The sequence below is a fragment of the Collinsella aerofaciens genome, assembly GCF_964283865.1.
Taxonomy (GTDB): domain Bacteria; phylum Actinomycetota; class Coriobacteriia; order Coriobacteriales; family Coriobacteriaceae; genus Collinsella.
Genome location: NZ_CAXYLS010000006.1, coordinates 1 through 42,400, shown reverse-complemented (window position 1 = coordinate 42,400; position 42,400 = coordinate 1). Strand labels below are relative to the sequence as shown.

The window sequence follows — 42,400 nt, the reverse complement described above, 5'->3', positions numbered from 1 at the left end:
GGTCCATCGCGCAAGGGATATATTAGACGAGTCGTTGCGCGCGCGTCAACAACTTTTTTGAAAATCTTTGAGGGGTGTCGGCCCCGGCTGCCCGGCGGCATGCGAAGTCGCCTGCTCGGACAGTCCTGCTCGCACGGAGAGCTCATTAAGTGCTCTCCGGCTCGTGCGGAACTCGCGATCGACTTCGCATGCCGCCGGGCAGCCGGGGCCGACGCGAGGTTCAAGATTGTCAAAAAAGCGGTCGGCGCGCAGTGCGCCGACCGCCGATATATGGGGTCTGATATTTTCTACCAGCTAGTTCCTCTTACTCGTCTAGGAGATCCTCTGGCATGTCGTTGCCGTCGCCTAGATCGACAGGGGTTTCTTCGGGAGCAGAGCCGTTTTCTGTGGCTTCGCCTTCGGGCTTCTCCTTGGCGGCTGTCATGCGGGCTACGGCGCAGATGCGGTCATTGTCGTCGACGGTCATCATCTTGACGCCCTGGGTGGCGCGGCCGGTCTGGCTGATCTCGTCGGTCTTGACGCGAATGACCGTCGCGCCCTCCGTCACGATGAACAGCTCGTGCTGCGGGCCCACCGTCTTCATGGCCGCGAGGTTGCCCTTACGCTCGGTCATTTGGATGGTGTAGACGCCCTGGCCGCCGCGATTCTGCTCCGGGTAGTCCGCGACCGGCGTGCGCTTGCCGTAGCCGCGCTCGGTGATGACGAATAGATCGCCGTTGCCGTTAGTGACTTCCATGCCCAGAACGCTCACGCCGTCCTTCATACCGATACCGCGAACGCCGCTAGTATCGCGGCCGGTGGCGCGCACCTGCTCCTCGGAGAACATGATCGCCTTGCCCGCGGTGGTGGCCAGGATAATCTTGTCGCCCTCGCGCACGCGGCGCACGTTCAGCAGCGCGTCGTCGTCACGCAGGTTGATAGCGATCAGGCCGTCGCGGCGGCTGCGGTCATATGCGCTCATTACGGTCTTCTTGACCATGCCGCTCTTGGTGGCAAACATCAGGTACTCGTCGGCAGGGAACTCGCGGCAGCTGATGACGCTCGCGATCTTCTCGCCCTCCTCGAAGGGCAGCAGGTTGACGATTGCGGTACCGCGCGCCTGGCGCGTACCCACCGGCAGCTCGTGCACCTTCAGGCGATAGACCTTACCCTTGCTCGAGAAGAACAGCACGTACTCGTGCGTGGACGCGATGAACATCTCGTCGATGACGTCGTCCTCTTTGAGGTTGACGCCCGACACGCCCTTGCCGCCGCGCTTCTGGGCGCGGTAGGCGGCCACCGGGATGCGCTTGACATAGCCGGTGTGGGTGATGGTCACGACCATGTCCTCATCGGCAATGAGGTCCTCGACGTCCAGGTCCTTCTCGACATGGCTGATCTCGGTGCGGCGCTTATCGCCGAACTTCTTGGAGATCTCGCGCATCTCTTCCTTAATGACGCCCAGGATCTTCTCCTCGTGCGCCAGCAGGTCCTCGTAGTAGGCGATGGCGCGGCGCAGGCCGTCCAGCTCTTCCTGGATCTTGTCGCGCTCCAGGCCGGTCAGGCGGCGCAGCTTCATCTCGAGGATGGCCGTGGTCTGCTCGGGCGTAAAGCCAAAGCGCTCGATCAGGCGGCTGCTGGCCTCGGAATCAGTCTGCGAGGAGCGGATGATGCTGATGACCTCGTCGATATGGTCAAGGGCCATCAGGTAGCCCTCAAGGATATGCGCGCGGGCCTGGGCCTTCTTAAGGTCGAAGCGGGTGCGGCGGGTGACGACGTCGACCTGGTGGTCGATGTAGTGCTGCAGCATCTCGCGCAGGCTCAGGCATTTGGGAACGCCGTTGACAAGCGCCAGGTTGTTGGCGCCAAAGGTCGTCTGCAGCGAGGTGTACTTGTACAGGTTGTTGAGCACGACCTGCGGGATGACGCCCTTCTTGAGTTCGATGACCAGACGGATACCCTTCTGGTTGGACTCATCGCGCATATCCGAGATGCCCTCGATGCGCTTGTCGTTGACGAGCTGGGCGATCTTCTCCTGCAGGGTGCCCTTGTTGACCATGTAGGGAATCTCGGTAAAGACCAGGCGGCTGCGGCCGGTCTTGGTGGACTCCACGTGAGCCTTGGCGCGCACGGTAATGGAGCCACGGCCGGTCTCGTAGCTCTGCTTAATACCGGCACTGCCCATGATGATAGCGCCGGTGGGGAAGTCCGGACCGGGCATGATCTGCATGAGCTCGTCGACAGTGGCGTCGGGATTATCGATCAGGTAGCAGGTTGCCTCGATCGCCTCGGTGAGGTTATGCGGGGCGATATTGGTGGCCATGCCGACGGCGATGCCCTGGCTGCCGTTGACCAGCAGGTTGGGGAAGCGCGCAGGCAGCGCCTGAGGCTCGGCGAGCGATTCGTCGTAGTTGGGCTGCCAGTCGACGGTATCCTTCTGCAAGTCACGCAGCAATTCCATGGCGGGCTTTGCCAGGCGGCTCTCGGTGTAACGCATGGCCGCCGCGCCGTCGCCGTCGATGTTACCGAAGTTGCCGTGACCGTCGATGAGCGGCGTGCGCATGGAGAACCACTGCGCCAGGCGGACCATGGCCTCATAGACCGCGGAGTCGCCATGCGGGTGGTACTTACCGATAACTTCGCCGACCGTCCAGGCCGACTTCTTGTGCGGGCGGTTGGGGTAGATGCCGCTCTCGTTCATCGCGTACAGGATGCGGCGGTGTACCGGCTTTAGGCCGTCGCGCACGTCCGGCAGGGCGCGCGCCGTGATGACCGACATCGAATACTCGATAAACGACTGCTTCATCTCGCGACCGAACTCCGAAATCTGGAGCTGGCCGCCATTGATATCCTCGCCGGCCGAGGCGCCACGGTCGACTTCGCCAAAGCTCTCCTCGAGCTCACCGTCGTCCTCTTCCTCGTCATCATCGGCATCGGGGTTATAGGCGTCCGGATCGCCGTCCTCGCCCTGCTCAGCACGGGCAAGCAGGCGCCTCAGATCGTCGGGCATGCCGGCGTCGCTGGCCTCGCCCATGCCCTCGTTATTGTTGATATCGTCTGCCACGTTACCTCCTCTTAAGCATCAAGGAAACGCGCGTCATGCGCATGTTTTTCAATGTACTCGCGGCGATAGCCGACCTCGGAACCCATCAGCTCGCGCACGGCGCGGTCTGCCACCACGGCGTCCTCGATCGACACACGCTGCAGAATGCGGGTCTTGGGGTCCATCGTCGTCGAGGCAAGCTGCTTGGGGTCCATCTCGCCCAGGCCCTTGTAGCGCTGGACGGTATAGCCCTTGCGCTTTTTGGTGATCTTGCCGTCCTTGGCCTTGCCGTCCTCGTCGTTATCGTCGGGGTTCAGTCCCAGACCCTGGATGGTGTCGCGCAGGATCTCGTCTTCGGGCTGGCGGCCGTTGGGATACACGTAGTGGATCTTGTTGCGCACCTTGATGCCAAAGATGGGTGGACAGGCAACATAGACGTAGCCGGCATCGATCAGCGGACGCATGTACTTGTAGAAGAACGTCAGCAGCAGGATGCGGATATGCGCACCGTCGACGTCTGCATCGGTCATGATGATGATCTTGTGGTAGCGCGCCTTGGTGATATCGAAGTCGCCGCCGTCGCCGGCACTCGTCGTGACACCGCAGCCGATCGCGGTAATCAGCGACTGGATGGTGTCGCTCGAGAACGCGCGATGGTCACCAACGCGTTCGACGTTCAGAATCTTGCCGCGCAGGGGCAGAATCGCCTGGATGTCTCGGCGACGGCCGTCCTTGGCCGAACCGCCTGCCGAGTCGCCCTCTACGATGAAGAGCTCGGTCAGCTCGGCATCGCGCACCGAGCAGTCAGCGAGCTTACCGGGCAGGGACGCCGTCTCGAGCAGGCTCTTGCGGCGGGTCGCCTCGCGCGCCTTGCGGGCGGCGTTGCGCGCCTTGCAGGCCTGTTGCGCCTTCTTGACGATCTCGCGGGCGGGCTTGGGATGCTCCTCCAAGTAATCGGCGAGGCCGTCGGTCACGATCTTGAGCGTGAGCGCGCGCATATAGGAGCTACCGAGCTTTGCCTTGGTCTGGCCCTCAAACTGCGGATCGGGCAGCTTGACCGAGATAACGGCCGAAAGGCCCTCGCGCACATCGTCGCCGGTCAGGTTGGCGTCTTTTTCCTTGAGCAGGTTCTGTTTGCGCGCGTAGTCGTTGATCACGCGGGTGAGCGCGGTGCGGAAGCCCTCAAGGTGCATGCCGCCCTCGGGAGTGTAGATGTCGTTGGCGAACGACATGACGTTCTCGCCGTAGCCGCTATTCCACTGCAGGGAAACCTCAACCTCGCCCATCTTGGCCACAGGCGCGTCCGGATCCGATTTGCCCTCGATGTAGATGGGCTCCTTAAAGGCCTCAGGGACGTCCTTGCCCTCGTTGAGAAACTTGACGAAGTCGACGATGCCGCCCTCGTAGCAAAACTCCTCCACGTGGGGAGTCGCCTCGCGCTCGTCGGTCAGCACGATTTTGAGGTTCTTATTGAGGAACGCCGTCTCCTGCAGACGGTTGTACAGCGTATCGAAATCGTAGATGCAGGTCTCGAAGATCTCGTCGTCGGGCCAGAAGGTGACGGTGGTACCCGTCGAATCCGAGGTGCCCACGACCTCCATCTTCTTGACGGTCTTGCCGCGCGAGAACTCCATCTCGTAGGTGTTGCCATCGCGACGAACCTGAACGACCACGCGCTTGGACAGTGCGTTGACGACGGAGATGCCCACGCCGTGCAGGCCGCCCGAGACCTTATAGGCCGAGTTATCGAACTTACCGCCGGCGTGCAAGATCGTCATGACGACCTCGAGCGTCGGGATCTTTTTAACAGGGTGCTCGTCGACGGGGATGCCGCGCCCGTTGTCGACGACCGTGATGGAGTTGTCGGCGTGGACCGTCACCTGGATCTCGGTGCAGAAACCGGCCATGGCCTCGTCGACGGAGTTGTCAACGATCTCCCACACCAGGTGATGCAGACCGCTGGCGCTCGTCGAGCCGATATACATGCCCGGGCGCTTACGAACGGCCTCGAGACCTTCGAGAATCTTAATCTCGCCGCCATCGTAATCGTTTTCGTTTGCCACACGTCCTCCTTCAGTCAAGAAAATGTGTACAGCCTTACTAGTTTATCGTAAAAAAATACCCTCGGGAACGAGGGTATTTGGCTCTACAAGGCCACCAGATGCGATTTAAGGCTCTTTTTTGCTTTGCACGCCCTTGGCCCACTCGGCACTGGCTCTCATGGCATTCTCGAGGGCCTCGCGCAGTTTTTGGTCTTCGATGGGCGCCACTTGGCGCTCAATCTCGGTGCGCTCGGCCTCACTTAGGTCGGCATGCGGGGCCGGCGGTCGCTCGGTCGTCGCCGGGCGCAGGCGCTCCTTGGCGGCGGGCGGCGTGTGACCGGGCGCGGTGGTTTTGAACACCAGGCCGTCCACATGCGCACCGGCGCGCTCCATGCGCGCGCGGATGATCTCGCGCAACAGCGTCATTTCCTGCGTCCACGAGGGCGAGTCGAGATACACCAGCAGCTCATTGGACTCGGGCAGGTAACGCAGTCCCGTCACATGCCGCCCCTCGCGCGTGCCCGAGCACACCGCGTTCCATGCGCGATAGACCGTGCGCGACTCCTCGGCGGCCTCCATCTGCGCACGGCGCTTAGGCGTTGCAGCCGCCAGGATGCGCTGGCGCTCTGCGTTCAAAAACCCGCTGAAGGCGACTGTCTCGCTCTCGCGCTCGTAATTAGCACGTCTCACCCATGCTCACCACCTTGGCTCGATCAAGCAGGTCATCGGTAAAGTACCCCAGGTTGGTCGTGGTTATGACCGTCTGGATATCATCGCCAATCAGCCGCAGGAAAGCGCCGCGACGCTCGCCGTCGAGCTCGCTCATCACGTCGTCCAGAAGCAGCAGTGGGGCGGTGCCCAGGACATCGCGAGCCACGGCAACCTCGGCCACCTTCCAGGACAGCACCAGCGTGCGCTGCTGTCCTTGGCTGGCAAATGAACGGGCGGAGCGACCAGCCACGGTGAACTCGATCTCGTCGCGATGCGGTCCCACCAACGTCACGCCGCGGCGAATTTCCTCGTCGGCATGCTCGTCAAGGGCAGCCAGCATGCGCTCGTACGCCCAACCCTTCAGCTCTTCGCGATCCTCGACCTGGGGCAAATCCCCCAGCGTGGACGCATAGGTCACGTTGGCAGCCTCGCCGGACGCCACTTGCCCGTAGGCAGTGTGCACATGGCCCGCCAGCCGGTCGAGTAGGGCCAACCGGTGCACGAGCAGGGCCGAGCCCGCGCGAGCAATCGAATCGTTCCACGCGCCGAGCATCTCGCGACAGCACCAGGTCTCCTTGAGCAGGGCGTTACGCTGGGTCACGCAGCGCCCATAGGTGCTCGCAAGATCGGCATAACGCGCGCTCAGCTGCATGCCAAAGTCATCGAGGGCGGCGCGGCGCACACTGGCGCCTCGCTTAACCATGTCCAGATGGTCGGGGCAAAACAGCACGCTCGGCAGAATCCCGCGCACACCGGCGGCAGAGCATCTCTTGCCGTTGCGACTAAACGAGCGCTTACCGTCCTCCACGCTCAATCCCATATCAAGCACGCGGCCGTCGCCCTCGAGCCTCAGCTCGATCTTGCACGAGCCCACGCCGTCATGGACGAGCTCGGCTGCGGTCGGATGCCTAAACGAGGCGCCGCTCGTCAGCAGCTGCAGTGCCTCTATGAGATTGGTCTTTCCCGCCGCGTTGGGTCCCGCAAGTATCGTCACGCCCTCGTCCAGGGCAAGGCGATAGCTATCGAAGCTGCGGTAGTGCGCGACGGAAAGATCGCGGGCGAACATGGTCATGGCGCAGCGCTAGATGCGGACCGGCATGACCAGGTACAGGTAGTTGATCTTGTCGTAGGACTTGAAGATGCCCGCCTGCGAGTAGCTCTTGAGCTCCAGCGTGATCTCCTTCTCCTTGGACAGGGCATTGAGGCAGCCGAAGATGTAGTGGTAGTTGAAGGCGATGGTACCCGACTCGCCCTCAGCCTCGACATCGATCGTCTCCTGCGCAAGGTCCTGGTCATTGGAAATGGAGGACAGGCCCATCTGCCCGTTCTCGACATCGATCTCGAACTTGACGGCGGGGTTGGCGCTCGCGATAACGGCCACGCGCTTGAGGGCGGCGTTAAAGGCGGCGACATCGATCTTGACGCTCGTCACGCACGAATCGGGGATGAGCTGCTTGTAGTTGGGGTACACGCCCTCGATGCGACGCGACACGTAGGTGGTGTGGCCGGCCTCGAAGACGACCTGGGTGTCGGTAGCCCCGATCATGATGGTCGCCTGGCTGGCCATGATGTTCAGCGCGTCGTTAAAGGCGTCAGCCGGAACGTTGAGCTCAAAGGAGCCCTCGAGGGTCGAGGTCTCGACCTGCGTATCGCACACGGCCAAGCGGAAGGAATCGGTCGCCACCAGGCGTACGGTGTTGTTCTCGACCTTCATGTGCACGCCGCCCAGGATGGGGCGAGCCTTGTCGGTCGAGGTGACGCGCCACACGCGGCCGACCATTTCGGACAAGACATCGGTCGGCAGCTCCACGGCACTCTCGATGGAATAGGCCGGAAACTCGGGGAAGTCATTGGCATCGAGCGTGTTCAGCCTAAAAGAGCTCTTCTCGCAACCAATCAGCACCTGGCGCTCGGACAGCTCAAAGGTGACCGGGGCATCGGGGAGGGTCTTGGTGATATTGGAGAGCATCTTACAGGGGATAACCATCTCGCCCTCTTCTTCGACATGCGCCGCGATGCGATGACGGATCGAGATAGTGTAGTTAGAGGTCTGGAATTCCAAGATGCCGTCTTGGGCCTTAACGAGCACGCCCGACAGGATGGGAAGGGTGGATGCCGAAGCGACACCCTTCATAACGACGCCGATGGCTTGTGTAAGCGAGCTCTGGCTGACGGTGAACTTCATCTTTTAATACCTTTCTATAGATATAAATATCTTAATAATAGTAATAGCACTGACGAAACTGTTGATTACTCCCAAAGACGCAGGTCAGACCCAGAAAGAGAATCGACAGCAACCTGTGTGCAACAGGGGTGGTTTTCCACGTTCAAAACCTGCGCATAACTTTTCATCACCGCGGGTTGGGTTTTAGACACCTTATGCCCGTGGTTTCGACAAGTTTTCAACAGGTGTCTCTATTTCCCTACGAGCGCAGTGTAATTTTATCGCGCAGCGACTTGAGGTCTTCGGTGACGGTGCGGTCTTCCTGGATCATCTTCTGGACCTTTTTGTAACTCGTGCTGACGGTCGAGTGGTTGCGGTTGCCAAATTCGGCGCCCACCGCCGTGGTCGTCATCTCGCACATCTCGATGGCCAGGTAGATAGCGATATGGCGTGCTTTGGCGATATTGGCGTTGCGACGCGGGCCGATGAGCTCCTCGTGCGTCACGCCGTACTGCTCTTCGATGACGGACTGAACCGTCTGGACGTTGATCTTTTTGGCCGATGTGTCAAAGTACTGGCTGGCGATGGCGTCGATATCGTCAAAGGTGAGCTCCCCGCCCTCGCGCTCGCGGTCGCCCGCCTCGCCGGCGCAGCGCTCGCAAAAGCTCTCGAGTTCGCGGATGTTGGTGCCCGAGACCTCGGCCATGTGTTTAAAGTGCTCGTCGGTTAGGTGCCCGCCGTCGCCCCCATAGGCCGCCAGCAGCGAGTCGTCGCCTGCCTCGGGAGCGGCGACGATGGTGTTCTCGTAATAGCGCTGCAAGATCTTGTATTTCATCTCGTAGCTGGGCTCTGCGACCAGGCAGAGCATGCCGGCGTTGAAGCGGCTGGTCAGACGCTCGTCCATGCTCAGGTCCTTGGGGGCGCGGTCTGCCGCGATGACGACCTTCTTGTTGTTGCGGATGAACTCGTCCATGAGCTGGAAAAAGTAGTCCACGCTCGCGCGCTTGCCGATGATGTTTTGGATGTCGTCGATGATGAGCACGTCCACGCCGTGGTACGCCTGCATGATGGGGGCGTTGCTCTTCTTTTGGCGGTCGAACTCGGTCATCAGGTCGTCCAGATATGCCTGGGAGTTGGCATACTTGACCTTGATCTCGGGCGACTTTTCGGCGAGCTCGTTTTTGATGGCAAGCAGCAGGTGCGTCTTGCCCAGGCCCGATTTGCCGTAGATGAACAGTGATGTGCACGTGCCCCGCTCGTCCGCGAGGGCGGCAAACTTGAGTGCCGAGCGATAGGCATGGCTGTTCTCGGGGCCGTAGACAAAGTTCTCAAAGGTAAATTTTGAGTTCGCGGCGAGCGGGGCTCCATCCGTATTCTGTTCGGCCGGCGCGGTCGGTGCTGGCATGGGTGAAGCGGGGGTCGCAGCTTGCGTGGATTTAGTTGGCGCTCCGCCCTTCATCTGGTTCATCATGCGACGAAAATCATCGGCCGAGAGCGTGTTCTTGATTGCAATGCCCGAATCCGCGCCCGTCGTTGCGTCGTGAGCGATGGGCATGTGCGTGACGGGTGCGTTCGTTGACGTCGCCGCCGCGGTCGGCAACGGTGCCATGGTTTCACGGGAAACATCGCTGTGCTGGTGCCCGATTGTCGGCACGTCGCCTGCGGAGGCCGGCGCCGCCGGGGAAGCAGCGGGAGCCGTGGCAGGCGCCGTCGCGGCAGCGGATTCCGCTGCGGTGCCTTGTGGTGCCACGATGTCGAGCGCGATCGGCGCAAAGGCGATTTCTTCCAGATAGGCCTCAATAGTCGGCTGATGCTTTTTGAGCTGCGCGATGGCAAAGCGCGAGGGGGCCTCGATCGTGAGCGTATCTTCGGTCAGGCTTATGGCGCGCGATTGCCCCAGCATGTTGATGAGGCGTGCATCTCGGCCGTCGCGCTGGCAAAAGGCGATGGCATCCCCCAGGATGATGCTTGCTTCCTCGTCCACTGTCTCTCCCGTTCTTTAGCTCTGAGCTCGCACGCGAGCGGCGCCGAGTTCGGTCAGATGGTATTTCTGGCCATGCTTGATGACCAAGCCGGCCTGCGCCAAGTCATTGAGCGTGCGTGACCAAGTGGGGGCCGAGTTTCCAAACGCCCTCGCCAGATCGGTAGCACCGCACGCTTGATTTTGCGCCAGATAGCCCAGCGCGGCGTTGCCGCGATCGCTTACGAACACGTCCGGTTGTGGCTGCGCATACTGATTTGCTGCATTAGGATACATCATTTGAGCTGCTGGTTGTTGAGAACTCTGCATCGGCGGCATTTGCTGTTGAAAACTTTGAGGCCACTGTTGGTAAGGCTGCGGAGGCATCTGCTGGGCCCAGGGGTTGTACTGCTGCTGCGGCATCTGCTGGTACGGCTGTTGATATCCCTGCTGGTACTGCTGCGGGAACTGCTGGCCATACCCCAGTGGCGGCATCTGCTGATATGGATATCCCTGTTGGTACGGCTGATAGCCCATTTGCTGGCCACCCGGTGCCCCCGTCACCTGCTGCATTGCTGCTGTATCCTGATCCGCCAGCGGCATGGCCTCTGGCACGTTTGGCGGCATCGACATCGACGCCGCCTGGGGCTCTTGTGTAGGAAGCATTCCGGGCTGCTGCATCTGTCCCACGCGGGGCTGCATCTGTTGCGTTGCCATGGGCTGCTGCGCAAAAGCTCCCGGCAGGGGATATGCGGGCTGCTCCGTCTCGGGCCGCACGGCAGCACCGCGCCCGCCGGCGCGTTCGATTTCCTGCACGCGTTTAGGGTCCAGGCTTACCGTAACCACGGTGCCGTTGCCCATATTGTCCTCGATGGACACGGCCCCGCCGGCGTTTTCCAAATACTCCTGCACCATGGGAAACCCTGCTCCGGTTCCACGGATATAGCGCTTCATCTTGCTGTTTGCGCTGGTAACGCCAAAGTCGAAAGCGCGCTCCTTGTCGTCGATGCCGGGTCCTTGATCAGCAAAGCGGATAGTGTCTCCGCCGTCCAGAATCGAGATGATGGGCTCGGCAAAGTGTGCGTGGATAAAGTTTTCGACAATCTCGCGGATGACCATGAGCGAGATGTGGCCACCTCGCTCTTTCATACACTGGTAGACGGTGTTGGTCGTCTCTTCCAAATACGTGCGGACATCTTGCGGATCAATGACGATCACACGCGGTGTCGACAGCATGTCGTCATAGACGGCGATGCGCGCGGCGTACATGGCTTTTGGCGCCTGCGTGGTCGTCTGCTCGCCTTCCTTACGCTCTTCGCGCACGCCGGTGATGTGCTCGTTGTCGGGTGCCGGGTCTCCGGAATCGACCATGGTGTAAAAGTCGTCAGACATGCCGCTCACAATCTTTCAAAAGGTTTCGAACAAATAGTAGCTCACCGTGCAATGTTTCTCATCTTTCGACAACTTTTCAAAACCTGTTGAAAACTTTGGAAAACGGACGAAAAGTTCTCAACATTGCCAACATGACCTGTTGAAAACTCGATGAAATATCGTGAAAAGTTGCCATGCACTGCTAAATCGAGCTCGGCTTATGGGGGAACCGTGTGAACTGCGCAACCTTTTACCTTTGATTTCTTGACATTTGAACATTGATTTCCCTACAATCTTCAAGCTCACGTGTCTATATCTGCGTCCGCGCCCCCGCGGACACTCGAAATGCAGCAGGAGGAACTTAAGATGAAGCGTACGTATCAGCCTAATAAGCGTAAGCGTGCCAAGACCCATGGCTTCCGTGCCCGTATGGCCACTAAGGGTGGTCGTGCCGTGCTCGCCCGTCGTCGCGCCAAGGGCCGCAAGCGTCTCACTGTCTAGCAGCGATACACACATCTCGCATGAAGACTATTAAGTCTCGGCAAGATTTCGAGCATGTGTTCAGTCAGGGGCGTCGTTTCAATCACCCTCTGATTCGAATGACCATATGTGAATCGGTTGGCGAAGGCGACTCCGGAAGGGTCGCCTTCGTTGGTGCTAAACGGCTCGGTTGTGCTGTCGTGCGCAACCGTTCTAAGCGTGTGATGCGCGAGGCCGCCCGCAGCTGTGGATTTCCCGTTGCGGGTTATGACATCATCTTGTTCGCAACTCCCAAGACGAGGGTTTCCTCGCCGCAGGAGATGGACAATGCATTGCGTTCGCTTATGAAACGCGCCGGCGTTGCCGGGGAGGAGCGATGAGCAATCACGTTTTGCGACGTGTTGCCATCGCTCCTATTCGCATATATCAACAGGTTATTTCGCCCTTATTGCCTGACGCCTGCATTTATTACCCAACGTGCTCGCAATACGCCGTCCAGGCGATTGAGAAGTACGGTGTTTTGAGAGGCTGCTGGCTTGCCGTGAGGCGCATCGCTCGCTGCAATCCCCTGCACGTCGGCGGTTATGACCCTGTGCCCTAGCGGGCACTCGCTATCGGAGGAAAACTTACATGTGGGATTGGATCGTTAACATCCTTTTCGAGCTGCTCAAGCTCATCCAGACCTTTGCGGTCGACTGGGGCCTGTCCATCATCATCCTGGTGGTCATCATCCGTCTGCTGCTGACGCCGCTTATGCTCAAGTCGACTAAGTCGACGGCACGCATGCAGGTGCTGCAGCCCAAGATGCTCGAGATCCAGGAGCGCTATGCCGACGATCCCCAGCGTCAGGCCGAGGAGATGCAGAAGTTCTACAGCGAGAACAAGTTCAACCCGATGGCTGGTTGTCTGCCGCTGTTGATTCAGATGCCTGTCCTGTTCGCCCTCTTTACGCTGCTGCGTAACCTGCCGGACTACTTTAACGACGGCACGTTCTCGTTCTTTAATATTCTGCCCGACCTGACCACCACGCCGAGTGCCTCCTTTGCCGATGGCTTTATGGTCGCGCTGCCTGCGCTGGTCTGCCTGATCCTGTTCGCTGTCCTGACCCTGATTCCGCAGCTCTATATGTCGCGCAACCAGACCGGCCAGCAGGCTCAGAGCATGCGTATGATGGCCGTTGTCATGACGGTCATGATGCTTTGGATGGGCTGGAGCCTTCCCGTTGGTGTTCTGCTGTACTACGACGTCTCGTCTGCTTGGCAGGTTATCCAGCAGATTTTTGTGACGCAGAAGGTCATCGACAAGGCGAAGGCCGATGAGGAGGAGCGCCTTAAGAACGCGCCGCTGCAGGTTGAGGTCACTCGTCGCGAGAAGAAGCCGCGCCCGCACAAGAAGAAGTAGCGGGATATCAATCTTATTTAGGTACCTAACTTTTGGAGTACGTTATGTCTGAAGAGATCATCGAGGATATGCTTGAGGAGGTTGCCCCGCAGGTCGCGGGCGATTATCCCGAGATTGCACAGCGCTATAAGGCTGGTGAAGAGCTGACCGACGAGGAACTCGACACCATTGCCGATGTCGCGATTTCCATCCTGCGTTCCATCCTTTCGCACTTCGATGCCGCCAACTCTCCTATCGATGAGTATGAGGGCGACGAGGGTGAGCTGATTCTGGATGTAACGGCTCCCGACCTTGCTGTTCTCATTGGCCGTCATGGTCGCACCCTTGATGCCCTTCAGGTTATGTTCTCATTGCTGGTGAGCCGCAAGCTCGGCTTTAGGTATCCGGTTGTAGTGGACGTCGAGGGATACAAGAGCCGCCGTCAGGACAAGGTTGCCTCCATGGCTCAGTCTGCTGCCGAGCGTGCCATCCGCACTCATAAGAGTGTTTCGCTTCCGCCCATGAATGCCTACGAGCGCCGACTGGTTCACATTGCACTTCGTGGCAATGACGCCGTCGATACTCATTCTGAGGGTTCTGACCCCGATCGCCATGTGGTGATTGTTGCTCGATAATCTACTCGAGCTTATGCTAAGGGGACGTGGTTTCCACGTCCCCTTTTTTTGTCAAAAGTTCTCGATACACTGATTTTTGTCAGAAAGGAGCTTTCGTTGTTAGTACTTACTGATCAGCAGGCTGACGAGATGTTGAGTCGTCTAACTTCCTATTGCAAAGAGTATTCCTTGAGCGTAACTGATACTGAGCTGAGGAAATGTATTCAACATTTGGATTTGGTTCTGGAAACAAATAAGACAACCAATCTCACCCGTATTCTTAACATAGAAGATGCTGCGGTACTTCATATCCTCGACTCACTTGTTTTGCTCCCCTATATCAATAAGGCTCCTGAGGGAGCTTTGCTCGATATGGGAACAGGTGCGGGCTTCCCTGGTATTCCGTTAACCATAACCATGCATCGTAAAGCTACTTATATTGACTCTGTTGGTAAGAAGGTTGATGCTGTCAATTCTTTTGTTGATGTTCTTGGATTGAAACATGCTCATGCGGTTCATGATCGCCTTGAAGAATATGCTCGAAGCCATAAGAAGCAGTTTTCTGTCGTAACCGCCCGCGCACTTGCCCCTCTACCGATTCTTGTTGAGTATGCTGCTCCGTTCCTCAAAGACGGAGGGCTATTTGTTATCACCAAGGGTAATCCTTCGGATGAGGAGCTTGCTTCCGGCATGTCAGCAGCTAAGATTTGCGGCTTCACTTTGCTTCTGAATGACGCAATCGATTTGCCTGAGGGCTTGGGCCACAGGGAGTTCATTGTTCTTAAAAAGAGTCATCCGGCATCCGTTTCATTGCCTCGTGCAAATGGCATGGCAAAGAAGAATCCGCTTGCCTAGATGTTTCACGTGAAACATAATGGATACTAACAACTTGCAGTGTTTCACGTGAAACATGGCGGTTGATATCGAATCGGAATGTTTCACGTGAAACATCCTCCGTTTGACAGCTTTAATACACACCAGGAGGGACCGTGGGATTTCGCGACGTTAAGCGTTCTAAGAGCGCAAAAGACACGCGTATCATTGCAATCATCAATCAAAAAGGCGGCGTCGGTAAGTCAACGACGGCTGTGAACCTTGCAGCAGCACTGGGTGAGCAGGGTCGTAAGACACTGATTGTCGATTTTGATCCGCAGGGAAACAGCACCAGTGGATTTGGAATTGAAAAAGAAGACCTTGATCGCTGCATCTATGATGCATTGTTGAATGATGTGCCGGCAGAATCGCTTGTTCTTGATACAAATTGCAAAAAGGTATTCGTAATTCCAGCTACGATTCAGCTTGCAGGTGCCGAAATTGAGCTCGTAAGCGCAATTGCTCGTGAAACCCGCCTCAAAGATTTGCTTGAGCCGATTCAGGACGAGTTCGATTTTATTTTCATTGACTGTCCTCCTTCGCTCGGCCTGCTTACTATCAATGCCTTGACCGCAGCAGACAGCGTTTTGATTCCGATCCAGTGCGAGTACTACGCACTCGAGGGCGTTACGAAGCTGCTAGAGTCAATGAAGATGGTCAAATCACGTCTGAACAAGGGCTTAGACACCTATGGTGTGCTTATGACCATGTATGACTCGCGTACTTCTCTATCGAATCAGGTTGTTGAGGAGGTTCAATCATACTTTGGTGATAAGGCATTTAAGACGCTAATCCCCCGTACGGTTAAAATCTCCGAAGCTCCGTCTTTTGGAGAACCGGTAATTACCTATGCACCTCAAAATAAGGGTGCAAAAGCGTATATGAACCTTGCAAAAGAGGTGATCAAGCGTGCCTAGTGTAAAGAAACGTGGCGGATTGGGACGTGGACTCAATGCTTTGGTCTCAGAGGCCGAGTATGAGACCGGTGGTTCTGCTGTATCTGCTTCAAATGCCGCATCTGTAACAAAACTACCTATTGAGGATATCGTTCCCAACCCTAATCAACCGCGAATTCATTTTAATGAAACTGAACTTCGCGAGTTGAGCGAGTCAATCCAAGAGCATGGCGTTTTGCAGCCGCTCTTGGTTCGCAAGCATGGAAACGGCTATGAGATTATCGCTGGTGAGCGTCGTTACCAGGCGTCAAAGCTTGCTGGTCTTGAGGAGCTGCCTGTCATCATTAAAGATGTTAATGATGAAGAGATGCTGGCTCTTGCTCTTATCGAAAACCTTCAGCGTTCTGATCTGAATCCCGTCGAAGAGGCTAAGGGCTATCGCCAGCTCATTGATGCCAGCGGTATGACCCAGGAGGCATTGTCGAAGGCAGTAAGCAAATCACGCTCTGCAATTACAAATTCGTTGCGCCTTCTTGATCTCCCTGAAGTAGTTCAGCAGATGATTTTTGAGGTTAAACTTACTGCTGGTCATGCACGTGCGATTCTTGCAGTTCCCTATGAGGATGCTCGAATTCGACTTGCAGAAAAGGTTGTTGCAGAGGGCCTTTCCGTAAGAGCGACAGAAAATCTTGCTCCATTGTTTTCTGCCGGAGAGACGCCTAAGACGCCGAGGCCTGCAACGCCTCAGTCTTTTAAAAAGGCTGCCCGTGTGCTTCGCCAGGTATTTAATACCAACGTGCGTGTGAAGAGCTCGCGTGGAAAGAATAAGATTGAAATTGAGTTTAAAGACGAAGAAGAGCTTTCTCGTATTCTTGGTGAAATGATTCAGTTTGATCAAGGGGGCCAAGATGAGGAATAAGATTTTTACTGCGATTGCATTGGCGACGACTGTCGCTGCTGGTGCCTTTGCTGGCTATAAGATCGCGACAGACGATGAACTTCGGGGTCGTTTGCTTCGTAGCACGCAAGATATCGTCGATACTTCAAAGAAGAAAATGGATGTTATGACAGAAGATGTTGCCATGCGTACTGCTCAGGTAACGAAGAATCCCAAGATTAATCAAGGTTGGGTTAGCAACCAATGGGAAAATGTAGGCTATTAGGTACCTAACAATTACCCTGCATATTTTAAGGGGCCCTTGTCTGATTCATGAGACAAGGGCCCTTTATTTTGTCCGTAAAAAATGGGAAAGGTAGCAGTTGGTCCAAAATTGAGGTCGATAAATGAAACGGTCCCGGTTGCATATCCTGCAACCGGGACCGTTCGATGTTTCACATGAAACGTATTGGGGTGCGACTCCCCTATGCGTTCTTCTGAACTTTGAAGCGCTGCTTCAGCTGTCCACAAGCGGCGTCAATATCGTTACCACGGGAGTTACGAATCGTGGTCTCGATGCCACGGGACTCAAGACGACGCTGAAGATCCTCAACCTTATGAATCGGCGACGGCTTGAGCGGGCTGCCCTCGATGTCGTTAAGCTGAATCAGGTTAACGTGGCACAGCGTTCCCTCGCAGAAGTCGCAGAGCGCCTGCATCTCGGGATTCGTATCGTTGACGCCTTCGATCATGGCATACTCATAGGTCGGGCGGCGGCCAGTCTTCTCGGTGTAGAGCTGAAGCGCTTCGTGAAGGCGAAGCAGCGTGTATTTCTTAACACCGGGCATGAGCTTATTGCGCGTCGACTGGATGGCGGAATGCAGGGAAACGGCAAGCGTGAACTGCTCGGGGATATCGGCAAATTTGCGAATACCGGGAATAACGCCGCTGGTAGAGACGGTGAGGTGACGAGCGCCGATACCGATGCCATCGGGGTCGTTGAGGATACGCAGTGCCTTGAGAACCTCGTCGTAGTTGGCAAACGGCTCGCCCTGGCCCATGAAGACAACGCTTGTGGCACGCTCGCCAAAGTCGTTGGATACATGAAGCACCTGGTCGACGATCTCTTGAGCGGTCAGAGAGCGCTTGAGGCCGTTGAGACCGGTAGCGCAAAAGGCACAGCCCATGCCGCAGCCTGCCTGGGTGGAAACGCAGACGGAAAGTTTGTTACGGCGGGGCATGCCGACAGTCTCGACGGAAATGCCATCGTGGTACTCGAGCAGATACTTGCGCGAGCCATCTTTGGAAACCTGCTTGGTGATTTCAGTCGGCGTATCAAAGGCAAAAGCCTCTTTAAGCTGCTCACGGAAAGCCTTGGGAAGGTTGGTCATATCGTCAAACGAACAAACGTTCTTCTCAAAGACCCATTCGATGAGCTGCTTCGCGCGGAAGGCGGGCTGGCCAAGTTCGGCCACGAGCTCGCGAATATCGTTTTGGCTCAAGTCGCGAATGTCCTGAGATTTAGTCCTGGGATTCATGGAAGCCTTTCGATTTTGGGGAAACGTAGAGGGTATCGCTACAATATGGTATCAGCTGCAGAAATTATAGAGGAGGAGTCTGCCCATGCCGGGTAAAAGCCTAGAGAACATGCACGTAGCGGTCTTGGCGGGCGGTCATTCCGCCGAGCGCGAGATTTCGCTCGATTCGGGAAAGAACGTTGTGGTGGCACTGAAGGAAGCCGGCTACACCTCGGTGGAGCTGCTTGACACGGCCGCTGATGACTTTATGGTAACCATGGCGAACGGCGGATTCGATGTGGCATTTATCGCCATGCACGGCGCCGGCGGTGAGGATGGCGCCATGCAGGGTGCCATGGAGACCCTGGGTATCCCCTACACGGCCTCGGGCGTACTTGCCAGCGCCTGCGGTGCCGACAAGGAGGTCTCTAAGCTCCTGTACGCCAAGGCAGGCATTCCCATTGCCCCCGGCCTCGCGCTCGAGGTGGGCGATGAAGTCGATATCGATCATATCGTCGAGGTTTGTGGCGAGCGCTGCTTTGTGAAGCCGGCCGTCAACGGTTCCAGCTATGGCATTTCCCTGGTCCATGAGCCCTCCGAGCTGCCCGCGGCAATCGCCAAGGCGTTTGAGTACGGCGACAAAGTGCTGGTCGAGAAGTGCATCGAGGGTACCGAGATCACCGTCGGCGTATACGGCGAAGATGACGTGCGCGCCCTGCCGATTGTCGAGATTCGTAAGCCCGAGGACTGCGAGTTCTACGATCTGGACGTGAAGTATGTCGACCCTACGGATATCCATCGCATTCCGGCGCAGATTTCACCCGAGAATTACGCTCGCGCTCAGGAACTTGCCTGTGCCGCTCACAAGGCCCTCGGTTGCCTGGGTATCTCGCGCAGCGACTTTATTGTGAGCGAAGACGGTCCCATTATCCTCGAGACCAATACCATTCCCGGCATGACCGATACGTCGCTGTATCCGGATGAGATCCGCCACACCGACGACATGACGTTCCCGCAGGTCTGTGACAGCCTGATCCGTATGGGCCTTCGTCGAGCGGGCATTGCATGCTAATCGAGGACGCGGTTTCGTCAGGAACGCCGCAGTTTGTCATCGACTCCTATGCCACGCTTGCCGACCGCGCCAAAACGCAGTCCTTCGGCCTTATCGAGGAAGATGTGATTGTCCTCGATACCGAGACCACGGGTCTTTCGGTGCAGGACAACGAGCTGATCGAGATCTCGGCGGCCCGTCTTTCGGGCCGCGAGGTCATCGACCGCTTCGATACCTTCGTGCATCCCAAACAGCTGATTCCCGCCGAGATTACCGAGCTCACGAGCATTACAAATGCCGATGTGGCAGATGCCCCGTCGGCGGTTGAGGCCGTCGCCGCTCTCGCCGATTTTGTCGGTGGCTGCCCGGTGATCGCACACAACGCCACGTTCGACCGCTCGTTTATCGAGTCGGTCAAAGGCGGCGTCAACGTGAGCGATATTTGGATCGATTCGCTGGCGCTGTCGCGCATCGCGCTTCCGCGCCTGGCCTCGCACAAGCTGTCTTTTATGGCCGATCTGTTTGGCTGCGACTCGGTATCACACCGTGCCAATGCCGACGTCGACGCCCTGTGTGGCGTATGGCGCGTGTTGCTCGTGGCGCTCACCGACTTGCCCCAGGGCCTCATGGCGCGCCTAGCCGACATGCATCCGGACGTGCCTTGGTCCTATCGTCCTATCTTCTCATTCTTGGCAGGGCAGAACCCTGGTTCTATCTTCTCTCTCAGCGCCGCTCGTGTTGACGTTCTCAAGGCCGATCGCGCCGACGATCGGGTGGACGCCGATGAACTGCCGGTTCTCAAGATGCCGAGTCGTGAGGAGATTGAGGCAGACTATGCGCCAGGTGGCCTAGTCAATCGCATGTATCCCACCTACGAGCCGCGTGATGAGCAGATCGCGATGGCGCTCGAGGTCCGCGATGCGCTGGTCACGGGCACTCATCGAGTAATTGAGGCAGGCACAGGCGTCGGCAAATCGATGGCCTATCTGGTACCTTTTGCCGAGGCAGCGCGCCGTAACAACATCACGGTTGGTATTGCGACCAAATCGAACAATCTTGCCGACCAGCTCATGTACCATGAGCTGCCAAAACTTGCCGAGCAACTGGACGGTGGTCTGTCATTTTGCGCGCTCAAGGGCTATGACCACTATCCGTGCCTGCGCAAGCTAGAGCGCATGAGCCGCAGCCAGGTCGAGATTACCACCAAGCGCGATCCGGCGGACACGCTCACGGCGGTCGCGGTCATTATGGCGTACGTCTGCCAATCAGCCGATGGCGACCTCGACTCGCTCGGCATTCGGTGGCGCAGCGTCAACCGTCCCGACTTTACGACGGCCTCGCGCGAGTGCGCTCGTCGCCTCTGCCCGTTTTTCCCTGATAAATGTTTGGTCCACGGCGCTCGCCGTCGTGCGGCGCATGCCGATGTGGTGGTCACCAACCATTCCCTGCTGTTCCGCAGCGTCGCGGCCGAGGGCAGGATTTTGCCTCCGATTCGTCATTGGGTAATCGACGAGGCCCATTCCATCGAGCGCGAGGCGCGCCGTCAGTGGGCGCGCGTGGTGTCGGCGGACGAATCACGCGTTCTGTTTGAGCGTCTGGGTGGCTCGAGCACCGGCGCGCTAAGCCAGGTTTCCCGTGATTTGGCAACCTCCGAGGGCTCTACGCTCTATCTGGGCCTTACTGCCAAGGCGACGTCGACGGTTGCGCGCGCGAGCATGGCAATCGCCGACGTGTTCGATGGCGTTCGCGAGCTCGGCCGCCGTGCGCGTGGGGGTTATGACAATGCCAATCTATGGATTGGCCCCGAGCTGCGCGAATCTGACGACTGGCATGATTTCTTACAGTCGGCCTACACTGGCATCGACGCATTGGAACAAGCTGACAAGAGCGTCGACGCGCTGGTGCAAGCCGTCGCCGCCGACAAGCCCGAGGTTGTTGTCGACCTGGGTGATATCTCGCGCCGCCTGCACGAGCTGGCCGAGAACCTCAAACTCATCATTGATGGCACCGATGAACACTACGTGTATTCGCTGCAGGTCAATCGCAGACTTCGTGCCGGCGGAGAGTCGATGACCGCAGAGCGCATCGACATTGGCGAGGCTTTGGCAACCGAGTGGCTACCCGAGGTTCACACGGCTATCTTTGCCTCGGCGACCATGACGGTGTCCAAAAGCTTTGAGCACTTTAACCATGCGGTCGGCCTTGATCGCATCGGTGCTTCAACGTCGTCATCGCTGCACTTGGATTCGAGCTACGACTTCGATTCGAACATGGCTGTAGTCGTTGCGGGCGATATCCCCGATCCGCGCGATCGTGAGAGCTATCTTACGGCGCTCGACCGCGTACTGGTCGACGCCCATCTTGCTATGGGCGGATCGGTGCTCACGTTGTTCACCAATCGGCGCGACATGGAGGACCTATACGCCCGCGTTGAGCCCAAGATGGCCCGTGCGGGTCTGGAGCTCAACTGCCAGCAGCGCAACTCATCTCCTCGTCGCCTGCGCGACCGGTTTATCAACGAACCGACCTCGTCGCTTTTTGCGCTCAAGGCCTTCTGGGAGGGGTTTGATGCCAGCGGTGAGACGCTGCGCTGCGTCATCATTCCCAAGTTGCCGTTCTCGAGCCCCACGGACCCGCTCTCGTGCGAGCGCAACCTGCGCGAAGACCGCGCATGGGCGCGCTATTCGCTGCCCGAGGCGGTGCTCGAGGTTAAGCAGGCCGCGGGGCGTTTGATTCGCTCGTCGACCGATAGCGGTGTGCTGATCTTGGCGGATCCTCGCCTGGTGACGAAGGGCTATGGCAAGAAGTTCTTAACGTCGCTGCCCACGAGCTCCTACCAGCGCATCGAATCGGCGCAGATCGGGCACTATCTACAGCTGTGGCGTGCACGCCACGAGCGGCGGCGCTAAAGCGGACAGAAGAGGGTTTTTGCCATATCGCACAGACGCTTTGACAGGGCGGGGTCATCCAAGATGCGGATGGCTCCGCCCGCTGCGATTATCTGGCTCAGCAGCCAACGCTCGGAGCCGTAATGTACGGTTACCGTTGCCATGTCTGTCCCGCTGCGCTCGATGAGGGTGATGCCGGCCCAGTCCAGATGCTCCGCCATATCGAATGGCATCAAGAGCTTTGCGCTACGCTGCGTCCGGGCAAGGGAATCGTGGAGGGATGCAACGTCCGGTGCGTGAGGCACGACGGAGTCTTCCGTCAAGGCGAGTCCCTCGATTTTATCCATGCGATAGGTGCGCTGCTCATCGACCGCGATGTCCCAGGCAATCAGATATGTTTGGTCGCCGTTTGCTGTAATGCGCAAGGGGTCGACCAGACGCTCGCGTGGCCGCGCATCGTCCATCGAGCGATACGAGATACGACAGCGAACGCCGTCCTGAATGGCGCAGCTCAGCTGCTGCCAGTGCGACCCGTGGTTGACGGTGTCAAAGACGTGCTGGTTATAGCCGAGCTCTTCGGGTAGAAGAGCATGTCGAATTCGAGCCGCCGCCTGGGGCTCGATCCCCAACGATTCAAGTTCGTGGTTGAGCACAGCGCCCTCGGCGGCACTCAGGCGCAGCGGTAGTACACGCCCGGCGTCACCGGTGAGGACCACGCGCTCGCCGTGGCATTCGCAGATGATACGCGCACCCGATTCTCGGTCCGCGAGCGTCGAGACGATCTCGAGAATCTCGTCGAGCGACGCCCCCGTGATGTCAAAGCGACTGCAAATCTCGGTTCGTGTCATGCCGCTCTCGCCGGCGGCGTAGAGGGCCTCCATGATGTCGATGGCGCGCGAGAGCCTCTGCTCGCTGGTGAGTTTACGCACGGGCATGCTCGTGCACCGTCCTTTCAATGAGGTGGTTCCACGCCTGCTTGAGCGATTTGGGGGCCATGGGCCTCATGCCGTCCATGGCGTGGGCCATGCAAAATGAGGCGGCGGCTTCAAGATCGCGCACGTCAACGGTCCAAGTCCATCCCGAATCGGTGTGTGCGAGCTCACCTCGCCCGCGCGTGAGGCCGTTGATCATATCGATCTGCGTCTGCGGGGCGAACGAGAACGTAGCCGCAACGGGCGGGCGGTCGGCAAAATCGAATTCAAAGAACAGGTAGTCGTTGAGATTGAAGTCTGCAGGGATGGCGTAGGCCTTCGAAGGACGCCAAGCGCGAACGATACGGTCGCAGCGGAATGTCCTGATGTCGTCGGTGGCATTGTCGAGGCCGCAGAAGTACGCAACGCCCTCGCGCTCGAACATGCCGTAGACGCAGACGGTACGCTCTTTCTGCTCACCGCGTCCGTTCTGATATAAAAATCGCAGCGCGCATCGCTCGGCAAAGGCGCTCCATACCGCATCGACGGTGGGAGAGCGGCGGATCGGTGCTTCGTCCGCCGTCGTCCTGCCGGTGAGGTAGGCAATCTTGGAACGAATATCGGCAAGCGGCGCGGCAAAAGTGGATGAGCCGGCCGCTATTGTCTGGTCGATAGCGTTGAGCAGGATATCGGCGTCGTCTGCGGTGATGAGGCCGCCTGCCGCAAACGTGTGCTCGCGGTCGATTGTCCATGAGCTTTCCTCGGTCTCCTGCGCGCCGGCGGGGCGAACTTCCTTGATTAAGATGCCGCGTTCGAGCAGTTTGTCACGATCGCGCCGAAACTTGCGCTTATCCGAGTCGATATTGCCCGAGCCATATCCCAGGTCAGAATCCAAGACGATCTGCTCGGTCGTCAGCGGTTCGGGGGAGCTGTTGAGTACAAAGAAAAGATTGAGGATGCGCTGAGCCGTTTTATCGAAACTGGGCTCCGAATTCCCCTTTTTAATTGTCGCGGTCGCGTCGCTTGCCGTCATAGAGTCCTCGCATGAGAAGGTGGTTTGCTGCCATGATTTTAGTCCGATATGGAGATTAGGCTATATCCTTGTCCGCTCGGGGCGTTAAGATGGCCCGAATTCGGTCGTTTGCGCTCGCTCGGGGTATACTTTCGACTATATACGGTTCTAATGTGCATGCATTGGGCCTATTTGTCGGATTATGGATGTGGAGCGCACATGGCGAACACCCAGAACTATATTAACCACCTGCTGCAGAACACCGGCATCACGCCGGCATGCAGCGAAGAAGAGCGCTTGGCTGCCGAGGATATCGCTCAGATCTTCCGCAACCACGGCTTTGATCCCGAGGTTCAGGAGTTCAATGCCCCGGCGCCCAGCAGGTTGGCATTTGCCGTTACCGGTATTCTTGCGTTTGCCGGCGCCCTGCTGATGGGCATCGGCGGCGGCATCGGCTTGGTCGGCTCCTTGCTGGCCATTGTCGGCGCCGTTCTTTACGTGCTCGAGCGCACGGGCCACCCCGTGGTTTCGCGCCTGGGCAAGACGGGCGTGAGCCAAAATGTCATCGCCTACCACAAGGCCTCGGGCCCGCTCGCGTCTCCGCGCAACCGCCCGGTGGTCGTTGTCGCACACTACGACTCTCCCCGTGCTGAGCTGCTCGCCCGCGAGCCCTATGCTTCGTATCGTGCGCTCATCGCCAAGCTGTTGCCCGTTGCCACGGTTGCCCCTGCTGCCGTTGCCATCTTGCGTATCCTGCCGCTCCCCGGCGCGCTCAAGGTTCTGCTGTGGATTGTCGCGATCCTCGCTTCCCTCGTTGCGCTCGCCAGCGCGGCAAACATCATTTCTAACCGTTTTGTGCTTCCCTATACGTCCGGCGCAGTGTGCAACAAGTCTTCTGTCGCCGCTATGCTCGGCGTTATGGACAACGTTGCTCCCTTCCAGGGCGAAAACGAGTTTCCCGACGATGTTCCGTTCGATACCTATTTTGGGGAGCAGAAGCGTCGTGCCGAGGAGATGGCGCGCGCAGCAGCGGAGTATGCCGCGGCCCAACAGCAAAACGACTACGGCAACACCATCGAGTATGAAGAGCCTACCTACGCCGAGGACGAGTTCGGTCAGCCGATTGCTCCCGACGCTCAGACCGAGCCCGAACAGGGCGAGGCTTTCGACGAGCAGATCGAGGGCTTTGAGGGTGCGTCTGCCGACGAGACGCTGATTGGCGCCATCGTGCCCGAGGATCAGAATCAGGCTGTCCAGGCCGAAGAGTTCAATGACGAGGTTCCCACTGCCGAGCCGGCGGAGGAGCCTGTCGCGGCCGAGCCCGAGCCCAGGCTCTATCGCAATGCCGCCGGCAACATCCGCTTTGGTTCGGATGCCATCCGTGCGCTCGGAATGCTTCCCGAGTCCTGCACGCTCGATTACGAGGAAGGCGAGGAGCCGACGTTTGAGCCCGAGCCTGCCCCCGTCGTGACTGCATCTGCGCCCGTTGTCGCCGTGGATGATGAGTCTGCCGCGGTTGCCGCTGCCGTTGCCGAGCCCGAGGCGGTGTCCGCGATCGATCCCGCGGCAGGACTGGACATTTTGGCTCCCGCCGCGCCGGCGCAAGACGTTACGGACGAGCCTGACGACGATTACGCTGAACAGCCGAGGCGCGTGTCTTACGAGAGCGATACTGATTTCTCGGCCGAGATTCCCGCGGCAACGCCCCATGCCGATATTGCATCCGCGTTCTCTTCGATTGGCGCCAGCGCTTCCAACTTCTTTAAGGGTGCGCTTGCAAAGGGCAGGAAATTTGTCGACGATTTCGAGGGGAAGCGCGCTGCCGCACGCGAGGCTGCCGAGCAGGAGGCTATCGCTCAGCAGCAGGCAGCCGAGGCGGCACGTGAGCGCGCGGCGCAAGAGTTCGAGCAGAACGAGGCTATGCAGTCCGTGCCTGTCGACGCCGCCGAAGCTACAACGTCCTTTGAGGCTCAGCAGCACGTCGATAGCACCATGTCGTTTGATGCCGCGCAGTTCGATTCCACGATAACGTTTGAAAAGCAAGGCACCGCGATTGCCGAGCCCCTTCCTGTTTCCGATGAGCAGGGCGACGCGGCAGACGATGACGAGCCTATTGATGCTGCCGAAATCCAAGATGTCGCCGGGCACGAGCCCGTCGAGGTCAACTGTGACGAAGGGCAATACGCGGCAGCCGATCAAGGTGATTCGACCGAGGTCGAGCAGGAGGAAGTGCCTGCGGTTTCCGAGGCTCCCGAGACAGATGGGTCGAGGCCTTACTCCACGCAGATTTTCACCATGCCGATCCCGAGTGGTTCCGGTGCCACGGTTGCCGATGTCGCTCCCACTCAGGACGAAACGGTCGATTCCCTTATGGCCCAGATTTCCTCCCAAGCATCGCCGCGTCCGCAGATGAATGTTCCCGATCCGGCGTCGGCACCGTCGCCTGCACCCTCCTCGTCTCCGCTGGCTTCGGTCCCCGATCCGTCGCTGCCGTCGATGAAGCAGACAAACGTTGCGTCTCGCACGTCGCTGTTCGACCTTCCCGATCCCTCCGCACAGGTCAACGACCCCTTTGCTACCGCTCAGGGTCCCGAACCCACATCGGCACCCGTTGCGCCTCCTATGCCCGTTGCGTCGGGCGCACAGCCGATCGAGACCATTTCGGCTCCCGCCCCTGCGGCACCTAAGTCTCGCAAGCGCGGCCTGGGCGGCCTGTTCGGTCGTAAAAAGAAAAACGAACAGGACAGCATGAGTGACTGGCTGGGCGTCGAAGACGATTACGATGCCAAGAAGTCCGGTCGCGGCATCGGTTCGTGGGATAATTTCGAGGACGATAACGATGGCTGGAAGGGCGGCGCTACGTCTTCCGACGGTGCTTCTTCCGAAGATATGCTCTCGGCTGTCGCTTCTATGGGCGATGATGAGCTGCTCGGTCACGATATCTGGTTTGTGGCAACGGGTGCCTCGGATTGTGATGGCGCTGGCATGAAGGCCTTCTTGGCTTCGCATCGTGATAAGCTCCGCGGCGTATTCTTCATCAATCTTGAATCCGTCGGCGCCGGTAGGCTTTCGGTGGTGACGGTCGAGGGCGAACAGCAGCTGCTCAAGGGCGATCGCCGCATCATGAACCTGGTCAGCAAGGTGTGCAAGTCGTTCCATGTCGATTGTGGCGCGCTCGAGATGCCCTATGCCAAGACCGATGCCTACGCCGCGCTCGAGGCGAGCCGCCGAGCCCTCACCATCGCCGGCGTGGACGGCACGCGCCTGGCTTGCGCTCGTACTGAGGACGACCTGCCCCACAATGTCAACCCGACGAACATTGCCACGGTATCCGAGGTCGTGACCGAGGTTATCCGCCGTTCGTAGACGGAGCTCTAAGGAGTCAACGTGTTTTCGTATATTAAGCGCCATTGGCCTGTCTACGTGATTTTGACCTTGATCGCCATTGCGTTAGGATTTGGGGCTGCCTACATCGTGGGTGCGAAGGGCTCGACCCCCGCCTCCGCAATCAGCGAAGAGGTGGAGCAAGAACAGAGCACGGGTGCCGATGGGATTCCTGAGTCCGAGCAGGCAATCGTTGATGGTGGATCTTCGTCTGCAGAGTAGATACGGCGATTTAAATGATTGAAAGCGGGCGAGCCGGGGGACTGGCTCGCCCGCTTTTTTATCGCGCTAGAGCTTCTTTGGGATCGACCTAAGGCGAGCGAACCATAGGGCTGCGGCACCCGAGGTCAGAAGCGCGGTGATGCAAGCGGTGATGGGAACTGATCCTGTTGCCGGTAGGTCCTGCGGTAGGGTACAGCGTTGAATGACACTGTCCTCGTCATGTGACTCAAGTTTATCGCCGCCGCCGTTGCGGCAAAGATCGACGCGCGCGCTGTTGGTGAGTGCGGTTTGGGGCGTATAAGCCGACGTTGCCTGCATGTGCACGACTGCGCCCCGAGCGTCTGTGCCAAGGACTGCTTTGGCATCGTCAAGGTCGTCGTGCTCATCTTTGAGATCATCACGGGTCCAGGAATCCGCATCGCTTCGAGTCGTAAAGTCGGCGGCTGCTGCACCGTATTCAATGCGAATGCCCGTTACGACGGTATTGGACGCAAGGTCGAGTTCTTTCGCCTCGAGTGTGGTGGATTCCGTGGTCGAGACATCCGCCTTCCAGAGGTGCCAGCCGTCGTAATCGACGAGGTGGCAGTCCTCACCCAGGCTCTCTTTTACTTCGTCGGACTCAAGCCAAGGATTTTCGTGCCCATCGTCAAGTGTCGCGTTTGCCGGCTCATCGATGTCTGTCGAGTCCAACGGCGTCGTGCGATACCACACGTTGCACAGACCGTTGAGGTCGCCGATGGCGATGGGGGTTTCGATTGAGACGAATCTCGCCGTATCGTCCTCGGCGCACTCAAGATCATCGGTAATTGTGAACTCATCAACCCAGGTAGCTGAATCGTTTCGAGCGTCGATGGTATAGGAGAAAAGACCGTCCGTATTGGTTTGCGTTGCGGCGCGATTTTTACCATCGCCGTTGGCCAGTAGACCCTTCCCGATAGGTTGGACAAGCTCCTGACGCTTGTCGACCTGTCCTTTGATCTCGATGGCCGCATCCTTCATCGCGACGGATTGGACTTCTCCCGTATCCTTTATTTCAAACGTTATCTCCTCGGCAAGGTCATAGGTCCGCGGAGACATCATTTCGCGCAACGAGTAGGTGCCGGCTGCAAGATGTTCGACGCGGTGTGGCTTGTCGGATGAGGTCCAGGAGTCTATTTCGGTTTTATCGGGACCATATAAGGTGAGTTGTGCGCCTTCCACTTCCTGCTCACCGCTTGCATCGACCTTGGAGATATCAACCTTGGTGTAATCGTCGGATACGTTAAGCCGTGCTTCCACAACGGGCGTTTTCTGGTCGGCATAAGCGAGGTCTACGATATGGGGCGTTCGGTCGAGCAGGAAGCCTGCCGGCGCTTGAGTCTCGACAACCTCGTAGCGTGCGGTGCCAGATCCCAGCGGGAGGTCGTCCGCGCGTGCTTCTCCAGTTTCATCCGTTGTGACGGTAGCGACAGTCTCACCGTCGAGCGCGGCAATGCTACCGTCGGGGCGCACGATATCACCCGAGGCACGGATCTCAAAGATGGCGCCCGCGAGGCTGCTGCCGTCTACGGCATCGGTTTTAACGATCCTGATGTTTCCGGTCGCGGCGTGGTCATAATACGAGGCGATTGCAACGGGCGTTAGGTTCATGTCGGCGGGTATGTTTACCTCGATCTCTTCGCCGACAAGATAGGGCTCTTTGGCCGAGGTTTCGCGTACATAATAGGTGCCCGGCACGAGCGATTCGGGCAGTGTGACGGTCCCGGTCGCGTCAGTCGTAAAGGTGTCCATTACGTTATGTGCTGGATACCAGCAAGTTTGTGAGACAGGTTCGTGATTGCTGTCGAGAAGTTGGAAGGTGAATCCGGCTAGTGGAACAGAAGCGCCTGTTTGGGCATCGCGTTTTACAATCTGGAGATGCGTCGACAGAGCGTGGTTGTCCACGATATATTGAAGCTCGGCGCCGTTGGAAATCTGATTGGCCCCGACGGTCCATTCCCCTGCACGTTTAAAACCCTCGGGGACGGTTTCTGGAACCTCGCGAATCGTGTAGCCGGCACGGTCGTATGGGACGGCTCCGTGGACACCGGCGGGTCGCTTGCCTGTGCCGAACCATGCTTCGGGCTGATCTTTGGTGGAGGCAAAGCCATAGATGTTTGTGGTCAGTGTGCCAACAACCTGATGAGAGCTGTTGCTGACAACCTCAAAGACAACACCTCCCGCCGGCTGCTCTAGGCCGGATTGGTCGCTACTGCCGTAATCCTTGAATTTGGAAATCTCAAGGTCAAACGCAATGGGGATATCGGAAACGCGAGATTCGATCTCGACCACGCCTGAATCGCCGAGCTGGTCGGCTCCAACGGTATAGGTCCAGCTGTCGTTGGATGGCAGGTAGCCCTCGGGGGCTTTTGATTCGTAGATGGTAAAGGTTCCTAAGGGGACATCGGCGAGAGTGGCCCGACCGCTTTCGTCGGTCGTGAGGATTTGCGCCCATCCAGGGGTTGATTGCGACACACACGTGAACTCTGCTCCTGCGAGTGAGGATCCCACCTGGGGGCCGGCATTCGTCGCGGCATCGAGTTTTACGATACACAGGTTGATGGTGCCGGGCTGTTCATCAATGGCGACCTGTCCATCGTCATTCCCCGTGGTAAAGGCGATGCGATCACGACGGGGGACATAGCCGGCCGGCGCCTTCGTTTCAACTAGGTAGTATGCCGTGTTGGGCAGAAGTGCTGCCTGCGCTCGACCGTTGCTGTCCATCTGGACGGTGCCGACACGCGCGCCGCTGGCGCTCTCAAAAACATCGAATGTTGCCCCGTCAAACTCATAGGTATTGTTTCCGCTGGTAATAACGGTGTTCGCAGACTGCTTTTGGAAGGAAACAGAGACCGTCGGCAGTACATAGAGCATGTCTTGACGTTTGCTGCCGCCCGATACGGTTCCTAAATAGCGCCGCGCGCGGTGCGGAGCGGCTTTGATGCTTCCTGATTTTGCGCTGTCGTGGAGCCATCGCGCAGCCGCCACGACTTCATTGTCGGCGGTAAAGTGCCCACTCTTGGTTTTGCCCTGAGCGGTCGTGTAGGAGTAGGTGCCGTCGACATGGGTAGTGCCGTTGAGCATCCATACGGCAAGCTGGGTGGCGGCGCGGGCGCGATCGGGTGAAAGATGGTAAGCGCCAAACGACGTGGCGGTAGGATATCCGTGACAAACGATTGCCGCGAACTCGTCGTCGAGCCACACCCAGCCTTGATCAAAGTTGAGCCATGGGCCGCCCGGCTTGGTGGGGCCGGGGCGCTCCTGGTTCATGCAGTAGGCAATCGAGGCGTCTTGAGCTTCATATTTGCCGATAAAGAAGGGCCCACAATCATCGCTAATAGTGCGGAAGCCGAGCTGGTCGTAGCCATCGACGGCAAATGCGGCTCCCGGTGCCAGACAGCCGAAAAGCAGGAAGAGGAGCAGGAGCAGCGGACCTGTTGCGATTGCGCTGTGGACAGAGTGCGTGGGTGCGTTGGACATGGCTGCTCCTTATCCCTCGTGCGCCGCACGGGGAGGCCGCGGCGCTTGGGATGAGGCTACCGCCATGGTTCATGCGGGTAAGTACCAGAAGCTGACCAAAAGCTTGCCCGATTTCTGATAAATCGAGCCCAAATACAACAATCAGATAAAAGTGCAGGTAGAAGATAGGGAGAACAGGAGGTCAAAGGTCCTCGTCTCCACAATTGACATGTTTTCCAAACGAATCTCCACAGCTAAAACAAGCATCGCCACCCTTGTATCGAACAAGACAACCGCGTTATACTAGCCAACACACAAGCGGGCATCGCCAAGTGGTAAGGCATCAGCTTCCCAAGCTGACACTCGCGGGTTCGAGTCCCGTTGCCCGCTCCAGTTAAGAGCACAAGCACGGCACCATCACGGTGCCGTGCTTTTTACTATCAAGTGCCGGGACTCGAACCCGACAGGGTGCGAGCGTTAAATAAACGCGAAGCGTTTATAGCGAGCAGGCAAGGGCGCCGATAGGCGACCGCAGCCGGTGCGGATTTGCGAAGCAAATACGCAGACGTCTCGTTGCCCGCTCCCTCAGCAAAGGTGGACACTGGGACACACGGCTCGACCGGGTCGCCTTGAGCGGTTCCATGGACTGGGGTATGCCGACCGCAGCCGGTGCGGATTTGCGAAGCAAATACGCGGACGTCCCGTTGCCCGCTCCATCGGCCAAGGGGGATGCTTGGACACTCGGTTCGATCCGGTCTCCTTCGACGGCTTTGCGGACCGGGGCATGCTAACCACAGCCGGTGCACGTCCGCGACGCGGGCGCGCGGACGTCCCGTTGCCCGCTCCAATTCCAAAATGTTAGGTTCATGCCTACTGTCCATACTTGCACCTGCGCACGGTACAATGGTTGGGTTACGACCAACGTGCCAATAACCAAAAAGGAGCCGCTATGATCGATCGCTATACCCGCCCGGAGATGGGACACATCTTCTCCCTCGAGAACAAGTACGCCATTTGGCAGGAGATCGAGGTTCTGGCCTGCGAGGCCCAGGCGGAGCTCGGCAAGATCGGCATTTCTAAAGACGAAGCCCAGTGGATCCGCGACCATGCCAACTTTGAGAAGGCAAAGGTCGACGAGATCGAGGAAGTCACGCGCCACGACGTCATTGCCTTCCTGACCAACATGAAGGAGTACATCGATGCCGATGTTCCCGAGGGCGACCCCAAGCCCAGCCGCTGGGTTCACTATGGCATGACCAGCTCCGATCTGGGCGACACGGCCCTGTGCTACCAGCTCACCCAGGCCTGTGACCTGATCATCGAGGACGTCAAGAAACTCGGCGATATCTGCAAGCGTCGTGCCTTCGAGGAGCGCAACACGCTCTGCGCCGGCCGCACTCATGGCATCCATGCCGAGCCGATGACCTTCGGCATGAAGTTTGGCTCTTGGGCCTGGGAGCTCAAGCGCGATCTGGACCGTCTTGAGGATGCCCGCAAGAACGTTGCCTTTGGCGCTATCTCTGGTGCCGTCGGTACCTATAGCTCCATCGAGCCGTTTGTCGAGGAATATGTCTGCGAGCACCTGGGTCTGGTTCACGATCCGCTGTCCACGCAGGTCATCAGCCGCGATCACCATGCCTACCTTGCCGGCGTTCTCGCCACCACCGCGGCCACCTGCGAGCGCATCGCTACCGAGGTCCGCAATCTGCAGAAGACCGATACGCTCGAGGCCGAGGAGCCGTTCCGCAAGGGTCAAAAGGGCAGCTCCGCCATGCCGCACAAGCGCAACCCCATCACCATGGAGAAGGTCTGTGGCCTGTCGCGCATCGTGAAGTCCAATGCCCAGGTTGCCTTCGACAATGTCGCCCTGTGGCATGAGCGCGACATTTCGCACTCCTCTGCCGAGCGCGTCGCCCAGGCCGATAGCTTTATCGCACTCGACCACATGTTCCAGTGCCTTATCCGCGTTATCGACGGCCTGCAGCTGTATCCGGCTCGCATGATGGCCAACCTCAACAAGACTCGCGGCCTCATCTTCTCCTCCAAGGTCCTGCTGGCCCTCGTCGATACGGGCATCACCCGCGAGGATGCCTATGCTATCGTGCAGGAAAACGCCATGGCTACCTGGCACGAGGTGCAGGATTGCGTCTCCGGTCCCACCTTTAAGGAGCGTCTCGAGGCCGACCCGCGCTGTACCGTCAGCCAGGAGAAGCTCGACGAGATTTTCGATCCGTGGGATTTCCTCACCCGCATCGACACAGTCTTCGATCGCCTGGAGCAGCTGAGCTTCGAGTAGGTTCGGGCATAACGTTAGCTTTTTAGGGCGCTTTGCTGGTAATGTGTGTTGCCGGCAAAGCGCCTCGTTGCATTTAGGGAAAGACGGGGATAATAGTCGTCTCGAATAACATTCTGAGAGGGGATCGCATGATTTCGTTTGATTACAAGCCGCAGGGTGTATGCTCTCGCAATATTCACCTTGACCTTTCCGATGACGGCAGCAAGGTGCTGGGCGTTGAGTTTACCGGCGGCTGCGATGGCAACCTCAAGGCCATCTCCAAACTGGTCGAGGGCGCTCCTGCTGACCGTGTGATCGAGGTTCTTGCCGGCAATACCTGCGGCATGAAGAAGACCTCTTGCGCCGATCAGCTTACGCGCGCTATCGAGGCCGCTCGCGCCGAGATCGCCTAATGGGTATCGCCGACCACATCAAGAACGGAATATCGCGTCGCGGCTTTGTGCTCGGTGGAGCTGCCGCGGGCGCTGCCACGGTGCTTGCCGGATGTTCGAAAAAAACAGGCACCAGTGATGATGCCGCTGGCGAGCCGCAGGTTATCAAGGACGATTCGAAGATTGTCTCGATCACTGATGAGTACGAGGCAGTTGACATCGATCTTGAGCCGGCGGCATCGTGGACGCTGCCGCTGGGCACGTTGCTGTACTACTGCGATGGTGACTATGCTGCGGCAATGATGGCGCCCGCATCGGCACTGCACGCCAACACACTCGGTGTGCTCAACCTGGGCGATGGCTCGCTTACCACATTAATTGAGAATCCTATCGAGGGCACGGGATATGCTTTTTACGATGTCCGTGCCGGCGACGGCGTGTTTGCGTGGGTTGAGATGAACTTTGCCAGTTCATCGTGGAAGCTCTACGCTCAAAATCTGTCGGGCGCTTCGCTCTCTGGCGACGTGGTTGAGCTCGATCGAGGTGGCAAGGACTACGATCCGCCACTGTTTACGACGTTCGGGTCATCAGCCATCTGGTATAAAATGCCTTCGGCAGGCGGCAATAAAACGAGTAGTGATTCGTTTTGCTATCGTCGCTCGCTTGATGAATCCAAGGCCGAGACAATTTGGAAATCGACGGGCCGCTTTGCGTCGGCCCCGCGCGTGAGCGACGGCATTTTGACCATCTCGCCGCGTGTCCGCAACGACGAGGGCGTCTACTACGGCATAACGGCAATCGATCTGACCGATGGCAACAACACCAAACGTGCCCAGCTAGTCCTTCCCTCGTCAGTCTCGCCTTTCGAGGCCGTATATATGGGCGATACCTTCGTGTTTTCTATCGAGGCGACCTATAGTGGCGTGGGCAGCCTGGGCAACATGGGCACGTATATCGGTAATGAGGGAGGGCCATACCTCTTCCTGTCCCGCGAGCCGCTCGCATGTGCTGCCGGCAAGAAGAATAAATATCTCGTTAAGGTACAGGCATCGCATTTTCTCATCGACACCTCTGCCAAGACCTATGGCTCGCTACTGTCGCCCGACCGCGCTTTGGAATATGGCGATTATCCAGCTACGGCGGGAAAATCGGACTCATTTCTTACGTACGCCACGGTGCGCAACAGCCAGGGTATACCCGAGACGGTCACCGCACGCCTATTCTCTCTTTAAGCTTAGAGGGGTTAAAAAGGCGCCAACAGGGGAATAAACGCGTTGTAATTGTGAGTACCGCCCGCCGAGCTGCCGCGTCATAGTGGCATCCGGCGGGCTCAGGTGCGTTAAAATGGGCTTGTTCTTAGCTGATTGAGACAGGGGGGCCGTGTTATGGCTTCAGATGCAAAAAAGATTCTGCTGGTCGAGGATGAGAAGGCAATCCGTGACGCCGTCGCTGCCTATCTCGAGCGCGAAGGCTACTGGGTTGTGGGTGTCGGCGACGGCCAGTCCGCGATCGAGGAGTTCGAGAAGCATCAGTTTGACCTGGTCGTGCTCGACCTTATGCTCCCCAAGATCCCCGGCGAGCGCGTTTGCCGCACCATTCGCGATACCTCGGATGTCCCCATCATCATGCTGACTGCCAAGGGCGAGATCGAGGACCGTATTATCGGTCTTGAGCTCGGCGCCGACGACTATCTGATTAAGCCGTTCTCGCCGCGCGAGCTTGTCGCGCGCGTTCGCGCTCTGTTCCGCCGTGCCCATCAGGCCGACGAGCCAGCCGTCGAGGTACTCGACTTCGGCGATCTGGTCATCGATATCTCGGGCCACAAGATTTTGGTCGAGGGCAAGGAAGTCGACCTGACGGCTTCCGAGTTTAAGCTGCTCACCACGCTTGCCCGTCACCCCGGTCGCGTCTACAACCGCATGGAGCTGGTCGAGAAGGTGCTCGGCTACGACTTTGAGGGCTATGAGCGCACCATCGATAGCCACGTGAAGAACCTTCGCGCCAAGCTGGGCGATGATCCCAAGAAGCCCAAGTGGCTCTACACCGTCCACGGTGTCGGCTATCGCTTCGAGGCTCCGGCCAAGACCGATAAGTCGGACGAGAAATAGGGAAATCACATATGACACCTGCGCGCTTTGAAATCGGACAAAAGCACAAGCAGGAGAGCGAGGCGGGTTCCAAGGCTAGTTGGAACACGCCTCGCTCCGATTCACGGCCAACGATGAGCTATCCCTCGCGCATGGCACTTGCTTTTGCTCTGACATCGCTCATGACGGTATTGGTGCTGGTGGGCGTGGTCTCTGTTGTGTGGGGCACGGTCTTTTCGGATTACACGCGCTCCAATATCGTCGAAATCGCAAATTCCGCTGCCGAAAAGCTTGCGACGTCGTATGAGGAAAACGGCAATTGGACTGCGGGCGAGCTACGTACGGTCGCGACATCAAGTTTGGTGTCCGACGACCTGAGTATGCAGGTCGTCAACAAGAAAGGCGTTGTCGTTTATGACGACTCATGGCCTTCGGCAAGCGCGACCGCCGATGTGCGCGAGAACGAATCGCCGTCGAGCAGCTCGAGCGGGAAAAAAGCATCGCATAGTCCGGTCTCGTCGGCTCCCACCGGCTCCGATAGCGTTGCAAACGTCGAAATCATAACGTCTTCCGGCGAGCATGTCGGACAAGTAAAGCTGTGGGCCATCGGCTCCGATGCCTTGCTCACCAAGGCAGATTCTGCGTTTAGGGAGAAGACCTTTAACGCCATGGCCCTTGCTGCGGTTGTTGCAGTTTGCATTTCGGTCGTTATCGGATCACTCGTGTCGCGCATGCTCACCAAGCCGATTCACCGTATTACCAGCACGGCCAAGCAAATTCGCGATGGCGATCTGTCTGCTCGTACGGGCTTGCGCGGCGATGACGAGATCGATCAACTGGGCGAGACATTCGATGAGATGGCCACATCGCTCGAGAAGGATATGAAACACGAGAAACGTTTGACCTCGGACGTGGCTCACGAACTTCGCACTCCGCTTATGGCCATGCTCGCAACGGTCGAGGCCATGCAGGATGGCGTATATCCTACCGACGATGAGCACTTGGAGACTGTTGCTTCCGAGACGCGTCGCCTGGCTCGTCTGGTGCAGCAGATGCTCGACCTGTCGCGCATGGAAAACAGCACGGCCCCGCTCAACCTTGAGCCGGTGGACATGGTTCCTTTCGTGCGTTCCATCGTCAATGCCCAGGAGCGCCTGTTTGTCGACCGCGATCTGCGCTTGCGCTTTGCTGACGAGACCCAAGGTCACGACGATGTCGTCGAAGCCGATCCCGACATGATCACACAATGCGTCATCAATCTCATGAGCAACGCCATGCGCTACACCCCCGAGGGCGGTTGGGTCGTGGTGTCGGTGCTCAGTGACCGCAAACACGTCAGCATCGCCGTTTCTGATACCGGCATCGGTATTGCCAAGGATGACTTGTCGCGCATCTTCGGCCGTTTTTGGCGCGCCGATGCCAGCCGTGCCCGTGAGGCGGGCGGTCTGGGCGTGGGCCTCGCCGTGACTAAACAGATCGTCGAGCGCCATCACGGCTACATATCCGTGGAGTCGGAGCTTGGAAAGGGTACGACTTTTACGATTCATCTGCCTCGCGAGCACACGGCGGACGCGGCATCTACTACAATGGAGCACTAGCTTTTCGCTATTCGGTGAAGGAGGGGTTTCGTCCCTGCCGCTCCGAGTTTGCGAAAACGTGCGGGAAAGAACCCGCATTACTGTCGTATTTTGGTAAGGAGTGACTCACGTGACAACGATGGAGCGTCGTCCGGATTCCCGTGGCAAGGTTCGTGATATCTACGATGCCGGTGAAAACCTGCTGATGGTCGCCACCGACCGCATTTCTGCGTTCGACTTCATTCTTCCCGACGAGATTCCGTTTAAGGGAGAGGTGCTCAACCGCATCTCGGCATTCTGGTTCGATAAGTTTGCCGACATCGTTCCCAACCACCTCGTTTCCATCGACCCGGCGGATTTCCCTGAGGAGTTTGCTGAGTATCGTGACTACCTCGCCGGCCGCGCCATGCTGGTTAAGAAGGCCCAGACGATTCCTATCGAGTGCATCGTCCGCGGCTATCTGACCGGTTCGGGCAAGAAGACCTACGACGAGAACGGCACCGTCTGCGGCATCCAGCTGCCTGAGGGCCTGACCGAGGCTTCCAAGCTTCCCGAGCCGCTGTTTACGCCGTCCACGAAGGCCGAGATCGGTGACCACGACGAGAACATCTCGTTCGAGCGTTGCTGCGAGATCGTGGGCGAGGACATCGCCACGCAGATTCGCGACCTTTCCCTCAAGATCTACAAGGCTGCCGCCGAGTATGCAGCGACCCGTGGCATCATCATTGCCGACACCAAGTTCGAGTTCGGTGTCATCGATGGCAAGGTTACGCTGATCGACGAGTGCCTCACGCCCGACTCCAGCCGTTTCTGGCCTGCCGCCAGCTACGAGGAGGGCAAGATTCAGCCCAGCTACGACAAGCAATTCGTCCGCAATTGGCTCAAAGCCAACTGGGATATGACGGGGGAGACCCCGCACCTGCCCGCCGAGGTCATCGATGGCACGTCCGAGCGCTATCGCGAGGCCTTCCAGATCATCACGGGCTCCCAGTTCACAAGCATGAAGGAGAACGCATAAGTGAGTACCCGTAGCGCCACGAACAAGCGCACGCAATCCCACGAGGTTACCGGGGTTGCGCGCAAGTCCGCCGCATCTGCTAAGCCTGCCCGTCAGGCAGCGAGCTCTGTCCGCGTCGTGCCGGCTTCGTCTAAGGCACGCCGCAAAGAGCTCGAGAAGGGCGAGAACCTCGAGGGCCTCTCTAAAGAGGAGAAGCGCGCCCGCAAGGCTAAGCAGCGCGCCAAGGAGGACCGCATCTACACGGTGTCGAATATCCTTCTCAAGCAGGATGAGGACTACACCAAGCGCCGCCGTATTTGGTGGGCTGTGCTCGCTATCGGCATGGTGCTCGTCGTGGCAATCGGGGCTTCGCTCTACTTCGCTCCCGGCGGCACGGTGTCCAGTCCTGTTCAGATGGTCGGCATCGTTTTGTCCTATGTCATCATCCTGGGTGACTTTGTCTACGACTTCGCTCGTATTCGTCCCTTGCGTAACATGTATCGCGCGCAGGCCGAGGGCATGTCCGAGAACAAGCTCAACGCTCTTATCGAGCGCGCAGCTGCCGAGGAGGACAAGAAGGACTCCAAGAAGAAGTAGCGTTTGCATGCATACTTATCGCTAAGATATAAGGCGCGTCGTTTTTGCGGCGCGCCTTTTTACTGTTCTATAGATAGATGGAGTGGCACATGATTCGAGCTGCCCTGACGGTCGAAGAGGCTCTGGAGGGCATGAAGGCCCTGGAGCCCAAGATTAAAAACTATGCGCGCTTGGTTGTCCGCAAGGGCGTAAACGTCAAGCCCGGCCAGGAGGTTGTCGTTCAGTCTCCGGTCGAGTGCGCATCCTTTGCCCGCGTGGTGGTCGCGGAGGCTTATGCCGCCGGCGCTGGCCACGTGACGGTCATTTGGGCCGATGATGCCGTGACGAGGCTCACGTACGAGCATGTCGATAAAAGCTATTTTGAGCAGACGCCCGAGTGGAAGCGCATGCAGCTGGATTCCCTGGCCCAGGATGGTGCCTGCTTTGTCTTTATCGAGGGGGCGGATCCTGCGGCCCTCAAGGGCATCGATCCAGCCAAGCCGGCCGCGGCATCCAAGGCGAGGAATACGCAATGCAAAGTTTTCCGCCGTGGACTGGATTACAACATCAATCCGTGGTGCATCGCCGGCGCTCCGGTCGTGGCTTGGGCGCACGAGGTGTTCCCGGGAGACGCCGATGAGGTTGCAATCTATAAGCTGTGGAATGCGATTCTGCACACCGCGCGCGCCGATGGCCAGGACCCAGAGAGCGACTGGGAACTCCATGACGCCGCATTCGAAAAGAACCTGCGTTTTCTGAACGACAATCGTTTCGACTACCTGCATTACGCCGCGGCAAATGGAACCGATCTGACGATTGGCATGACGAAAGGTCACGAGTGGGCCGGCGGCAAGGGCAAGACGCCCGAAGGGCACCCCTTCTTCCCCAACATTCCCACCGAGGAAGTCTTCACTTCGCCCGATCGCATGCGCGCCGACGGTATCGTGTACTCGGCCATGCCGCTCATCCACCATGGCAATAAGGTCGACGATTTTTGGATTAAGTTCGAGGGCGGCCGCGTAGTGGACTACGATGCCCGTGTGGGCAAGGCAACGCTCGCAAGCATCATCGATACTGACGAGGGCGCTGCTCACCTGGGAGAGGTCGCGCTCATCTCCAAGAACACGCCGATCCGCGAAAGTGGCGTACTGTTCTACGATACGCTCTATGACGAGAACGCTAGCTGCCATCTCGCGCTAGGTGTCGGTTTCCCCGAATGCATCGAGGGTGGGTATGACATGTCCAAGGAAGAGCTCCTGGAGCATGGCGTTAACGTCTCGAGCACGCACGTCGATTTTATGATTGGCACGGACGACATCGATATTACGGGCATTACGCCTGATGGACGTGAAGTTGTGATTTTCCAGAACGGCCAATGGAGTTGGGAATAGTCCCAGACCGTGGTACAATGCCACCCGCGGGCCGTTAGCTCAGCTGGCAGAGCAGGGGACTTTTAATCCCAAGGTCCAGGGTTCGAACCCCTGACGGCCCACCATAGAATGGAAAAGCGACTGGCGGATGCCGGCCGCTTTTTTGTTGCCGCGACGCGGGTTCGAACCCGAAAGGGCGCGGAGCTGAGTAAACGCGTGAGCGTTTGCCAGCGCAGCGCGCAAGGCGCGAAGCGCCGCAGCGGCCGCCTGCGGAGCAGGCTGAACCCCTGACGGCCCACCCAAAGTAAGGAATACGAAATGAAAACAAATAGATACGGAATTAGCGGCAGCACATTAAAGATAATAGCAGCCATTTCGATGGTTCTCGATCATGTAAGCAGGATCGTCCTGACCAATGGAATCATGACTCACGCATCGTACAGTCAGATATCAGACGAACAGTGGGCGATTCTAAGCGAGGCTTCGGATGTGCTTCATGTTCTTGGCAGAATTGCATTTCCCTTATTTTGCTTTTTGATAGTTGAGGGATTTTTGCATACTCATGACTTAAAGAAGTACCTGCGAAATATGCTTGTCTTCGCAATCATTGCGGAGCCCATATACGATTTCGTCCAAACCGGGCAACTATTTGACCTTCGGCAACAAAATGTTATGTGTGAGCTCCTGCTTTCCTTGGTCTTTTTGATTGTTCTGGAAAAGATACAAAGTCTTTCAAAACGGAAAAGATACATCGCAGAAACTGCTCTGATTGTTTTGACAGCACTGGCAGCTGAATACACTAAACTAGATGGCGGTGTGTATGGCATTATGCTTGTGGCCGCATTCTATTTATTCCACGACAGCAAGGCCAAGATGTTCTTTGCTGCAGTATGTGCAGTGCTCCTTTCGTCATGCCATATAGTTGGCGGCGGATTTGAGTTTGCTACAGCTAATGTACTTAATCCTGATGTTGCTGCCGCGGTCGTTTCGTTGCTGCTTATCAATCTTTATAATGGTAAGCGAGGGCTGAAGCTCAAATATTTCTTCTACATTTTCTATCCGGCACATCTTGCTCTGCTTTATGGTGTTTCACTTATTGTTTTGAACTGTCTTTAAAAACTCTCAAACAAGTCTCTGAAAACGGAAACAAATTGACTCTAAGACTGCTTGTAAATTTCCGGAAGACCTGAGAGATGCGAGGATAGGCAACGAGGGTTGCAGAGAGATGCTTCTCAGTTCTCTGGCGGATCGCACGTATCTGTATGAGGATCACTTCCACATACTCATTAATAACAGTGATAAACACGGCAGATCCTCAAAACATGAGGCTGTGGAGGTCGAACGATGCTTCGAAAGCATGAATGGCAGCGAGAAAATGAGTTCGGAAGCGCCCTCTGGATGATCCAGCATAGAATAGAAAGCGATCGGCTCCGGCTGGTCGCTTTTTTGTTGCCGCGCCACGGGTTCGAACCCGAACTTCTCTATATATAAGAACGCTTGGCGAACAAAACCTGCCTTTTACCGACGGGAAACAAATAGCTGATGCTTTTGGAGTAAAGTGGCGCTCCAGAGATGACCGATGCCTTAACACCTATAAACCAGCTGGTCATCGCCAATATCAGAAGCCAATGCTTCAGTTTTAACCTCAGTGATGCGACTGAGGGACCTATTCATTTGTGAACAAAATATGGAGTGCGCGATTCCCGCCCCCGGCGCCCCTCCGGTCTGGCAATATATCTCCTTGCCGCGCGGCCCGGTCGGACCGGATGAGCCGCAAAGCGTGCACCTTGAGAACCGGATACTGCGAGGATGGACACATTCAGTGTCGCATCCGGGCAGACATCGAACCATTTGAAATGGTCTAACTTGGATTTGTTTTTCGCAAGGCCGCCGAGAGGCGGCCCCGAGAAATTCCTTTTCCTATACAGAACCATATGAATCGAACGGAACCGATCAGCGATGAACTGAGAGGACCGGACGGGCTCGAAGCCCAGATATTTTGGACGGAGAGTTCGATCCTGGCTCAGGATGAACGCTGGCGGCGCGCCTAACACATGCAAGTCGAACGGCACCCCTCTCCGGAGGGAAGCGAGTGGCGAACGGCTGAGTAACACGTGGAGAACCTGCCCCCTCCCCCGGGATAGCCGCCCGAAAGGACGGGTAATACCGGATACCCCCGGGCGCCGCATGGCGCCCGGGCTAAAGCCCCGACGGGAGGGGATGGCTCCGCGGCCCATCAGGTAGACGGCGGGGTGACGGCCCACCGTGCCGACA

General features: G+C 57.9%; 33 protein-coding genes, 2 tRNA genes and 1 rRNA gene. 25 read left to right on the top strand and 11 right to left on the bottom strand.

Translation table 11 applies throughout. From position 1 onward, the window contains the following. Positions 1-304: 304 nt before the first annotated feature. From gyrA to ACRX4W_RS05195, 7 genes are all read right to left on the bottom strand, one after another. The gene (gene gyrA, locus ACRX4W_RS05225; RefSeq protein WP_432299539.1) at positions 305-3,013 is read right to left on the bottom strand and encodes a DNA gyrase subunit A; all 2,709 of its coding nucleotides are present in this window, start codon (positions 3,011-3,013) and stop codon (positions 305-307) included. A 41-nt stretch (positions 3,014-3,054) separates the two neighbouring features. After that, positions 3,055-5,085, bottom strand: coding sequence for a DNA topoisomerase (ATP-hydrolyzing) subunit B (gene gyrB / locus ACRX4W_RS05220; protein WP_117564019.1), 2,031 nt, complete (start codon positions 5,083-5,085; stop codon positions 3,055-3,057). 105 nt (positions 5,086-5,190) lie between these two features. After that, the gene (locus tag ACRX4W_RS05215; RefSeq protein ID WP_117629988.1) at positions 5,191-5,754 is read right to left on the bottom strand and encodes a DciA family protein; all 564 of its coding nucleotides are present in this window, start codon (positions 5,752-5,754) and stop codon (positions 5,191-5,193) included. Next, entirely contained in the window at positions 5,741-6,847 is a 1,107-nt protein-coding gene (gene recF / locus ACRX4W_RS05210) for a DNA replication/repair protein RecF (protein WP_432299502.1), read from the bottom strand. The genes ACRX4W_RS05215 and recF overlap by 14 nt, the downstream gene beginning before the upstream one ends. A 9-nt stretch (positions 6,848-6,856) precedes the next feature. Continuing rightward, positions 6,857-7,960, bottom strand: coding sequence for a DNA polymerase III subunit beta (gene dnaN, locus ACRX4W_RS05205; protein ID WP_432299500.1), 1,104 nt, complete (start codon positions 7,958-7,960; stop codon positions 6,857-6,859). A 238-nt stretch (positions 7,961-8,198) separates the two neighbouring features. After that, positions 8,199-9,923, bottom strand: a complete 1,725-nt coding sequence (locus ACRX4W_RS05200) for a DnaA ATPase domain-containing protein (RefSeq protein ID WP_432299499.1) — start codon at positions 9,921-9,923, stop codon at positions 8,199-8,201. A gap of 15 nt (positions 9,924-9,938) precedes the next feature. Beyond that, a complete protein-coding gene (locus ACRX4W_RS05195; RefSeq protein ID WP_432299497.1) occupies positions 9,939-11,291 on the bottom strand; it encodes an ATP-binding protein in 1,353 nt (450 codons plus the stop codon). Positions 11,292-11,636: 345 nt separating this feature from the next. Between ACRX4W_RS05195 and rpmH the strand changes: the two genes are divergently transcribed. The 9 genes from rpmH (at position 11,637) to ACRX4W_RS05150 (ending at position 16,676) form a co-directional block, all read left to right on the top strand. After that, positions 11,637-11,771: a 50S ribosomal protein L34 gene (rpmH, locus tag ACRX4W_RS05190; RefSeq protein WP_019127408.1), complete on the top strand. Its 135-nt coding sequence runs from the start codon at positions 11,637-11,639 to the stop codon at positions 11,769-11,771. A 20-nt stretch (positions 11,772-11,791) separates the two neighbouring features. After that, positions 11,792-12,130: a ribonuclease P protein component gene (gene rnpA / locus ACRX4W_RS05185; RefSeq protein WP_082435526.1), complete on the top strand. Its 339-nt coding sequence runs from the start codon at positions 11,792-11,794 to the stop codon at positions 12,128-12,130. Further along, positions 12,127-12,351 carry a membrane protein insertion efficiency factor YidD gene (gene yidD / locus ACRX4W_RS05180; protein ID WP_022093804.1) on the top strand — a complete coding sequence of 75 codons (225 nt, stop codon included), beginning with the start codon at positions 12,127-12,129 and terminating at the stop codon, positions 12,349-12,351. Before rnpA ends, yidD begins: the two co-directional genes overlap by 4 nt. Positions 12,352-12,380: 29 nt before the next feature. Further along, entirely contained in the window at positions 12,381-13,151 is a 771-nt protein-coding gene (locus tag ACRX4W_RS05175) for a YidC/Oxa1 family membrane protein insertase (RefSeq protein WP_055251326.1), read from the top strand. Between the two features lie 44 nt (positions 13,152-13,195). Continuing rightward, the gene (locus ACRX4W_RS05170) at positions 13,196-13,765 is read left to right on the top strand and encodes a Jag family protein (protein WP_022093802.1); all 570 of its coding nucleotides are present in this window, start codon (positions 13,196-13,198) and stop codon (positions 13,763-13,765) included. 168 nt (positions 13,766-13,933) lie between these two features. After that, a complete protein-coding gene (rsmG, locus tag ACRX4W_RS05165) occupies positions 13,934-14,599 on the top strand; it encodes a 16S rRNA (guanine(527)-N(7))-methyltransferase RsmG (protein WP_233547406.1) in 666 nt (221 codons plus the stop codon). A 134-nt stretch (positions 14,600-14,733) separates the two neighbouring features. Continuing rightward, positions 14,734-15,534 carry a ParA family protein gene (locus tag ACRX4W_RS05160; protein WP_117584022.1) on the top strand — a complete coding sequence of 267 codons (801 nt, stop codon included), beginning with the start codon at positions 14,734-14,736 and terminating at the stop codon, positions 15,532-15,534. Further along, positions 15,527-16,432 (top strand): ParB/RepB/Spo0J family partition protein, encoded by a 906-nt coding sequence (locus ACRX4W_RS05155; protein ID WP_432299494.1) that lies wholly within the window; start codon positions 15,527-15,529, stop codon positions 16,430-16,432. Before ACRX4W_RS05160 ends, ACRX4W_RS05155 begins: the two co-directional genes overlap by 8 nt. After that, a complete protein-coding gene (locus ACRX4W_RS05150; RefSeq protein ID WP_432299492.1) occupies positions 16,422-16,676 on the top strand; it encodes a hypothetical protein in 255 nt (84 codons plus the stop codon). Before ACRX4W_RS05155 ends, ACRX4W_RS05150 begins: the two co-directional genes overlap by 11 nt. A gap of 199 nt (positions 16,677-16,875) precedes the next feature. Here ACRX4W_RS05150 and rlmN read toward each other — a convergent pair whose 3' ends face one another. Then, positions 16,876-17,928 carry a dual-specificity RNA methyltransferase RlmN gene (gene rlmN, locus ACRX4W_RS05145; protein WP_117806586.1) on the bottom strand — a complete coding sequence of 351 codons (1,053 nt, stop codon included), beginning with the start codon at positions 17,926-17,928 and terminating at the stop codon, positions 16,876-16,878. Between the two features lie 85 nt (positions 17,929-18,013). On the opposite strand from rlmN, the gene ACRX4W_RS05140 reads away from it, so the two are divergent. Both ACRX4W_RS05140 and ACRX4W_RS05135 read left to right on the top strand, forming a co-directional pair. After that, complete coding sequence (locus ACRX4W_RS05140; protein WP_432299491.1) at positions 18,014-18,979, top strand: D-alanine--D-alanine ligase family protein; 966 nt, start codon at positions 18,014-18,016, stop codon at positions 18,977-18,979. Further along, complete coding sequence (locus tag ACRX4W_RS05135) at positions 18,973-21,867, top strand: helicase C-terminal domain-containing protein (protein WP_349102506.1); 2,895 nt, start codon at positions 18,973-18,975, stop codon at positions 21,865-21,867. Before ACRX4W_RS05140 ends, ACRX4W_RS05135 begins: the two co-directional genes overlap by 7 nt. Here ACRX4W_RS05135 and ACRX4W_RS05130 read toward each other — a convergent pair. Both ACRX4W_RS05130 and ACRX4W_RS05125 read right to left on the bottom strand, forming a co-directional pair. Then, positions 21,864-22,781, bottom strand: a complete 918-nt coding sequence (locus ACRX4W_RS05130) for a helix-turn-helix transcriptional regulator (protein WP_253057054.1) — start codon at positions 22,779-22,781, stop codon at positions 21,864-21,866. The two genes, ACRX4W_RS05135 and ACRX4W_RS05130, sit on opposite strands and share 4 nt — an antisense overlap. Beyond that, complete coding sequence (locus ACRX4W_RS05125; RefSeq protein ID WP_117647825.1) at positions 22,768-23,790, bottom strand: helix-turn-helix transcriptional regulator; 1,023 nt, start codon at positions 23,788-23,790, stop codon at positions 22,768-22,770. Before ACRX4W_RS05125 ends, ACRX4W_RS05130 begins: the two co-directional genes overlap by 14 nt. Positions 23,791-23,988: 198 nt before the next feature. Between ACRX4W_RS05125 and ACRX4W_RS05120 the strand changes: the two genes are divergently transcribed. Together ACRX4W_RS05120 and ACRX4W_RS05115 are read left to right on the top strand one after the other, a co-directional pair. Next, positions 23,989-27,135, top strand: a complete 3,147-nt coding sequence (locus tag ACRX4W_RS05120; RefSeq protein WP_432299488.1) for a hypothetical protein — start codon at positions 23,989-23,991, stop codon at positions 27,133-27,135. A gap of 21 nt (positions 27,136-27,156) precedes the next feature. Next, positions 27,157-27,375 carry a hypothetical protein gene (locus tag ACRX4W_RS05115; protein ID WP_022094153.1) on the top strand — a complete coding sequence of 73 codons (219 nt, stop codon included), beginning with the start codon at positions 27,157-27,159 and terminating at the stop codon, positions 27,373-27,375. Between the two features lie 66 nt (positions 27,376-27,441). On the opposite strand, the gene ACRX4W_RS05110 is transcribed toward ACRX4W_RS05115, so the two are convergent. Next, positions 27,442-30,873, bottom strand: coding sequence for a SpaA isopeptide-forming pilin-related protein (locus tag ACRX4W_RS05110; RefSeq protein ID WP_432299486.1), 3,432 nt, complete (start codon positions 30,871-30,873; stop codon positions 27,442-27,444). Between the two features lie 297 nt (positions 30,874-31,170). On the opposite strand from ACRX4W_RS05110, the gene ACRX4W_RS05105 reads away from it, so the two are divergent. The 12 genes from ACRX4W_RS05105 to ACRX4W_RS05050 form a co-directional block, all read left to right on the top strand. Further along, positions 31,171-31,245, top strand: a tRNA-Gly gene (locus ACRX4W_RS05105). A gap of 556 nt (positions 31,246-31,801) precedes the next feature. Beyond that, a complete protein-coding gene (gene purB, locus ACRX4W_RS05100) occupies positions 31,802-33,148 on the top strand; it encodes an adenylosuccinate lyase (protein ID WP_432299484.1) in 1,347 nt (448 codons plus the stop codon). A 128-nt stretch (positions 33,149-33,276) separates the two neighbouring features. Next, positions 33,277-33,540: a TIGR03905 family TSCPD domain-containing protein gene (locus ACRX4W_RS05095; RefSeq protein WP_117564003.1), complete on the top strand. Its 264-nt coding sequence runs from the start codon at positions 33,277-33,279 to the stop codon at positions 33,538-33,540. Further along, entirely contained in the window at positions 33,540-34,751 is a 1,212-nt protein-coding gene (locus ACRX4W_RS05090; protein WP_432299483.1) for a hypothetical protein, read from the top strand. The genes ACRX4W_RS05095 and ACRX4W_RS05090 overlap by 1 nt, the downstream gene beginning before the upstream one ends. A gap of 153 nt (positions 34,752-34,904) precedes the next feature. Further along, positions 34,905-35,627 carry a response regulator transcription factor gene (locus tag ACRX4W_RS05085; RefSeq protein ID WP_006236208.1) on the top strand — a complete coding sequence of 241 codons (723 nt, stop codon included), beginning with the start codon at positions 34,905-34,907 and terminating at the stop codon, positions 35,625-35,627. A gap of 11 nt (positions 35,628-35,638) precedes the next feature. Next, on the top strand, positions 35,639-37,204 hold the full coding sequence (locus ACRX4W_RS05080) for a sensor histidine kinase (RefSeq protein ID WP_161194423.1): 1,566 nt from the start codon (positions 35,639-35,641) through the stop codon (positions 37,202-37,204). Between the two features lie 118 nt (positions 37,205-37,322). Next, entirely contained in the window at positions 37,323-38,201 is an 879-nt protein-coding gene (locus tag ACRX4W_RS05075; RefSeq protein WP_035136481.1) for a phosphoribosylaminoimidazolesuccinocarboxamide synthase, read from the top strand. Next, positions 38,202-38,777, top strand: a complete 576-nt coding sequence (locus tag ACRX4W_RS05070) for a hypothetical protein (RefSeq protein ID WP_432299480.1) — start codon at positions 38,202-38,204, stop codon at positions 38,775-38,777. A gap of 89 nt (positions 38,778-38,866) precedes the next feature. After that, positions 38,867-40,147: an aminopeptidase gene (locus ACRX4W_RS05065; protein ID WP_432299479.1), complete on the top strand. Its 1,281-nt coding sequence runs from the start codon at positions 38,867-38,869 to the stop codon at positions 40,145-40,147. A 28-nt stretch (positions 40,148-40,175) separates the two neighbouring features. Continuing rightward, positions 40,176-40,251: transfer RNA gene (locus ACRX4W_RS05060), tRNA-Lys, on the top strand. A gap of 193 nt (positions 40,252-40,444) precedes the next feature. Further along, the gene (locus ACRX4W_RS05055; protein WP_253057066.1) at positions 40,445-41,242 is read left to right on the top strand and encodes a TraX family protein; all 798 of its coding nucleotides are present in this window, start codon (positions 40,445-40,447) and stop codon (positions 41,240-41,242) included. Between the two features lie 884 nt (positions 41,243-42,126). Continuing rightward, positions 42,127-42,400: ribosomal RNA gene (locus ACRX4W_RS05050) — 16S ribosomal RNA — on the top strand; the annotation flags it as partial.

Excerpts from the sequence above, each read along its gene's own strand:
- rnpA (WP_082435526.1), top strand. The coding sequence starts at position 11,792 with ATGAAGACTATTAAGTCTCGGCAAGATTTCGAGCATGTGTTCAGTCAG.
- ACRX4W_RS05150 (WP_432299492.1), top strand. The coding sequence starts at position 16,422 with ATGAGGAATAAGATTTTTACTGCGATTGCATTGGCGACGACTGTCGCT.
- ACRX4W_RS05075 (WP_035136481.1), top strand. The coding sequence starts at position 37,323 with ATGGAGCGTCGTCCGGATTCCCGTGGCAAGGTTCGTGATATCTACGAT.
- ACRX4W_RS05065 (WP_432299479.1), top strand. The coding sequence starts at position 38,867 with ATGATTCGAGCTGCCCTGACGGTCGAAGAGGCTCTGGAGGGCATGAAG.
- ACRX4W_RS05130 (WP_253057054.1), bottom strand. The coding sequence starts at position 22,781 with ATGCCCGTGCGTAAACTCACCAGCGAGCAGAGGCTCTCGCGCGCCATC.
- recF (WP_432299502.1), bottom strand. The coding sequence starts at position 6,847 with ATGACCATGTTCGCCCGCGATCTTTCCGTCGCGCACTACCGCAGCTTC.
- ACRX4W_RS05110 (WP_432299486.1), bottom strand. The coding sequence starts at position 30,873 with ATGTCCAACGCACCCACGCACTCTGTCCACAGCGCAATCGCAACAGGT.
- rpmH (WP_019127408.1), top strand. The coding sequence starts at position 11,637 with ATGAAGCGTACGTATCAGCCTAATAAGCGTAAGCGTGCCAAGACCCAT.
- ACRX4W_RS05055 (WP_253057066.1), top strand. The coding sequence starts at position 40,445 with ATGAAAACAAATAGATACGGAATTAGCGGCAGCACATTAAAGATAATA.
- gyrA (WP_432299539.1), bottom strand. The coding sequence starts at position 3,013 with ATGGGCGAGGCCAGCGACGCCGGCATGCCCGACGATCTGAGGCGCCTG.
- ACRX4W_RS05080 (WP_161194423.1), top strand. The coding sequence starts at position 35,639 with ATGACACCTGCGCGCTTTGAAATCGGACAAAAGCACAAGCAGGAGAGC.
- ACRX4W_RS05195 (WP_432299497.1), bottom strand. The coding sequence starts at position 11,291 with ATGTCTGACGACTTTTACACCATGGTCGATTCCGGAGACCCGGCACCC.
- ACRX4W_RS05095 (WP_117564003.1), top strand. The coding sequence starts at position 33,277 with ATGATTTCGTTTGATTACAAGCCGCAGGGTGTATGCTCTCGCAATATT.
- dnaN (WP_432299500.1), bottom strand. The coding sequence starts at position 7,960 with ATGAAGTTCACCGTCAGCCAGAGCTCGCTTACACAAGCCATCGGCGTC.
- ACRX4W_RS05170 (WP_022093802.1), top strand. The coding sequence starts at position 13,196 with ATGTCTGAAGAGATCATCGAGGATATGCTTGAGGAGGTTGCCCCGCAG.
- ACRX4W_RS05090 (WP_432299483.1), top strand. The coding sequence starts at position 33,540 with ATGGGTATCGCCGACCACATCAAGAACGGAATATCGCGTCGCGGCTTT.
- ACRX4W_RS05140 (WP_432299491.1), top strand. The coding sequence starts at position 18,014 with ATGCCGGGTAAAAGCCTAGAGAACATGCACGTAGCGGTCTTGGCGGGC.
- rlmN (WP_117806586.1), bottom strand. The coding sequence starts at position 17,928 with ATGAATCCCAGGACTAAATCTCAGGACATTCGCGACTTGAGCCAAAAC.
- ACRX4W_RS05120 (WP_432299488.1), top strand. The coding sequence starts at position 23,989 with ATGGCGAACACCCAGAACTATATTAACCACCTGCTGCAGAACACCGGC.
- ACRX4W_RS05125 (WP_117647825.1), bottom strand. The coding sequence starts at position 23,790 with ATGACGGCAAGCGACGCGACCGCGACAATTAAAAAGGGGAATTCGGAG.
- yidD (WP_022093804.1), top strand. The coding sequence starts at position 12,127 with ATGAGCAATCACGTTTTGCGACGTGTTGCCATCGCTCCTATTCGCATA.
- purB (WP_432299484.1), top strand. The coding sequence starts at position 31,802 with ATGATCGATCGCTATACCCGCCCGGAGATGGGACACATCTTCTCCCTC.
- ACRX4W_RS05175 (WP_055251326.1), top strand. The coding sequence starts at position 12,381 with ATGTGGGATTGGATCGTTAACATCCTTTTCGAGCTGCTCAAGCTCATC.
- ACRX4W_RS05135 (WP_349102506.1), top strand. The coding sequence starts at position 18,973 with ATGCTAATCGAGGACGCGGTTTCGTCAGGAACGCCGCAGTTTGTCATC.
- ACRX4W_RS05085 (WP_006236208.1), top strand. The coding sequence starts at position 34,905 with ATGGCTTCAGATGCAAAAAAGATTCTGCTGGTCGAGGATGAGAAGGCA.